Genomic DNA, 41,816 nt, shown 5'->3' on the forward strand with positions numbered 1-41,816 from the left:
GGCATATTGCAAAATACAAATTATTACAGTAATATCAAACAAGAAATGGTATTACATAAAACGGATACCTAAATATTCTAAAAATTTAATTATAAAGGTGTTATTGTTTAGATAGGTGTTGGTTCTATTTTTCTATATAATTTCTATTGTCAGATTGAGCTTGTCGAAATCCAATTGAAAATCATAGGCTTAAGAACTTCGACAAGCTCAGTTTGACATCTAAGAGGAAAGTAAATAAAAACTTTCGGAGCTATTGGTCTTCGATATAATTTTCTACTGATAATTACTCTGACTGATATAAATTTTCTTATATCGAGTTCACGTTATTTAAAAATCCAAATATTTTACGGTATAATCAGTAGTGTTTCCTTGAAGTATTTCTTCTAACACCTGTACATTGCCATTAGTATACAAAATGTGCTTTCCGTTTTTTTCGTTTTGGGATAAAAGATTATTTGCAGTTAAAATAGCTTTGGTTTGCCTTGCAACAGCTTCGCCAGAATCAATAATAGTAACCTGATCTGGTAGCATTTTTTTTAAAACAGGGATAAGGTATGGGTAATGAGTACATCCTAAAACCAGATAATCTATATTTTCTTTTACCATCGGAGTAATATATGAATTTAGTAAATCATACATTTCTTTAGAATCTATTTTGCCTTCCTCTATGAGTTCTACTAATCCTGTGCCTACAATTTCTATAACACTGGTATTTTTGGCGTATAAGTCTGATGTTTGGGCAAATAATTCGCTGGACAACGTTCCTTTTGTGGCCAAAACCCCTATTTTTTTTGTTTTGGTGTTACTGGCAGCTGGTTTTATTGCGGGTTCTATACCAATAATAGGGATGTTATAATTGGATCGTAATACCTTTATAGCATTTGTAGTTGCAGTATTGCAGGCAACAACTATTGTTTTGCAATTAAGCTCTGCTAATTTTTTTGTATTTTTAATGCTTAAGGCGATAATCTCTTCTTTGCTTCGTTTGCCGTAGGGAGCATATTTACTGTCCGCCAAAAAGATGGTATCTTCATTAGGCAGCAATAAAGAAATTTCTTTCCATATAGAGGTACCACCAACACCAGAATCAAATATGCCTATAGGTCGATTTTGTTGCATTATAGAAAAATTAGTAATTTGTCAAAAATAAAAAAACAGTGAGATGACTTCCCACTGTTTTTGATTTTTTATAAAAGATTAAAGGTAATTTTTTAGATTCCCAAGTCTTTTTTAACATCTGCCATAAGGTTTTTACCATCTGCCATAATTACTCCTGTACCTGTAGTAGAGTCTAATACATATTCAAATCCTTGTGCTCTTGCCACTTTTTGGATAGATGTACGAGCTTTTTCATATATAGGCTTCATTAATTCAATTTCTTTTTTCTGAAGATCCTGAAGAGCATTTTGTCTGTAATCGTTAATGCTTTTTTCTGTAGCCTGTACTTCTTGTGCTCTTTTTCCGTTTTCTTCTTCCGTTTTAGTAGGAGCTTCAGACTGGTACTTTTTCATTGTGTTTTGCAGTTCTAACACCATGTTTCTGATTTCTGCATCATACGTTTTATTCAGTTTTTCAATCTCACTTTTTGCTGCTTTAAAAGCCGGCATTGCCTCTACTAACTCTTGCGATGCAATATGTGCTACTTTGGATTGAGCATTCATATAACTTGTGGTTCCTATAGTAAGTGCAATAGCTACTAGTAATGTTCTAAATTGTTTCATTTGTAAGTAATATTAAAAGGTGTTATGAATTTATATTTTTTTTTAATTATTTTCCTTGATTCCTGAATCAGAGGAATCGTTGTTTTTTAAACTTTCCTTATTTTCTTTTAACGTATTGATAGAGTCTTTTTTTCTTTTTTGTAATTCCAGTAATTTAGCTCTTCTTTCTTCAAATTCTTTCTTTTTTGCAGCTCTAATAGAATCTCTTTCTGCTTTGCGCTCTTCAAGGAGTTGTTCTCTTTCAGATAGTTTTTTTTGCATTTCTATTTCTCTGTCTGTAACTTCTTTTTCTTGCTCTACATCTCTTTCTTCATCTTTTTCTACAGCTTTCTTTTCTTTTTTGCTGTTTAGTTGTTTTCTCTTTGAAGTCCGGTTTATTCTAAGCAATACCTGATCGCTAATGTCAAACCTATCTTCAGAATAGAGCATTACCAAATCTGCGGATTTATCAAAAATAAAATCATATTTCTTGTTTTTTGCAATTTCTTGAACTGCTACAAAAACCTGATCTTGTACTGGTTGAACCAACCTTTTTTTCTGAATAAACAAATCTCCATTTGGACCAAATCGTTTTTGTTGATATTCTAATATTTCTTTTTCTTTAAAAAATATATCTTCTTCTCTTTCTTCAATCAGTTCTTTGGTCAATAAGACCCTTTCATTATTAAGGTCTTTACGCATTTCTTCGACATCCTTAAGCTCAGCTTCTATTTCAACTTTCCACTTTTGTACTTTGGTTTCAAGCTCTGCTGAGGCTTCATTGTATTCTGGAACATTTTCGAGAATGTAGTCCATATCGATGTATCCAATCCTAATACCCTTTTGTGCGTGTATTAGGTTTGTAAAAAACAGACAACTGATTGCTGCAACTAGTAAAAGACCCTTTGTTTTCATAATTTGTGTGTATATTGAAATAATCGTGCCAAAAAACTAAAACTGCTGTCCTATAATAAAATGGGTTTCCCATCCGTTTGGTTCATTTGTACCCGGAATAGGATCAAAACCATATCCAAAATCTATACCAAGTAATCCAAAAGCTGGCATAAAGATACGTAAACCTGCCCCGGCAGAGCGACTTAATTGAAAAGGGTTGAACCTTTTGAAGCTATCATAAGTAGATCCTCCTTCTAAAAACCCTAACATATATATAGACGCTGCCGGCTTGAGTGTTATAGGATAACGAAGCTCTAACGAATATTTATTATAAATTGTTGTCCCATCGGCATCAAAATCTTGATTATTAGCTCGGGCAACTGGTGTGATTGATCGATCCGGATACCCTCTTAAGGCTACAATCTCTCGACCATCCAAACTATTTGCGCCTAATTGAGTACCTCCTAAGAAAAAACGCTCGAAAGGAATATTTCCCCTATCTTTATTATAGGCTCCTAAGAAACCATACTCTGCGCTTGTTTTTAAAACTAAAGAGTTTTTTCCTAACTTAACTAAGCTGGTGTACCAGGAACCATCAAATTTTAATTTATAATATTCTAACCATTTAAAACGCTCCTGATCGATTTCTCCTATTTTGGCTTGTGCTTCAGAACGTCGTATATCAGGATTGTTAGTATTGTCCCTTTCTTCTTCCAAAGAATCCCTTCTTTCTTTTAGTGCACCATAGTCTACTCCATCAAAAAGAGAATAAGGTACAGATAGTTTTGCTATAATATTAAACTCAGATCCACCAGTAGGGAAAATAGGGTTTATAGTAGTGTTGTTTCTGTTAAGTCCTATGGTGTAGGATAGATCGTTAGAGAAACCGTTACCAAAAGTAAATAGTCGTGTATTGTAATTTTTAAGATTATAATGTCTTACACTAATTGCTTGTGATAATGTGAAATAGTTATCCGGCCAGTTTAATCTTTTTGCTATACCAATAGACCCTCCTGTGATTAAAAATTTACTATCTCTGTTTACATCTCTACGATTGGTAAGTAAATATTGTATGGTATGAGAAAAAGAGGTAGATAGTTGATAAGGTCTTTTTCCTCCTAGCCAAGGCTCTATAAATGAAAGACTATAGGTCTGAAAAGATCTGCTTGCTTGTGCTCTAACTCTAAGAGTTTGTCCGTCTCCCATTGGTAATGGGCTGTAAGAATCTTTATTAAAGATATTGCGGATAGAAAAGTTGCTAAATGCTAATCCAAGTGTCCCTACAAAGCCACCGCCACCAAAACCACCTTGTAGCTCGATTTGACTAGATCCTTTTTCTACCAAAGGATAGTTAATATCAATAGTTCCTGCTTGCGGATTTGCATTTTTAAATTGCGGTTCTAATTGTTCAGGATCAAAAAAGCCTAATTGTCCTAGCTCTCTAACTGTTCGAACAACAAGTTCTTTACTATATCTTTGACCAGGTTTTGTTCTAAGTATCCTATATACTACATGGTCATTTGTTTTGTCGTTTCCACTAATACTTATATGCTCAAAGTGAGTAAGTTTTCCTTCGCGTATTCTTATTTCAAAATCTATGGTGTCGTTGTATACTTTGGTCTCTACAGCATTAATAGAAGAAAATAGATACCCGTTGTTTTGGTATAAATTAGTTATATCATCTGCATCTGGTTTGCTATTGTCTGATATTTGTTTTTCTAAAAGAACACCGTTATATACATCTCCTTTTTTGATGACCAATTGCCTTGCTAGTTGTCGATCTGTATAGACACTATTGCCTAAAAACTTAATGTTACCAAAATAATATTTGTTCCCCTCTTCGATATTAAGATTTAAAGATATACGGTTGTTGTTTTCTACAACCAAGCTATCCGAAGTTATACGGGCATCTCTGTATCCTTTTTCTTTATATTTTTTAATGATATTGTCTTTATCTTCTTCGTAATCTTTACGTATATATTTTGAACGTTTCCAGAATCGTAATAGCTTTTTACGTTTTGTGTTTTTCATGGCTCTACGAACCATTGCGTCTGTAAGTTGTTCATTTCCTTCAATATTGATATTGCTTACTTTGACTTTGTCTCCTTTGTCAATAAGAATTACCATATTTACTTTGTTGTTCGCTATAGTATCTTTAACAGGAATAGTGTTAATAACCACTTTTGTGTTTAGAAAGCCGTCTTTTTTGTATTTATTTGAAATAAAGTTACGGGTAGTAGTTATAAGGTTTTCGGTTACTTTGGTTCCTTTGGTCAGCTCATTATCTTTAATTAGCTGCTCGGCTTTACGCTTTTTAACACCCTTTATCCGAACCTCGTTTAATTCTCCTACTTCTTGAATATTAATCTCAAGATCGGCTACATCCCCATTTACATTGCTTATGTAAAAGTTGATGTCACTAAACAATTCTAAATCCCATAATTTTTTGATCACCTTGCTTATTCGGTCTCCGGGAAGAAAAATACGCTCCCCTTTTTTGAGCCCGGTGAATGTAATTACAGTGTTTTCATTATAACTGGTTATACCAGTAACTTTAATATCTCCAATAGTGTATTGTTTCCCGTTAGCACCAGGTATATTTTGTGCAAAAAGTGATGTTGATATTAATAAGGCGAGTAACGTAAAATACGTAATAGGTAATTTTTTTGTCATTTCTTTAACTGAGCTGCTCACTAGTTTTTCCAAATCTTCTTTCTCTTTTTTGATAATTGAATATGGCTTCAAATAAATCTTCTTTTTTGAAATCCGGCCATAAGATTTCTGTAAAATATAATTCTGCATACGCAATCTGCCATAATAAAAAATTACTAATACGTTGTTCCCCACTGGTGCGTATTAATAAATCTACATCTGGTAGATTATTTGTATACAAATGCTCATTAATGACTGATTCATTTATAAGATGTGGCGAAATTACACCATTTTTAACTTTAATACTTATTTCTTGAATAGTTTTTATAATCTCTTCCCTGCTTCCGTAACTTAGTGCAAGGGTGAGCGTCATGTGGTTATTGGTTTTTGTTTTTTCGATAACCTCCAAAAGTTCTGTTCTTGCTTTTTTTGGCAGAGATTGCAAGTTTCCAATAGCGTTAAGTTGTATGTTGTTGTTTTGAAGCGTTTTGATCTCTTTTTTTAAAGCGTTTACCAAAAGCTTCATCAAAGTATCTACTTCAAGTTTTGGTCTGTTCCAGTTTTCTGTAGAAAACGCATACAGGGTAAGATATTTAACCCCGATTTCTGCACAGCTTTCTACTACTTCACGAACGGCTTTAGAGCCATTTTCGTGACCAACAGCTCTGAATAAGCCTTTCTTTTTTGCCCATCGCCCGTTACCATCCATAATGATGGCAACATGTTTAGGGATATTAGAACTTAGTTGTTTTTTATCAATCATTTTTAAAAAGCACAATAACAAGGTATCCTACCCCACGTGTAAGATATTGTTATACCGGTAAATACATACCAGTCGTTGTTGTTTAAGTTACCAAACCCGGCCCCAAACCTGTCATCAGGATTACTGCCATCTATATTATCTGTAAATGTATATCTTGCTCCTATTTCTGCACCTACTACAAAATTTCTGCCTAATGTTTTTTTAATTCCTAATACCATTGGGATAGCAAAACTCCATTTGTCACTATATGCATCAATTTGATTATTAGCATCAATAGCTTGCGCGCCGTAATTAAATGTAGTGATTCCTGAATATAGATATGGGGTAAATTGGGATTCTCCGTCGTAAAGATACCAATCCCAGAAATTAAATTCTATTCCAATAGATATTTCTTTTACAGAATTTGTAAAACTTAATCCCCTTTGTTTTCTTCTTTCATCACCTTTGTTGTCATTTGCATTAAGTTCTGCATATAAAAATGATGCTCTGAGTGCGTGTCGTTTACTTCGGTTCCATTTTCCTATTGCTCCAAAAGCAATGTCATTGGGCGAAATATAGTATGTGGATCCTACATCTCCTACATAGTTAGCTCCCCCGGCCATCAATCCTACTTCGTAAGTTTGTGATGCGATAGTTTGTGTAAAAAACACAACGATTATAAGTGATGCTAAGTATCTCATAGATTTTCAAAAGTTTGCAAATATAACAATTAACTTTACTACACAAGAATTTGAGTAAATATAGTATGCATAAAAAACACGTTTTAATGTAATTTATTGTTCAATTGCGCTTATCTTCTCCCCAAAGCATCTTTTTGCGTAATGTTTTTAGAAAACTATTTTCTTTAAGGATAACCATATTGATTTTAAATGGAGCTTTTTTGATTACTACTGTAGTTTCGTTGGGCAAAGTATGTATTCTGGAATCTAATGAAACCAGATATGCATCCTCTCTGCCGGATACTTGTAATTGTATTTCTTGATTGTCGGGGATAACCAGAGGTCTTGCATTAAGGTTGTGTGGCGCGATAGGGGTAAGCACCATATTTTCTGCATCGGGAGTCATTACTGGCCCCCCGCAGCTTAAAGAGTATCCTGTAGAGCCGGTGGGGGTGGCTACAATTAAACCATCTGCCCAATAGGTAGTAAGAAATTCGTTGTTAAGACTAGTGTCTACTGTTATCATAGATGTAGTGTTTCTTCTGCTTACTGCAATTTCATTCATAGCAAAATTTAACACCCCAAACTCCTCTGTGGCAGGAAGGGTTTCTATAGTAACAAGACTTCTTGTAGAGATATCATATTTTTTGTCTAAAATAAGCGCTATGCTATCTTTGATTTCTTCTTTTTGAATAGTGGCCAAAAAACCTAATCTTCCCGTGTTTATTCCCGCAATAGGTATTCCAAGATCTCTTACATACGTAATCGTTTTTAAGATGGTGCCATCTCCTCCTATACTAAAAAAAAGATCATAAGAGGTATCCAGTTCTTCAAAAGTACTAAAATGCGAATATGTTTTAGTAATCTCGTCATGAAGGTTTATTAATTCCAGAAAGTTTTTTTCAATTACAACTTCAACACCATTTTTGTCAAGAGTTTCTAATAGCTGCTGTATGTATATTCCAGAATTTTTGTGATAGAATTGACCATATATGCCGATCTTCATTATAAGCTTAATTTGTGTTAATGATGGGTTGAGCGTTTTATATTTAGAAAAGATTAAATATTCAGATATTTTTCTAAATATTTAGATCTTTCCTTCAAATTTGTTAAAAATGTATCTTCCGGGTGTTTAGAAATAATGTTGTAACTATATCTCCTGAATGTTTGTACAATATTATTAAGATCACTATCACTAATTTTTAAAGTTATTTGCGCAACATCATTTTTCATTTTAGAAATAAATAAACCTAATATTTTTGCATTATTAGATTCTACTATTTGCGAAATCTCACTAAAAGAATAATCTAAAACACCTTTTTCGATGATTAGAATATTTCCTGGTTCACTTAAAAATGGGGTTTCGTTAAAAAAAGTAATAATATCTCCTAACTCAAAAAAACCTAAGTACTTGTTGTCATCATCCAGAACGGGCATTATGTTAGAATTGTTTTTGGCAAAAGACTCTAAGATATCTAACCAATTGTCATCGCTTCTGGAATAAAAACCTTCTAAAGAGTATTGATATGCTTCTAAAGTCTTGTCTGTTTCGAAACAGCGTATATCGGTTTCTGAAACGCAGCCAATATAGACATTGTCTTTAATAACAGGAAAATGAGTGTAGGTAAGTTCGTTAAATAGCAATTGAGCATCAGTAACTTTTACCGATAGGTCAAGAGGTTCTATTTCATTAACAATATATAAACTTGTTTTCATAATTTATAAGGGGCTATCATTATGCAAAATAATCAAAAAATATGCAATTAAGGCGTTCTCAAGTTTGTATTTTTGCTTTTTCAGTATAAAGACATCAAAAACCATGACAAAGTTAAGTGTTAATGTAAATAAAATTGCAACATTACGTAATTCGAGAGGAGGAAATACTCCTGATTTGATACAAGTGGCTACAGATATTCAAAAATTTGGAGGCCAGGGTATAACAATACACCCAAGACCAGATGAAAGGCATATACGATATCAGGATGCGTATGATCTCAAACCTGTTGTTATTACAGAATATAATATAGAAGGCAATCCTATTCCTAAATTTTTGGATTTAGTATTAGACATTAAACCTGCTCAGGTTACTTTGGTTCCGGACGCAGAGGATGCAATAACCAGCAATGCGGGGTGGGATACAAAAAAACATGCAGGGTTTTTGAAAGAAGTGATTTCTGAATTTAAACGTAACGGAATACGAACCTCAATATTTGTAGATCCTGTTTTGGATATAATTGAAGGTGCTGCATCTACAGGGACTGATAGGATCGAATTGTATACCGAAGAGTTTGCTTTGCAATATGCCAAAGGGAACTATGAAGCAGTACTGCCCTATGCAAAATGCGCTCAACTTGCTATAGATTTGGAGATTGGGGTTAATGCAGGCCATGATTTGTCTTTGGACAATATTAAGTTCTTTAAAGAAAATATTCCGGGACTTTTAGAGGTTTCAATTGGGCACGCTTTAATAAGTGAGTCTATTTATTTGGGGCTTGAAAATGTGGTTAATATGTATTTAAATCGTCTTAAATAATTTTTTGGATATGAAACTGTATGCTAATGTTTTTGGAAACGGTTTTCCTATCGTAATTCTACATGGTTTTTTGGGGATGAGTGATAACTGGAAGACTTTGGGTAAAAAAATATCGGATCAAGGATTTCAGGTGCATTTGGCAGACCAGCGTAATCATGGTAGAAGTCCTCATAGCGAGGTGTTTAATTATAATGTATTGGCAGAAGATTTAAAAACATACTGTGACGAACAGGGATTAAATAAAATTCATCTTTTGGGGCACTCTATGGGGGGTAAAACAGCGATGCTTTTTGCTGTAAAATATCCAGAGTTGTTAAATCGTTTGATGATTGCAGATATTGGACCAAAATATTACCCGCTACATCATCAGGATATTTTGGAAGGACTAGACTCTTTGGACTTTGAGGTGTTAAAATCCAGAACAGATGTTGATATGGCTTTAGAAGAATATGTTCCTGATGCCGGGATACGAATGTTTTTACTTAAAAATCTATATTGGAAAGAAAAAAATGAACTGGGGTTGCGAATGCATTTAAAAGCTTTGATTGACAACGTGAGCGAGATAGGGGTGGAACTTCCTGAAAATTTTGTTTACCAAGGAAAAACACTTTTTCTTAAAGGAGAAAAATCAAATTATATTTTAGAAAAAGATCAGGAAAGGATCAAAAAACAATTTCCGGATTCTGAAATTATAGAAATTTCTAATTCCGGACATTGGTTACATGCAGAAAACCCTAAAGATTTTTTAAAAAAAGTATTAGAATTTATCCGTAAATAAACAAAAAATACTATGTATGCATAATAATTTAGTGATTTCGTTGTATTATTAGTATTTTCTGCTAAATTTGAGAAATCAATATTTTTGAATATATCCTAAAATAACAAAACAATTCTAAATTAATTATGAAAAAACTATTATTATTAGTTCTATTCGTCTTGTCGACCTTGGTCACGTATGCAGGTGGATATAGGGTTAGTGTACAAGGGCAGAGGGCAATGGCTATGGGGCATACGGGCGTAGCGGTAGTTAATAGCGCAGAGCTGGTGTTCTTTAATCCGGCAGGTCTTGTGTACTTAGAAAACAAACTAAACGTTAGTGTTGGTGCAAGTGGTGTTTTTACCAATGTAATCTATCAAAATAAAGATTTTGGTATTTCTTCTGAAACAGACAATTCTGTGGGAACTCCTCTTAATTTGTATGGGTCATACAAAGTAAATGACTGGATGTCTATTGGGTTAGGTGTTTATACGCCTTATGGTAGTGAGGTTACATGGCCAACAGATTGGGCAGGATCTCATTTGGTTAATAATATAGATCTTGCAGCGATTTATATCCAACCGGTAGTTTCTTTTAAGATCTCGGACCATTTTAGTATTGGTGGTGGACCAATCTACGTTATAGGTTCAGTAAACTTTAATCGTAATCTTAGCAGAACACTTTCAGATGTAGAGGGAGACCGTTCTAATGTTACCGTAGAGGACTCTGGTGTTACCAAATGGGGATGGAGTGTTGGAGCTATGTTTAATCCAACAAAAAACTTGCATGTAGGGTTTAACTACCGAAGCGAGATTATTATGGAAGTTGAAGGAGGAGAGGCTACATTTTCTAATCTTCCTAATTCTACCGCAGTTCCGTTAACTAATGGGACTACTACTTTTGATGCAGCTTTGCCTTTGCCGGCCGAGTTAACAATGGGACTGTCATACGAATATAATAAATGGGTTTTTGCATTTGATTATAACAGACAATTCTGGGGAGTATACAAATCTTTGGATATCGATTTTGGAAATACTCCTACTGGTCCGGATTCTGTAAACCCCCGTAATTATAAAGATTCTTCTGCTTATCGTTTAGGTTTGCAATATCAGGTAACAGATAAAATTACTTTAAGAGCAGGATATTATCGTGACGAATCTCCTGTACAAAAAGGATTTTTTGCTCCAGAAACACCGCGTAATAATTCAGATGGTTTTACAGGTGGTTTAAGTTATGCTATAACATCTAAGCTAGCCATAGATGCTTCATTCTTTTATTTGAGGTTTAAAGAGGTAGACGCTTCTTACGATCATTATAAAGAGAATGGAAAGGAAGTTCCTTTTGGAGGAACATATAAATCTAGTGCTTTTGCGCCTGGACTTGGTTTAACTTATAAAATGTAATAAAGATGATGAGGAAAAATATAAAATATGTAGCGATTCTGGCATTAGGAATAATAGCTTGTGAGCCAGAATTTGATAATCCAATCGATGGAGCAGGTGTTTATACAAGCGGCAAATTAGATGTAAGCAATTATGTTGCTATAGGGAACTCTCTTACAGCTGGTTATGCAGATGGAGCATTGTATATCACGGGACAAGAAAATTCATATCCAAATATATTATCTCAGCAATTTAAGTTAGTAGGAGGAGGAGAGTTTGTACAGCCATTAATGGCAGATAATACAGGTGGAGCCTTGTTAGGAGGTACTCAGATTTTGGATAACAGGTTTGTATTGGTGTTTGATGATAAAGGCAAACCAGTAGGCCCGGCTTTATATACAGGTGCTAAACCTACTACAGATATATCTAATAAATTAACAGGGTCTTTTAATAATATGGGAGTTCCGGGCGCAAAAAGTTATCATCTTGCATATCCTGGATATGGAAATGTATCAGGGGTGCAAGCAGGTTTGGCAAATCCTTATTTTGCAAGATTTGCATCTTCTTCAGAAACAACAGTTATTGCAGATGCGGTAGCCCAAAAACCCACATTTTTTAGTTTATGGATAGGTAATAACGATATCCTTAGTTATGCTACTTCTGGCGGGATAGGACAAGATCATAACGTTACCGGTAATTTGGTGCCATCCAGTTATCTCTCTAATGATATTACTAATAATAATGTATTTGCATCTGTTTATAGTGATTTGGTAAAAGCCCTTGTAGCCAATGGAGCTAAAGGAGTGCTATTGGATATACCAGATATAACTTCAGCTCCTTTTTTTACAACAGTTCCTTTTGCGCCATTAAGCCCTTTGAATCCGGATTTTGCAGCGCAAATACCAACGCTTAATGCTACGTATGCAGGTTTAAATATGGCGTTTGCGGCATTAGGGGTTCCTGAAAGAACAATACAGTTTTCTGCTACGGCAGCTAGTCCTGTGGTTATAAAGGATGAATCTCTTACCGATATAACAGCGGGTCTTACTGTAGCTTTAGGAGGAACATTTGGGCCTTTGGCTCCAATTATAGCAGCTCAATATGGACAGGTAAGGCAAGCTAAAACTTCAGATTTATTAACGCTGAGGAGCTCGGGGGTTATTGGTAAAGTAGATACAGCCAGAGTTGCAGAATTAGTTGGTATGGGAGTGCCACAAGAGACAGCAGGTAAATTATCGGTAAGCGGACTAACGTTTCCGTTAGAAGATAAGTATGTGTTAACCCCAGAAGAGCAGACAGCAATAAAAACAGCACAAGATTCTTATAATGCAACTATCAGAGCGGTTGCAAGTGCTAATGGTTTGGCGTTTGTAAGTGCGAAAGCATTATTATCGCAAGTGGCAGGAACCGGTGTGTCTTTTGATGGAGGAGTGGTTACTTCAACTTTTGCTTCTGGTGGAGGATTTTCTTTGGATGGGATTCATCCTACCCCAAGAGGGCATGCGTTAGTTTCTAATGCGCTATTACAAGCTCTTGAAGAAACTTATGAGGCTAAATTTCCCAGAGTTAATATAGGAGATTATGGTACTGTTACTGCCAGTAATGAAGTGAATTAAAAAGATATTAAAATAAATGATTTAAAACCTGCCATTTTTTGGCAGGTTTTTTTTATTGAAAAAAGATAAAGTTTATATTTGAAGTATGAATTTTTTACTTAAACTTATTTTAAGTGCTTTGGCAGTACTTATTTTGGCTAAAATCCTCCCGGGCGTGGAGGTGGATGATTACAGGAATGCTTTGATTGTAGCAGCTGTTTTGGCTGTTTTAAACGCAATAGTAAAACCCCTGTTGGTTATTTTGACATTACCAGCTACATTACTTACTTTAGGGCTTTTTCTTTTGGTAATTAATGCAGCAATTATTTTACTGGCAGATTATTTTATACCAGGTTTTAATGTAGATGGATGGTTGTGGGCACTGATCTTTAGTATTTTGTTGTCTGTATTTCAATCCATATTGCACTCTATTTTAAAGAAAGATAAAGATTAATGTAACGTTTGCTGTTTTTCAGGAAGTTAAAAATTTGTTGTGATGTAAAAAAGTGTTACTTTTGCAACCCAATTTTTAGTAGTAAATGTAGAGATAATGAATATTTCAAAAGAGCAATTAGACGAATTGAATGCAGTGGTAACGGTAGATATCGCTAAAGAAGACTATAGTGATAAGGTAGAAAAAATCCTTAAAGACTATCGTAAAAATGCTAATATCCCGGGTTTTAGAAAAGGTCATGTTCCTATGGGACTTGTTAAAAAACAATATGGAAAAGCCGTTTTGGTAGACGAAGTTAATAAGCTGCTACAGGATGCATTAAATAAATATCTTACCGAAGAAAAATTAGACGTTTTAGGAAACCCACTTCCTAAAGAAAAGGAAAATTTTGATTGGGATGCAGATAATTATTCTTTTGAATTTGAATTAGGGTTGGCTCCAAAATTTGAAGTAAACCTTAATGGAAAAAAAGCCATTACTCATTATAAAATAGTTGCTACAGATGAGATGATAGAAAACCAAATTAAAACCATACAAAAACAATATGGTAAATTGGTTTCTAAAGATACTGTAGAAAAAGAAGATTTGGTTGCAGGTTCTTTTGTTAACAAAGAAAAAGAAATAGATAATTCAACTACGGTTTCACTTGAAAAGATTAAAGGAAAAAAGAACCTTGATAAATTTATCGGGGCAAAGGTAGGGGATGTTATCACTTTAAAAACAAAAGAATTGTTTGGTGATGACCATGATTTGATTAAGGCTTTAAAAATTAGCCATGATGAAGCACATGATCTTGATATAGAAGTAACGTTTACAATTTCAGAAATAAATAAACAAGAACTTGCCGAGCTGGATCAGGAATTGTTTGATAAGCTGTTTGGTCCGGAAACCATTAAAACAGTTACAGAGCTTAAGGACAGAATAAAAGAAGATGCCGAGCGTCAATTCGAACAACAATCAGAGCAGCAACTACTTAATGATATCACCGAAAGTGTATTAGAAAATACTAAATTTGAGCTTCCTATAGAGTTTTTACAAAAATGGATTCGGGTAACAGGAGAACAACCTTTGACAGAGGACGAGGCAAAAGATGAATACGAAAAAAGTGAAAAAGGACTTCGTTATCAATTAATAGAAGGTAAAATTATTACGGATAATAATCTTAGGGTAACTTTTGACGAATTAAAAGATTTTTCAAAAGATTTGATTAAATCTCAAATGGCTCAATTTGGTCAAAATTCTCCGGAAGATAAAGAACTAGAGGATATTGCAGCTAGAATATTGTCTAATCAGGACGAAGTTAAGAGAATATCAGAGCAATTAATGAGTAAAAAACTATTGAATTTTTATAAAGAAAATGCAAAGCTTAAAGTAAAAGAAGTAAGCTTCGACGAATTTATAAAAGAAGTTTACAAATAACTAATGTTATAATTTACTAAGGAATTTATACCTATATTTAGGGCGTTAAACTATCTTTAGGTTAACGCTTTTTTTATCAATAAAAATTCAGAAAATAAAGATATGGATTACGCGAAAGAATTCGAAAAATACGCTACCAAACATCAAGGTATTAATAGTAATTACTATAATCAGATTATTAGTAGTATGTATCCGGTAGGTATGACTCCCAATATAATAGAAGAACGTCAAATGAATATCGCAATTTTTGATGTTTTTTCACGATTAATGATGGATCGTATTATATTTTTAGGAACAGGGATTAACGATCAGGTAGCTAATATTGTTCAAGCACAATTGTTGTTTCTTGAAAGTGTAGATTCTACAAAAGATATTCAAATATATCTTAATTCACCGGGAGGAAGTGTATATGCCGGGTTGGGGATTTATGATACCATGCAGTTTATAAAACCAAATGTAGCTACAATATGTACAGGTATGGCAGCATCTATGGGGGCTGTATTATTGTGTGCCGGAGAAAAAGGAAAACGCTCTGCGTTACCACATAGTCGGGTTATGATTCATCAACCACTGGGAGGAGCTCAGGGACAAGCAAGTGATATCGAAATTACAGCTCGTGAGATTTTAATACTAAAAGAAGAATTATACAATATTATAGCCAAACATTCCGGGCAAACCTATGATAAAATATACGAAGATAGTGACAGGGATTATTGGATGAAAGCTGATAAAGCTTTGGAATATGGTATGATTGATGAAATTTTAAGTAGAGAATGATATAGTTTTTCTTGCTGACCTCGAAGAAAAAAATATTTATTATTACGTATGTATTAAAGTATAGCAAGAAAGATTTTATGAAAATGAAACTAAAATAACTATGGCCAAGGAAGATTTAGAATGCTCTTTTTGTGGGAGAAAAAAACCTGAAACTAATTTACTTATAGCTGGATTGGATGCTCATATATGCGATCGGTGTATCGTTCAAGCGCATGGGATCGTAGTAGAAGAAGCCAAAGACGAAGAAACAGGTGAACTTAGTAATGAGTTGATGCTTCGCAAACCTATGGCGATTAAAAAATTCTTGGATGAATACGTTATAGGACAAGAGTTTACTAAAAAAGTAATGTCTGTAGCGGTATATAATCACTATAAAAGACTATTGCAACCAAAAACAGATGATGATATTGAAATTCAGAAAAGCAATATTATTATGGTTGGGCAAACAGGAACCGGTAAAACGCTAATGGCAAAAACTATTGCCAAAATGCTTAATGTGCCTTTGGCAATAGTAGATGCTACGGTGCTTACAGAAGCAGGGTATGTAGGTGAGGATGTAGAAAGTATTCTTACCAGGCTGCTTCAGGCAGCAGATTATAATCTGGAAAAAGCACAACGTGGTATTGTATTTATTGATGAAATTGATAAAATAGCACGCAAAAGTGACAATCCAAGTATAACCAGAGATGTTTCTGGAGAAGGAGTACAACAAGCATTGCTTAAGCTATTAGAAGGTACTATAGTAAATGTGCCGCCAAAAGGAGGTAGAAAACATCCCGATCAAAAATTTATAGAGGTCAATACCGAAAATATCCTTTTTATTGCAGGAGGAGCTTTTGATGGAATTGAAAAAAGCATACAAAAAAGATTGAACATGCAAGCAGTTGGGTATAGTGCTTCCAAAAGCGAAGATACTATAGAAAAAGATAACCTGCTTCAGTATATCATTCCCAGAGATTTAAAAGATTTTGGTTTGATTCCCGAAATTATAGGCCGATTACCTGTTCTTTCTTATATGGACCCTCTGGATGAAGAAACTCTGAGATCTATATTAACAGATCCTAAAAATGCTATCATTAAACAATACAAAAAGTTGTTTGAAATGGATGATATAAAATTCTCCATAACAGACGATGCATTAGATTATATTGTAAAAAAGGCTATGGAGTACAGATTAGGTGCAAGAGGACTTAGGTCTTTATGTGAGGCAATCCTAACAGATGCAATGTTTGAATTGCCGGAAAGCGAAGAAACAGAGCTTACTGTAGATAGAGATTATACAGAAAAGAAACTAAATAAAACCACCATCAAAAAGCTTAAAGCAGTTTCTTAAGCAGTATTATGCCAATTTATAATAATTTGGTGTAAATGATACCATTTTAACTTTGAAATAGCATAAAAAACCACAAAAAAAACACCTTTGTCAAATTTGACAAAGGTGTTTTTTTTGTGGTTGGCAATTAGTTGATTTATTATATGTCTTAATTTTGAGTATAGGTGCCCGATACTTATTATAGATTACTAATGTTGTTTGTAGTTTTTAGATCAATAGTTTGGTTGTCAAGAGATATTTCAAGACCGTTTTGTTTAATTAAAGCCTCGTAAAATGTGATTTTGGATATTTCACTATAACAAGTATAATCATCTGCTGTTTGTTCTGTGTTTAATACAGCAGGCTTGTCATTACTCAAAATTGCAACTTCGTTGGTTGTAGTTTCAGGGTTTGTAATCTTGATTTCTTGTGCGTTGATTCCTGTAAAAAATAACAATAAAATAAAGCAAGATATTGTGGTTTTCATATTTTGGGGCTTTGATAAATTTATAACTATCTGGTTACAAATTTAATATGAAAAACACACGCTAGGAAATGATTTTGTGTTTTTTAGACTAAACGCTTTTTTTGAACGACGAAATACTTGTTTTTGTGTTAAAAAAGATAATTCTTACATAGTTTTTTTACGGTTAAACCGTAAAAAAAGACAATCCCTTATCTGTTATCTATAAAAATAATCCCTGCCATTTTTTATTACTCGTAATAAGAATTGGTTTTGTTTAAGCTAATAAGTTCTTCCATATATGTTCGCTTATTAGATAATCTGGGTATTTTATGTTGCCCTCCCAATTTATCATTCTTTTTAAGCCAGTCATAAAAAAGGTTTGGTCTTGCTATGCGTATTTGAGGAATACTAAGTGTTGTATTACAATACCTTTTTGCTTCGTAGTCACTATTGACTTGTTGTAAGTTTTGATCCAGGATATTTGTAAATTCATTGATGTCTTCAGGATGTTTTTTGAATTCTATGATCCATTCATGAGCACCTTTTTCTTTTCCTTTCATAAATATAGGAGCTACAGTATAATCTATAATTTCGGTATTGGTTGTCTGGATTGTTTTTCTTAGAGCCTCTTCGGCATTTTCGATGATAAGTTCTTCTCCAAAAACATTAATGTGGTGTTTGGTTCTTCCAGAAACCTTTATTCTATAAGGATTTGTAGAGGTAAAGCGTACGGTATCCCCTATTTTATAACGCCATAGCCCTGCATTGGTAGTAATGATTATAGCATAATTTTTTCCTATTTCTACTTCGCTCAAAGGGATGACTGTTTCATTGTCAGAACCATAGGTGTCCATTGGGATAAATTCATAAAAAATCCCATAATCCAGCATAAGCAATAGTTCTGAGGAGTCGTTATGATCCTGAATTGCAAAAAAGCCTTCAGATGCATTATATATTTCATAATATTTAAACGAGCTTTCGGGCAGGATTTTTTTATATTGATCCTTGTATGGTTCAAAATTTACTCCTCCGTGAAAATACACTTCAAGATTATTCCATATTTTGAAGAGGTTTTCGCTTCCAGTTGTTTCTAAAACTTGATTAAGCAAAACCAACATCCAGGAAGGAACACCTGCAAGACTGGTTACATTTTCCTGAATTGTCTCATTCACTATAGCCTTCATCTTAAACTCCCAATCACTCATTAAAGAAACTTCGTTGTTTGGAGTAGAACTATATTCGGCCCAAAAAGGCATATTGTCTATTATAATTGCCGAAAGATCGCCATAAGAAGTCCCGTTCTCTTTATACAACTCTTTACTGCCTCCCAATCGAAGGCTTTTTCCGGTGAATAATTTAGAATTTTCGTTGTTGTTTAGATACATACATAAAAGATCTTTTCCTGCAGCAAAATGACAGTCTTCCAAAGATTCTTCGCTAACAGGTATAAATTTGCTTTTGGAGTTGGTGGTACCACTTGATTTAGCAAACCATTTGATAGGTGTAGGCCAAAAAATATTATGTTCTCCCAGGCGACTTCGTTCGATCATCGCTTCATAATCTTCATAAGATCTTATAGGTACCCGTTCTTTAAAAGTTTCATAATTGCTTATAGTAGCAAAATCATAGCTTTTTCCGAACTCGGTATTTCTAGCCGTTTCTAATAGCACGTGCAATAGCTCTAGCTGAACCTCATTTGGGTATTTGAGGAACAATTCCATTTGATGAAAACGCTTTTTTAGAAACCAGCTGGCTATAGAATTAACTAATGGGATTGGCATTTTTTTAATGTATATTTAGCCAAAAATAGGACTTGCTCATTTTATTATAAAATTGAGATGCACTATTTTTGGTGCGTGTGAATTAAAAACTAAAATAATAAAAATAATTACATTCTTCTTATACTATAGTTATATAACAAGATTTTTATGCAATATACAGGAGTGCTTACAAAAATGCAGACAGAATTAAGAGATCCTATTCAATATTATCTAATTTTTGAATCAGATTTTATTAATATGAATCAATTACTGGATAAAAAAATCCATATTGAATTTGTAAAATACCAATGTCTTGGTTGTGGAGAAAATAAAAAGATATTCAGGCAAGGATATTGTTATGATGATTTTTATAATCAACCACAAGTAGGGGGTTGGGTAATGCATCCAGAGCTAAGTACTGCTCATTTGGGGATCGAGGATAGAGATATTGAGTTTGAAAAAAAAGCGCAACTTCAGCCACATATTGTTTATTTGGCCAATTCGAGCAATGTAAAAGTTGGGGTAACCCGAAAATCACAAATACCTACCAGATGGATAGATCAGGGAGCTCATGAAGCAATAGAGATTGTAGAAGTTCCTAACCGCTATTTGGCAGGTATTACCGAGGTTGCCCTAAAAGAAAAGGTGGCAGACAAAACGAATTGGAGGACTATGCTCAAAAATGAAATAGTAGATGAAAACCTGATCGAATTTAAAAATAAATTGAAGAGTTTTTTGCCAGAGGAAGTAAAGGAGTATTTTATAGAAAATGGAAAAGAAACAGAACTTCATTTTCCGGTGTTGCGATACCCGGATAAATTAAAAAGCCTTAACCTGGAAAAAACACCAGAGTTTACTGGTGTTCTTAAAGGTATAAAAGGACAATATCTTATTTTTGAAGACAATACAGTCTTTAATGTTAGAAATAATGAAGGGTATGTGGTTAATTTGAAGATTTCTTAAACAGCATTTTTTTGAATTAGTTCTATTTCTTCTTTTCCATATTGCTCACATTGTTGTAATGTGCTTTTTATATCATCAATAGTTGTTCTGGGGTTTATAAGGCACATTCTTAATACAGTCTGACCTTGTAAAATGGTGGTTACCAATAAAGCTTCTCTTGAAGCAACTATTTTTTTGGAAATATTTTGGTTAATATGATCGAGTTCTTTTTCAGATAAGTTTTGCCCAATAGGATTATATCTAAAATTAATTATAGCCAGCGTTGCCGGAGAGGTAATTTCCCAATAGATACTGTTTCTTAAAATTTCTTCTGTTTGCTCGGCAAGGTCTATATTGTATTGTATTGCTTTTTTGAAGGATTTTAACCCAAATGTTTTTATAGACATGTAAAACTTTAATGCACGAAAACGACGTGTCAACTGGATACCGTGGTCATAAAAATTAATTTCAGATTCATTTCCTTCAATATCTCTTAAATATTCTGGTTTTTCACTAAAAGTACTACTTAACCAGTTATGATCTTTGATTAATAAACAGCCTATTTCGTAGGGCTGATAAAACCATTTGTGGGGATCTACGGTTAGTGAGTCTGCTCGTTCAATACCTTTTAGAAGCTGTTTTCCTTTGTTCGATAAAATTGCAGCCCCTCCATAAGCACCATCTACATGCATCCATAAGTTTTCTTTCTCACATATATCTGCAATTTCGTTTAAAGGATCTATTGTTCCTGTATTTGTAGTTCCTGCAGAAGCTATAAAACAAAAAGGTATCAGGCCTTCAAGACGATCCTTTGCGATCACATTTTTTAATTTGTTCAAAGCGACTTTAAATTCTATATCTGTTGGGATGATCCTAATTTGTTCTTTTTTAAAACCAATTACTTTTATAGCTTTAATGTTTGAAGAATGTGCCTGATCTGACAGATAAATTATTGCTTTTGAAAAATCATCCCCGCATTTTATCCTTCGGGCTGTTACAAGTGCTGTAAGGTTTGCCATAGACCCGCCACTGGTAAATATGCCCCCTCCTTTTTTTGTAGGAAACCCAAAAATTTTAAGTAACCAATTCATTACTATTATTTCTAATTCTGCGGCAGCAGGAGAAGCTGCCCACCCTCCAGAAAATATATTAAACCCAGTGGCGATGGTGTCTGCCATAACACTTATATAGTTGCTTGGCCCTGGTACAAACGAATAGGATTTTGGGTGTGATACAATATTGCTGTTTGGTATAATAGTATTCATTACAAAATCCAAAACTTCATTTGCTGGCGTAGGTTCTTCAGGAATGTTTTCTGTAAATATAGAATCCATTTCTTCTCTGGAAGCAAATGTCACTGGTTTTTTTGTGTTTTGAGTTTCAAAATGATTTACAATATGATCGATGATTTTGTATCCATATTGTTGCATTTCTTCTTTTGATATTCTTAATTTAGAATTGAGGTTATCTGTAGTCACAATACAATATATTTTATTAAACTAGCCAACAAATATAGGATAGATGGTATGAAAATACTTGTATAAATATTCAAAAAAACAGTATTTTACACATAGCAGGAGTATTTAATCTATGAACTCATCTTGGCTTTTTGTTTTTAACCGAAAATGAGTTGAAATTCGACCAGATGAGGCACTTTTTGAAAGCTATAGCAGTGCTATGGGCAAGAAAAGTAACGAAATATGGGTGAATTTCAGCCATTTTTTAGGAAATAGAAAAAGTAAAGATGAGTTCTATAAATAATTTAATACTTTGAAAAATAGAAATAGCAACTAATACGATTCCTATAACTCTGAAAATTTTTGATTTTGATACTCCTTTTTGTTGCACCATTTTGTTTCCCCACCGGCCATAAAAAAATAAAGTCCCTGTTTTGCCCAAATAGATGCCAAAGAAAAAAAGAAGAAGAAAAAGTAATGGGATTTTGGGGGTAAGTTCAAAAATATATTTATTGACTATAGAAATGGATAGAATCCAGTAAAGAATTACAGGTGGATTTAATATAGCCAATAAAAACCCTGTTATTAGTTTTGAATCAGGGAGTTTGGTTTTTAAAGTGTTTTTATATTTCTGTTTTTGGTTTTTAAAGAGTATAAAGTAGATTCCAAGACTCAAAAAAAATATACTAAAAGTGATTTGTATCCATTGGTTATCTTGAAAAAAGGCAGACAGCTCTTTGCTAAAATTCAAAGCAAAAAGAGCTAGAAATAACTCTCCTGTACCTGCTGCAAATATTATATAAGATGCTTTTTTGATATTTTCTTTTACAGAGGTGTTAATAACTGCTATATTAACTGCCCCCAAGGGTAATGCTCCTGTAATAGATACAAAAATACCTGCCAAAAGATATAATAGTAATGATGTCATAAACACTTAGTAGTGGCAAATAAAATAATCTTACAACAAATACTTAAGATAAAAAAACAGGAGCAACAATTGTTGCCCCTAACCCTAAGTAAATATAATATTAAACACTTACAAATTATTTTCTTAAAAGTTGCCATTAATTCCTATTCTCATTTTCTTAATCACTTCTTCAAAATAAAGAATGGTCCAAATAATTTTTTCAGTATCAGCATACGGTACTAGTTCTTCTATAGTTTGTTTTGTTGTTTCTAAACTTTTTTGAGTAGACTGGGTATTGTTTCTAAGTATTTTAACATGCCTTGAATCTTCTTTAATGCCGATGTCATTTAATCTAACTCCCGGTTCATTAACCAATGATAAAAAGGGGAGTATAATCATTATTTCTTCGACCCTGTCTTGATATAGTTTTACCAAATCTCCTTTTTTTAAGTCTTGTAACTCATTGATCGTGTGAAATTTATTTATTTGGTCTCTTTGTGTAAAAAATATAGCATCTGTTGCTTCCTGGGCAAATATCGGACTTATAGTAATAAAAAGGATGAATATAAAATGGATTAATATTTTTGACATAATGTTTGTAGTGTGCTATTTGGGTTAAAATTGATTTTATATAACCAGAATTGAAATTTATTGCATTACCATATAATTGTTTAAAGATCGTTTTAATTGAAATTTTGGGGCAATAATACTATTAGGATCTCTAAATAAATCATTAACGCTTACAAATTTTTCTGTAAATCTATTATATTTTAAAATATCCAAAGTTCCATTAATTGTTTGATTGTTGGAGTCAATACCTTTGCCATGGATATTAAAAAAACTATTGTCCATCATAAAAGCTTTTTGGATTATGGCCAAAGATGTATACGACTGGTCAAATTTTACTACATCAGAGAAACCGGATATTTTAGAATTGTGTATATAAGTAATAGCAGAGTTAGAGGCTGATATAGCTGCTGTTGTATGTTGATAGTTAGTTTTGTCGGATAGATTGATAAGATTGGCATTGGTTATGGTAACGTCGGTTACTGCACCTGGTTTTAGGAGTCCTGTATCTACATTAAAACCATCTAATTTAATAGCATGTGATCCCTGGGGGCTGTTTATGTATGGATGTCTAATAGCAAGCACATTGTTTAGGTTGCCTTTAAAACCTTCAGATATTTGGTAATCATCTCCTTGTGCTTTAAAAGAAATTAATTTACTTATATTGTTTTTTCCTCCACGAATATTATAAGAGTCGTTTCCAGAATAACTTACCATTATGTCTTCTATGATAGAAGAAGTTCCTATGCCATATAATGATAATCCATTAGATCCTATTCCGTTTTTTGAAACATTACCAGAAAATTCGATTCTTACATATCTCAATATAGTAGTTTCTTCGTCTATTTGATTTCCTCCATATACAGAATAAACAGGGTCAAAACTACCCTCTATTATACCACTTCCGGATACGGTATTTACTTTTCCTGATCCTGCAATTATGATACCTCCCCAATCTCCACTATTTCTGGACCTGGATGCCTTGCTAGACGTAAAAACAATGGGATACGCTTTGGATCCTGCAGCTATTAGCTTTGATCCTTTGGTTATTATAAGATTTGCCGGATTTTCATAGTCACATCGTATTATAGTGCCTTCTTGTATGGTTAGGGAGGCTCCATTGGTTACATATACATTTCCAGATATTGAATAAACAATATCGTTTCTTAAGTATGTGTGATTTGAGATTATATTAGGCAATTTCTCTTCAGCTTCTGGATAACCAGTGTTGTTAGGAGCAAAATCTGTCCATCCTTTAAGCCATCTGTCATTGTTTTCATTAAAATCCTGAGCAGTAGCTGGGGCAGAATTAAATATTAGTAATAAAATAAAAGCTGTTAGTAGAGAACATCTTTTCATGATAGTAGTTTATTTTGGGGTTAAACTCTTTTGGAGGAAATTTCTTTCTGCCAATTCTGGAGTTACTAAGATAAAATACTTTTGATAAAGTTGGTTACGTTTTTACCGTAAACTTTATACGTTTGTCGATATTTTTGATTAAATTAATATAATATTATAAGTAAAATTCCTACATTTTATTTTTTTAAACAATTGAAATTTAAGGTATTATGTTTTGTGGTTATTTTTTTCTGCTTCTGTAAACAGTTTGGTGGTCCTGAGTTTTTTTATAAAAAAAAGGGGTGTTTTCCCTGCTGTTTTTACGTTGGTTTACAAGGAAATTGGCGCTCAAAATACTTGTCAAAAACAAAATAAAACCGACGAAATACACTTTGTGAAAAATATTTTTGTTTTTGTACATCATACTTTAACCCGGATTACCCGGGTTAAATAAAAAAAATCAACTATGCAGAATAGCTGATTTTTTTATTTAAATGATCCAATCGTAATTAAATTTGTGAAGAAAATTTAAAAATTTCCGTTGGTACCTATTCTAATCTTTTTGATAACCTCTTCAAAATACAAAATAGACCAAACTATATTTTCTGTATCGGCATAAGGTATAAATTCTGAAATAATATTTTTTGTGTTTTCAAGTGCATTAGTAATTATAGCATGGTGCTTATCAAGTGATTTTAAATGGTCCGAACTTTCTTTGATACCAATATCTGATAATTTAACCCCTGCTTCATTTGTTAAAGCCAAATAAGGTAGAACAATAGTAATTTCATTAATTCTTTCGGTATAAAGTTGTATTAAATCCCCTTTTTTTAAATCCTCCAGTTCATCTATTGTATGAAATTTGTTAATTAATTTTTTTTGATCAAAGAATACATTTTTTTTGCTTTGGGCAGAACTAATGCTTATTAAAAAAAGAGAAAAGAAAAGTGTACCAAGTAATTTCATTATCAAATAATTTTATTAAAAAGGTTTAAACTTATTGCATTACAGTATAATTCTCAGATTCTTTTAATGTGAATTTCGGATTTTGTTCATTAAACGGATCTGTAAATAAATCATCTGCATTTCTGAAGTTGTTTGTATACATATTGTATTTAAGTATATGATCTCCGTTTATTTTAGACTCGTGTTTTGTTATAACGGAGGTGCTGTGAACATTGAAAATACTATTTTCTAAAGAAAAATATTTTTGAAGATCAGAATAAGATTGGTACGTTTTGTCAAATTTAACAACATTAGCAAATCCGGATATTTGAGAATCGATGATGCTAATATTGGCCAGGTTTTTAGAAGAAATGGCAGCAGTAGTATGCATATAGTTACTTTGATCAGATAAGTTTATTAAGGTGGCATTTTTAATATGTATGTTGGATAAAGATTCTGGAATAAGAAATCCTTCGCTTTTGTCATAGCCATCTGCCTCAATAGCAAAAGAACCACTTGTGTCACTTATATACGGATGCCTTATAGCCAAAATATTATCCAGCTCTCCCTTGTATCCCAAAGTAAAATCATAATCATCGTCTTTTGCTTTATAAGAAATAAGATTATGCATATTTGCATTTCCCCCATAACACTCAAAAGAATCATCTGAAGAAAAACTTATCATAATGTTGTTCAGGATAGATTTATTTCCCAGGGCATAAAGGGATAGCCCATTTAATTCTTTGGATTGATTAATTTTTTTTCCGGCAAATTCAATTCTTACATAAGTCATTATTGTTGTTAGCTCATTTTCGTCTACTCCACCATATAATGAATATTGTGGCAAAAAATTTCCTTCTATAACTTTAGAAACAGCAGGCGAGTTAATTTTTCCCGACCCTGCAATAATAACACCTCCCCAATCTCCGGATTTTCTGGTTTTTTTAGGGTTATTTGAAGTAAATACTATTGGAGATCCTTTTGTTCCATTTGCAATTAATCTTGCCCCTTTTGTAACAATCAAACTGGTTTCGTTTTTTACATCACATCTTATAATTGTGCCTTCTTGTATCGTTAAAGTAGCATTGTTAATTACATATACATTTCCGGACATTAAATAGGTTATATCATTTTTAAGATATAAATCACGATCAATAATATTAGGGAGTATTTCTTCTGGTTCAGGGTATTCTTTGTTATTAGGATCAAAACTTGTCCATCCTGTGGTCCAGGCCATTTGATTGTCGTCAATCTTTGTTTGTGAAAAAGACATGAAACAAAGAGAACAACAAACAACCAATATAATATTATTTAATTTCATAATTAGGGGGATTTAATATTGAGGTTAAAATTATGATTATATGTATAGTTTTATTGTAGTTGATATATTACTAAATTGTTAACCTGGTTTTACCAAATTTATTGTGATAGATAATAATAACCCAAAACCCCTCTTTATACTATAAAGAGGGGTTTTGGGTTATGTTAAACAAACAATTATAAATACGTTTTAGTTGTTGTTTGTTTTGGTAGAGTCCTTTTTCTTCTTTTTGCCAAAAAAACCACCAAGAATATCTTTTGCAGTATTTTTTAGGGTTTCTTCGGTATTTGTTTTAGCAGAGTCTTTTTCTTTTTTGGACCCCAGTAAATCCGATAGGATTTCTGTGCCTTTATCTTTTATTTCCCCTTTAACTTTCTCTTTTTTCTTTTCTACTATTTGTTGGGTGAGCTGCTTTATTGCCTGCCCCGGATTTAAGTCTATTTTTGGGTTGGTAAAATTACCAGAAATACCTATTGGTATACCCACAGTCATTGCACTGGCTTCTTTTTCATCAAGTTGGGACATCAGGTTTCCTACGTCATTTCCTAAATATTTGGCAGGAACGTCAAGTTTGACAGTATAATTCATATTTTGATCAAATCCATGCTCACCTCCGGCAGTAATCTTTATTCCTTTTACATCAAATTCAAAAGGTTTCACATTTACTTTTCCGTCATTAAAACTTAGATTGGTTTTGATCGCTTTTAGGTTTAACTGATCTATGTCTATAAAGTTAAGTTGGTTATCCAGTTTGGATAAAAACGGGGTTTTAGTAGTAGAAACTTGTGCGTTTAGGATTTCGGCAAGGGCTTCTCCTTTTAATGAAGTTAAAACAGGGATAAGGTTCTCATTTAAGTTACCATTTAATTTTACGGTAGTATTAAGGTTACCTGTAAGTGCTTTTGCAATAGGAGCAAGGTTTTTTATTAAATCCAGATTATTAAAAGATTTTACGATATCTATTTTACTTAAATCCAAAGCCATATCAAAAGTGGGCACTTTGTTTTTGGTAGAAACATTACCGTTAAGTGCAATACCACCATCAAAGATATTAGAGCTTACATTTTCTAAAAAAGCGGTTTCCTCTTTTATTTTTACAGTTCCTTTTGTGTTTTCTAATTCCAGATTGTCATAGTATACCTTTTTAGAATTAAAATTTAGAGTGGCATCCAAAAATGAAGGAATACGCATAGTTTCATCTTCGGTAGTTTTTTTTGTATCAGAGCTTGCTACTTTGTCTTCAGGTTCTTCTTCACTAACCATAAAATCATCTACTGCAAAAACATTAGAATTAACATCAAAATTTCCTTTTAAATCTTGTTTAGCAAATAAAAAGCCCATTAAGTTTTGTATAGTTCCTGTGGCATTAAGGTCTGATCGGCCTGTGGTTGCCTGCATTTTGTCTAATGTGATAGTTTCAGGATTAAAACTCACATTAGCACTTTCTATTTTTATTTCATTTGGGGTATCGGCAGAAGTGTATGCAAATTGAGATATGCTGGCTGTTCCTGAGCTTTTTATGTTTTGATACTGTTCTTTTTCTAAAGATTGCATATCAAAATTGGTTTTTACATCTGCTTTAACAATACCGTTTAGCTTTTCTTCAAGTTGCAAAGGATATGCCTGATTTAAGTTCGCCAAATTTAATGTACCTTTTAACATCATGTCTACTATCATGTTTTTTGTAAGGTTTTTTAAGCTACCCTTTGCTGCAAAGGAATCCTGATCTATTTTAAAAGTTAAGTTATCGATATTAACATAGGTGTCATCTGCTAATCCGGTATCGTTCTTGATTTGCGTATTTATATTAATATTTTTAACTCCTTTGGGTAAATCGGGATATTGAAAAGAAGCATTGTTGGAAACAATTTTAATATCCATTTTTGGGATATAGGTATCATCAGATTTTCCTTTAATAATACCATCAATTAAAAAGTCTCCGCTGGTTTGTATTCCATCCAGATTTTTAACATACGCTTCGGGAATCACTGCCAAAAAATTCTTGAAATCAGACGATGGTGTTTTAAAACTTAGATCTACATCTGTATATTTTTCGAACAATTGAACGTATCCCGAAAATTCGAGTGGTAATCGATTAATTAATGCTTTGTTTTCTTTGAAAGAATATTTTTGATTTTTAAGATCCAATTCTATTTGAGCATCAAGCTGCAGTTTGTTTTTATTTAGGTACTTAGTGTTATCAAGGCTAAACGATGCTTCGGTATTAGTTTTTGTATCTAAAATTATTTTTTCTCCAGATACAGACCCATCTCCACTATGATTAAGCTCTGTCATAGATAATATAGTTTTACTTACATCATCTTTAAATAATATTTTACTGTTATTTATTTCATAATGATCTAAAGCAAAACTAAAAGAGCCTCCATTGTCTTTTTCTTGTGGTGTATCTTTAATGTCTTGTTTTTTGGCAATATCTATATTAGAATTTCCCAAAGAATCTGTTTTGATAGCAATATTGGCCTCGTCAATGATTATTTTTTTTACACTAATAGGTTCAGATGCACTTTTAAACAATTCTTTTACAGACATATCCAGAGCAATTCTTTTTGAATATGCTAACGTATCTCCTTCAAAAGGAGCATGGTTTATTACAGAAAAATTATCAATAACTACAGATGCCTGAGGAAAACTTCTGATAAGACTAATGTCTATGTTTGCGAAATCTACTTTTGCATTTACATGTTCATTTACAAGGTAGCGTACTTTATCCTGTATGGTACCTTTAAACAAAAACGGGATAGAAATAATAGCTATAATAAGTATTAATATAAAAATACCAAGAATTTTGAGGGCTTTTTTCATCTGTTTATATATTGTTTTTTAAATAATAAAACTTGTGTTTAGGATGGTCTGTCTATACTTTATACAAATAGTTGCAGGTGATTTCAAATTTATTAATTCTGTTTATTTCATCATAAAATAATTTTAAGATAAAGTAACGATATACAAAGATAGGTGTTACATTTTTTAAGTTAACTATTTGTTAGGTTTTAAATTTCTAGGGCTAATTCTTCTCCTTGTTTTAATTGAAATCGTTTTCTTATTAGGTACACACACAGGTATAAAACAGGGGTGTCCAAAGCAGCTACTAAGACCTTAAATAAAAAACCATTTAGTAGTAATATTCCAAAACGATCCCAGTGTAATATCCCAAAAGAACATAATAATAAAAGAACAGTTAAAGTATCTATAAACTGAGAAGAAAAAGTGGAAAAATTATTTCGTAACCATAGATGTTTTCCTTTGGTAATTCGTTTCCAGAAATGAAAAACCTGAATATCAATATACTGAGCAAAAAGATATGCCATCATCGAAGCTAGTACAGCAATTGCAGTAGCGCCAAAAACCTGATTAAATAGTTGGTCGTTTATAGGAGACCATGTAGTTGCAGGGACTATAGAAGAAACATAAACAATAAGTAACCCAAAGAATGAGGCAAAAATACCAGCAGTAACAACTTGGTTAGCTTTTCTTTTTCCAAAAACCTCACTTATAATATCTGTAATCAAAAAAGTAATAGGGTATGGTAAGATGCCAACAGAAATTTCAAAAGTATATAGTCCAAAAAAATCCCAATAAAAGAATTTCTGAAATATTAAGTTAGATACCACTAATGAGGATATAAAAAGGGCACCCAGAATAAGATATATTTTATAAGCAGTGCGTTTGTCTTTAAGGGATAGAGTAGTTTTGACCAAAATAATAGTTAATAATAGTTCATACAAAAATAAGGTGAAGTGGTTTTGTTTTGTTTAATTTGCTCTTAAAATTAAGTAGTTCTTGTCAAAATATAAATTTTCCAATCTTGAAAACACCCAATCTTATACATATTTCATTAGGGAGTAATATAGGAAATCGTTTAGATTTCATTCAAAAAGCAGTTAACGAAATATATAAAATGATTGGAGATGTAGTTTCAATATCCAGTGTATATCAAACACCCGCATGGGGGTTTAATAGTCACGATTTTTATAATATTTGTATTGCAATACAGACTAATATGTCAGGAATTGAGGTATTAGATATTTTATTAAAAATTGAAAAGACATTAGGACGTAAAAGAACAGATAGTAATGGATATCAGGCAAGAACAATCGATTTGGATATTATTTTTTCTTCAGAAGGAATTATAACAACTGAAAAGCTTATGTTACCTCATCCAGCAATGCAAGATCGAAAATTTGTATTAGAGCCATTGGTAGATATAGCAGGAGATGTAGTACATCCAAAACGGAAACAAACCGTAAAAAGATTATTAGAGACTACTTCGGATAATTCAAAAATAACACGACTTAAAGATAGAGTGGTATTTCCTAAAGATGCTTATAACTTATCCCGATTTCAGTATCTTACCATAGAGGGGAATATAGGTGCCGGCAAGACAAGTTTGGCACAGTTAATCGCTAAAGAATTTAATGCAAAACTTATTCTGGAACGTTTTGCAGATAACCCGTTTTTGCCAAAGTTTTATGAAGATATGGAGCGTTATGCTTTTCCTTTAGAAATGTCTTTTCTTGCAGATCGTTATCAAAGGTTACAAGAAGATATAGCGCAATTTGATTTATTCAAAGATTTTGTAGTGAGTGACTATGATGTGTTTAAATCTTTGATTTTTGCTAAAGTTACTTTACAATCCGATGAATTTATGTTGTACAAGAAAGTTTTTGATCTTATGTACAAAAATTTAGCAAAACCAGGTATGTATGTGTATCTATATCAAAATACAGAACGCCTTTTGCAAAATATAAAAAAGAGAGGGAGAGACTATGAACAAAAAATACCTGCGGAGTATCTGGATAAAATTAATAAAGGATATCTGCAATTTATAAAATCTCAATCAGAATTTAATGTAAGAGTTATAGATGTATCAGAAATGGATTTTATGGCAAATAGGTCTGATTTTATATCTATTGTTGAAAAAATAGCACAATAATTTAGGTCTATAAATTAAAATTTATGTATTGCTTATAAAATAATATATAAACAAACTAGTTTTTGGATAGATGCGTTTCTTGTTAACATGATTTTTAACCTGTTTTATAGATGGTTAAGGACTAATAAAAGGCTTTTTTTCCTTATTTTTAATGCTATTAATTAAACACACAAACTCCATGGCACAATCTTCTAACTCAGAACGACAATTAATAACAATATTAAAGCTATCCACCTTTTTAATTTTTATAGGCAGAGCTTATCAACACATTGTTTGGGATGCTCCATATCGAGCCTTTTTATGGGATGAAGGCATCCTGAAAGGTGTAATTGAAAATATTTTTGGAGTATCCTGGAATGAGTATGTAACCAGTCTTTCTGCAGCAAGCACAATTTCATTTTCTATAAAAACAATAGGGGTATTTTACCTTATGTGTGCTATTGCTACGTTACTTATAAAACCAAACATGAAAAGGTTGGGCAAACTCTTTTTAATAGGAGGAAGTATTGGTCTTTTTGTTCTGGCACTTTTATATTGCAAAGAAAAATTTTTTCATGTAGGACAGTTTTTTGAATATACTATTCAGTTTTTAAGCCCGGTATTATTATACTTAGTTTTATTTACTACTGTTGAGTTTAAAAAAATACGTTTGATTGCGCTAATTGCAATTGCATTAACCTTTAGTTGCCATGGATTGTATGCTGTGGGATACTATCCAAGACCGGGTAGTTTTATAGATATGACGTTAAATTCATTGCCTATGAACGAACCAAGTGCACACTTACTTCTTAAAATAGCAGGGATACTCGATTTTGTAATCGCAATAGCTATTTTTATCCCCAGGATTTCTTATGCAGCTCTGGTGTATGCATTTATTTGGGGAGGACTTACCGCTATAGCACGTTTGGTAGGGCATTTTCATGTGGACTTCTTAGGAAATACTTTTAGTCAATGGACCTGGGAGGTGCTAATAAGACTACCGCATGCTTTGATCCCTTTATTTGTAATGGTAGCGGATCGTCCTGGTTTAAATCTAATAAACAAATTGTTTTTCAGAAAAGACTTGCAAAATATTTCCTATACTGCCGATGCTACAGAGCAAGCCTGATTATGAGTTTTTTATAAGACGTTTTTAGATAAATATACTTTCATATTTAACCCTGTCACAGGTATATTGAATATTTCAACTAAGTATGTAGACTTGTACAACAAGAGTCGTATGGGGGCTATCATGCACGGCCAGTGCCTGGGGTAAGCACCACTTTGTTTGCTCAATACAAAAATGTTGGAGACAAGTATAAAAAAACACTGCTTATATATCAAAATGCAAGGATTCTTAAAAAATGAAAAAACTAAGCTCTGTTTCTTAACTTAAGTGAATGATACTAAGCTTTATTGTAGCTGATACCCGTTCAATAAAGTGTGTTTGAATAAAAAAGGCTGCCCGAAAATTGGACAGCCTCTTATGAAAAAAAACCAAAAAACTAAAAGGGGAGTATTCCTATTTTTTAATAAACTTTTTACTTACTTCTCCTTTTTTTGTTTTGACTACTATAAAATAAACTCCGGCATTTAAGTTGTCAATAGGGTGTTTAACTATTTTAGAGTTTAGAACAATTTTGTCAACTTCACGCCCAAACATATCCCTGATTATAGCTTCAGAACTGTGTGCTTCTGCATAGTTTACATATTTAACATGTAATACACCAGATTCTATAGGATTGGGATACATACTTAGGCTATCTTTAGCATGGTTGTCTTCCGTATCCATAGTAGTATTTCTGGTAGTAGAAGCAACAGAAATAATCTTAACATTGTCAATAGCAATATCACTACTCCATCCTGACCCTGTAGTAGCTTTAAATTGCAACAGGATTACAGAGCCAGTATAAGCAGTAAGTGCAACACTGGCTTGGTTCCAGGCATTTCCCTGACTTCCGTTTTGTGACCATACAGAGGTATAGCTTGCTCCGTTATCGGTGCTTACCAGTATTTGTAAAGATCCCATTGCAGTACCCTGCATGTGGTATCCAAAATCCAGGGATGCGTCGGGTACACTGCTAAGATCAATACAAGGACTGTTTAACAATGCAGTTTTATTAGGGCTTCCCGCAGGGGTTACATTGGTAGAAGCTTCGGTGTATAAATAAAAAGATCCATCTTGCCCTGTAGCAGGTCCCGTGCCACTAGAGGGTGTTCCCCCGGAGTCTCTTGTCCAGTCGATATCATCACCGGTAGCATTGGTCCAAACCCCAAGGTTAGTTTCAAAACTTTCGCTATACGGGTAACTATTGATGCCTGCACAGGCAGGAGTACCTGATGTAGTAACAGTAACCGCGGTACTGTTTGCAGATACATTACCTGCTGCATCTTTTGCTTTTACCGTAAAGCTATAGTTGGTTTCGGCAGTAAGACCTGTTACGGTAAAACTTGTTGTAGCAGATGTGCCGATACTGGTAGTGCCACGAAATATCTCATATTCAATCACTCCTACGTTATCTGTAGAGGCATTCCAACTAAGGTCTGCCGTAGTTTGGGTTATGCCAGAAGCAGACAGGTTTGTTGGTATGGTTGGTGCTTGTGTATCGGGGGTAACAGAAACAATCTTGATATTGTCAATAGCAATATCGCTGCTCCATCCTGATCCTGTAGTAGCTTTAAACTGTAACTGGATTACAGAACCAGCATAAGCGGTAAGTGCAACACTGGCTTGGTTCCAGTCATTTCCCTGACTTCCGTTTTGTGACCAGATAGAAGTATAGCTTACTCCGTTATCGGTACTTACCAATACTTGCAAAGATCCCATGGCAGTACCCTGCATGTGATATCCAAAATCCAGGGATGCGTCGGGCACACTGCTAAGATCAATACAAGGACTGTTTAACAATGCAATTTTATTAGGGCTTCCCGCAGGGGTTACATTGGTAGAAGCTTCGGTATATAAATAAAAAGATCCATCTTGCCCTGTAGCAGGTCCCGTGCCGCTAGAGGGTGTTCCCCCGGAGTCTCTTGTCCAGTCGATATCATCACCAGTAGCATTGGTCCAAACCCCAAGGTTAGTTTCAAAACTTTCGCTATACGGGTAACTATTGATACCTGCACAGGCAGGAGTTCCTAATGTAGTAATACTAACAGCCGTACTATTTGCAGATATATTTCCTGCTGCATCTTTTGCTTTTACCGTAAAGCTATAGTTGGTTTCTGCAGTAAGACCTGTTACGGTAAAACTGGTAGTAGCTGATGTGCCGATACTGGTAGTGCCACGAAATATCTCATATCCAGTCACTCCTACGTTATCTGTAGAAGCTGTCCAGGATAAATCTACCGTAGTTTGAGTTATGTTAGAGGTAATTAAATTTGTGGGTATTGTTGGTGCTTGTGTGTCTGGATTTGGAGTTAATGTAGTAACATTAACCACATTGCTGTTTGCAGAAACATTGCCTGCTGCATCTTTTGCTTTTACCGTAAAACTGTATCCGATATCGGGGGATAATCCTGTTACATTAAAACTGGTAGTAGCTGTTTTACCTATACTGGTAGCTCCCTGAAATACTTCGTATCCTGTAACACCAACATTATCTGTAGATGCTGTCCAGGAAAGTGTTGTACTGTTAGTAGTTGTGTTTGATGAAGTAAGATTAGCAGGAGCGCTGGGTGCTTGTGAGTCAGAATTAGAGACAATGCCATTTATTACTAAAGAGAAATCTTGCCCCCCATTGGTTAAAGTGCCTTTGTGGGTTACCGTTACAGTATAAGTTCCTGCGGCTAAAACGGCATCTATTTTTTCTACATTATCTCTAAAATTGTCACCTCTTTGAGCAGGATCTGTGTAATTATTAAAACTTCCGTTGGGAACCATAATCCAGGGAGAATAAATGTCATTGTTTCTGGATACGCGAACATCTAAGTCATTAACTAAAACCGGATTATTTCCCGAACCTACAGCTCCTGCGGGATCGTTCCAGGCAATAACTAATGCCAAGGGGGTTGTTCCATCAGAAACAATGGTCTTTGTATAAGTTCCGCCATTGTTTAATGTTAATTCATTCATAAAAGAAGAATTTCCATTGTTGCTTATTACCTCAGCTGCTTTTTCGGCATTTATCAATCCCCAGCCACTTCTAAAATCGGGGCCATCGTTTGCCCCAACTTCATCTGCGGTATTTATTATTAATGCCTTAGCCGTAGCAGCTCTCATGTATGCCCCATTCAGGTTTTTATAATGCTCTTGTAATAAAGCAATAGTTCCTGTGGTAGCAGGAGTAGACATAGAAGTACCGGTTTTAGTACTATAGCTTGTATCACTACCAAAGTCTGATGAGTATACTCCGACACCATTATTGGTGATATCGGGTTTAATTCTCCAGTCATTAGGGGGGCCGTAAGAACTCGAATTAGCCATAGTTACCGAAGATGGACCTGTGTAGTTAAGAACATCGTTTGAGTTGGCTACTACAAACAGGTTTTTTGCTAATTGATTACCATGTATAGTGTTGTAAGGGCTGCCGTTATTTCCTGCAGATTTACAATGTAAATAGAAAGGAGCATTATAGGTAACATCATCCATGTCACGAGCATTGGCATCATAAACACCAGAAGTACCAGAAGGAGTGTTGGAGTTATTTGCCAATATACCACCAGCAGCAGCAAATGCAGCAGCTTCAGATACCATTCCTGATGCGGTGTAATTTTTTATAGTAGCTCCGGATGCCATTCCTCTGGCAGCAGGGTCAACACCTGCAGCAATCAAGGTGCCTCCCGTATGGGTTCCATGACTGCTAGGAGATCCGCCATCTCCCCCATTAGAAGCGCGACCACCAAACTCTTTATGGGTAGGTCTGGCATAACCACTCTCCCATACCCCAATTTCTATTCCTGCTCCGGTAAGATTAAGTCCGGAAGATCCTCCTGCCCATATTTTGTCTGTTCGCCCTGTAATAGCAGCATCTGTATTATCATCATACGCATATACAGGTTCTCCCTTATCGGTAAAAGAAAATAAAACTCCAAGTCTTCCATCTTGGCTAGTTACCATTTGGGGAATAGTATTTTTAAATTTAGCTTTTTGAGAATTAAACTGGTTTTTAGATTTTGTAGCAATTTCTAAAAGAGCTTGTATATTACTCTGGCTTTTTATACTCTCACGGTCATTACTGTTTTGTGCATTAATACACATAGAAAACAATAAAAAAGGGATAAAAAGAAAAGTATTTTTCTTTGATTTCATAAGTTTGGTTTTAATAATTAAGATGAAGTGATTATAAAATTTGTTTCCTTGACAAAGAATTTAACTTATTGGGCTTTGCCTTAAAAGTAACATTCATTGTCACAGATATAGCTAAAAATTACCCCATATTAGTATTATATTGAAAAACAGTAGTGTCTGAAAATACTTGGATCAAGAAAAAGAAATTTCTGTTTTTGGGATAGAGTGCCTTGAGTTTGCATAGCCTTGTAGTTATAATTAAAATAATAGTGTTTACATAATTAAGACGTATAAAATAAGGTTATCCCCTAGTTGAATATATTTTTATAAAAAAAAGTAGTGTGAATGGTTAGGAATGTCAAGGTTGCTGATAAGCCAGAAGAAGAGTATCTGGCTTTAGTGTTTTTTGAGATAGTTGTTTTTATAATTTATTAAATAAATCCCAAATTACAATACCACTGCTAACCGATATGTTTAAAGAATGTTTACTCCCGTACTGAGGAATTTCTATAACACTATCACTTTCTGAAACAACTTGTTGTTGCACCCCTTTGACTTCGTTGCCAAAAATAACAGCATATTTTTGATTGGATTCTGGAGTAAAATTATGTAGTAAGATTGCATTTTCTGCTTGCTCAACAGATACAACTTTTATATCTTGAGATTTAAGATCCCGGACTAATTGTAAAGTATCTTTTTTATGTTCCCAATCTACAGTATCTGTGGCACCTAGTGCCGTTTTTTGAATATCTTTATGAGGAGGGGTAGCAGTGATCCCACACAGATATATTTTTTCAATCAAAAAAGCATCTGCAGTTCTAAACACAGATCCAATGTTGTTTAAACTTCTAATGTTATCCAAAATAATAATTAATGGCGTTTTTTGGGAAGCTTTAAACTCTTCTACCGTTTTACGGTCGAGTTCGCTGTTTTTTAGTTTTCTGTTGTTTTTCATCGTTGCAAAAATATCATTTATTCGTTAGATCATTCTTTCATTTTTTAATTCAAATACGATTGTGAATAAAAATGAATAACTACTCAATAGGATATTTTAAAAAAAATAGAAGAATAACTACTTTAGCGGGATTCACAAAATTATACTTCATTGGCAGCAAAAGACGATAAAAAGGTAACTCCATTAATGAAACAGTACAATGCTATCAAAGCAAAATATCCTGATGCTTTGCTATTGTTTAGAGTAGGAGATTTTTATGAAACTTTTGGAAAAGATGCGATTAAAGCAGCAGCTATTTTAAATATCGTTTTGACCAAAAGAGGAAATGGAAGTGAAAATGAAACCGCATTGGCAGGGTTTCCGCATCACTCTTTAAATACTTATTTGCCAAAACTGGTTAAAGCAGGAGAGAGGGTTGCTATTTGCGACCAGTTAGAAGATCCAAAACAAACCAAAACTATAGTAAAAAGAGGGGTAACAGAATTGGTTACCCCCGGAGTAGCCCTTAATGATGAGGTTTTACAAAGTAAAACCAACAATTTTTTATGTGCTTTACATTATGGAAAAAAAGAATTAGGGATTGCTTTTTTGGATGTTTCTACAGGAGAGTTTTTGACAGCACAAGGTGATATTGCACATATAGATAAGCTGTTACAAAACTTTAATCCCAGTGAGGTGCTGATTTCTAAACCCAAAAAGAAGCATTTTGAAGAAGATTTTGGACATGATTTTCACACTTTTTTTATAGAAGACTGGGCTTTTAAAACAGATTATGCAGACGAAACAGTAAACAAACATTTTGGTACAAAAACATTAAAAGGTTTTGGGATAGACCATTTGCAGGAAGGGGTTATTGCAGCAGGAGTAATCCTGCATTATCTTAATGAAACACAGCATCATAAATTACAGCACATAACCATAATACAGCGTATTGCCGAAGATCAATATATTTGGATGGATCGTTTTACGATTCGAAATCTTGAATTATACCACGCTAATGCTGCTAATGCAGTAACTCTTTTAGATATTATAGATAAAACGATTTCTCCAATGGGGGGGCGTACCTTAAAAAGGTGGTTGGCATTACCTCTTAAAAATATTTCTGCTATTACAAAACGACATGAAGTTGTACAGTTTTTTTTGGACAATGTAACACTACATCAAAAAATCAGGCATCAAATCAAGCAGATTGGTGATATAGAACGATTGATTTCTAAAATAGCTACCGGAAAAGTTAATCCAAGAGAAGTTATTCAGCTTAAAAATTCTTTAGAAGCTATTGTACCTATAAAAATACAAGCATCTAACAGCAATAATGATGCCTTAAAAGTAATAGGAGATACCCTTCATGATTGCGAGTTGCTTCGTAATAAAATCAAAGAAACTTTAAATGAAGAAGCCCCGGTAAATATTATAAAAGGAAATGCTATTGCAAACGGGTATCTGGAAGAATTGGACGAGTTGCGATCTATTGCTTTTTCAGGAAAGGATTACCTGGATAAAATGCTGGAAAGAGAAACAAAAAATACAGGGATTACTTCTTTAAAAATAGCATCAAACAATGTATTCGGGTATTATATAGAGGTTCGCAACACACATAAAGATAAGGTTCCGGATACCTGGATTCGTAAACAAACTTTGGTAAGTGCAGAACGTTATATTACCGAAGAACTTAAAGAGTATGAAAGTAAAATTCTTGGGGCAGAAGAAAAAATCCTGGCTCTCGAACAACAACTATTTGCCGATTTAGTAATCTGGATGCATGAGTATATACAACCAGTGCAGCTTAATGCTACTTTGATAGGGCAATTAGATTGTTTATGCTCTTTTGCCCGGTTAGCTACAGAAAACCAATATGTGCGGCCTTTGATAGATGAATCTTATAATCTCGAAATAAAAAATGGGCGTCATCCCGTAATAGAAAAACAACTCCCTCCCGGTGAACAATATATTGCAAATGATGTAAGATTAGATAGAGATACACAACAAATAATTATGATTACCGGTCCGAATATGAGTGGTAAATCAGCAATATTAAGGCAAACAGCTTTAATTGTACTATTGGCGCAAATGGGTTGTTTTGTTCCGGCCGAAGAAGCAAGAATAGGGTTGGTAGATAAAATATTTACCAGAGTAGGAGCCAGCGATAATATTTCTATGGGTGAATCTACATTTATGGTAGAAATGAATGAAACAGCAAGTATTCTTAACAATATATCAAACCGTAGTCTGGTATTGTTAGATGAGATAGGCAGAGGAACAAGTACTTATGACGGGATATCTATTGCATGGGCAATTAGTGAGTTTTTACACGAACACCCTGCAAGACCAAAAACATTATTTGCTACGCATTATCACGAATTAAATGAAATGTGTGAAACCTTTGGGAGGATTAAAAATTATAATGTATCTATTAAAGAATTAAAAGATACCGTGCTTTTTTTACGTAAACTGGTTCCCGGAGGTAGCGAACATAGTTTTGGTATTCATGTAGCAAAAATGGCAGGAATGCCCCAACAAGTATTGAACAGAGCAAATAAGATGCTTAAAAAGCTCGAAAAATCCCATAGTAGTGAAGAGCTTACCGATAAAATTAAGGAAGTGCAAGAGGAAGATGAATTACAATTAAGTTTTTTTAATTTAAATGACCCCTTGTTAGAAGAAATTAAAGAAGAAATACTAGGAATTGACATAGATACGCTTACTCCGGTAGAAGCATTGATGAAGCTTAACGAGATTAAACGTATGTTAACCAGGAAGAAAGCTTCTCAAATGTAATTTTTTTTATTCTTTTTTCAAAAAAGACTTTGGTATTACTATAATTGTATTAAATTTGCATCCGCAATGAGGAATTGCAAAGTTCATTAAACATAACGAAAAATAGCTTCTCAGAGTTTTGGCAGAAGACCTTTGAACGTAATAAAACGTTTTTATCTCTAAAAGCTGTTTTCTATAGTATGCGAAAATAGCTCAGTTGGTAGAGCGCCACCTTGCCAAGGTGGAGGTCGCGGGTTCGAATCCCGTTTTTCGCTCTAAGAAAAAAACATACCAAGCTGAAGTGGTGGAATCGGTAGACACGTTGGACTTAAAATCCAATGGCCATTAGGCCGTGCGGGTTCAAGTCCCGCCTTCAGTACTTAACCCTCTTAATCTTTGATTAAGAGGGTTTTTTGTTTTTATATGTTTGCAAGAGAGGATATTTTATGCAAAGCAAAACCGATATATAGTTCTATGGCAAATACTCTTGTGTTTTAAATCATTGGTTAAATTTTTAACCCTGAAGGTTAAAAATTTGACTTACAGAGTTAAACGTTTAACCCGCAAGGCAGACCGTTTAACCCAATAGACCAAGTGACGCGTCTTTTTGACGAAGCGTTTAACAACGAGAATCAAAAATGCAATCAGGGGAGTTGAATTTTTAACCCAAGACCTTAAAATTTGAACCCTCGGGGTTAAAATTTCGACCTGCTGTGTTGAATTTTCTGTTTTTGAGGTCAAAATTTTCGTCTTTTTGACCAAACAGAAGGTCTTTTGAGGTAAACACACCTGTTTTATTATTCCGGATTTGATCCAAAATCTATAATTATGGGATTCTGAAACAAAAAACTTACTTCTGGCTTATACGCTTTACAAAAAGGAGCGGTTTATTTATAAATTCTTTGGATAGCCTTTGTAACTTTTGTTTTTTATATAAGCCAGACCCACTTATACAAGTACCCCTGCCCACTTGATAAGTACCCCGGGGTACTACAACTGTTAAAGCTCGCGGTAACTTTGTCAGTTCACCCACTTGCTTAACAGGGGTAGGGTACTTCAAAACCGGGAGCTTCATGCAGCTTTGTCAGTGTATCCACTTGCGGTTGCAGGTATACCCGCTTCATTACCGCGTGGGATAGGCAGATTTGCTGTTCATACTACAAATTTTGGGGTACAACTTATCTTTTTTGTGGGAGATACTACAAAAATGGATATCCTGATTCCTTTTTTGGATATACAACCTAAAAAATATTTACTATCTCCTTATACCTTAATATGTTCTATAAAGTAAAAAGCAAGAACCCCGTAACTGGTCGTTTACGGTTCTTAGAGTTGTTAGACCAA

At 33.7% G+C, this 41,816-nt stretch carries 33 protein-coding genes and 2 tRNA genes; 15 read left to right on the top strand and 20 right to left on the bottom strand.

Annotated elements, in window-relative coordinates:
• Positions 1-327 precede the first annotated feature (327 nt).
• The 8 genes from murI to ACZIYX_RS18620 form a co-directional block, all read right to left on the bottom strand.
• Positions 328-1,119 carry a glutamate racemase gene (gene murI / locus ACZIYX_RS18585; RefSeq protein ID WP_462683762.1) on the bottom strand — a complete coding sequence of 264 codons (792 nt, stop codon included), beginning with the start codon at positions 1,117-1,119 and terminating at the stop codon, positions 328-330.
• Positions 1,120-1,211: 92 nt separating this feature from the next.
• Positions 1,212-1,721: an OmpH/Skp family outer membrane protein gene (locus tag ACZIYX_RS18590; RefSeq protein ID WP_462683763.1), complete on the bottom strand. Its 510-nt coding sequence runs from the start codon at positions 1,719-1,721 to the stop codon at positions 1,212-1,214.
• 42 nt (positions 1,722-1,763) lie between these two features.
• Complete coding sequence (locus ACZIYX_RS18595) at positions 1,764-2,615, bottom strand: OmpH/Skp family outer membrane protein (RefSeq protein WP_462683764.1); 852 nt, start codon at positions 2,613-2,615, stop codon at positions 1,764-1,766.
• A gap of 36 nt (positions 2,616-2,651) precedes the next feature.
• Positions 2,652-5,267, bottom strand: a complete 2,616-nt coding sequence (gene bamA, locus ACZIYX_RS18600) for an outer membrane protein assembly factor BamA (protein WP_462683765.1) — start codon at positions 5,265-5,267, stop codon at positions 2,652-2,654.
• 4 nt (positions 5,268-5,271) lie between these two features.
• Positions 5,272-6,009, bottom strand: a complete 738-nt coding sequence (locus ACZIYX_RS18605; RefSeq protein ID WP_462683766.1) for an isoprenyl transferase — start codon at positions 6,007-6,009, stop codon at positions 5,272-5,274.
• Positions 6,010-6,011: 2 nt separating this feature from the next.
• The gene (gene porG / locus ACZIYX_RS18610; protein ID WP_462683767.1) at positions 6,012-6,689 is read right to left on the bottom strand and encodes a type IX secretion system protein PorG; all 678 of its coding nucleotides are present in this window, start codon (positions 6,687-6,689) and stop codon (positions 6,012-6,014) included.
• Between the two features lie 100 nt (positions 6,690-6,789).
• Positions 6,790-7,674, bottom strand: coding sequence for an NAD kinase (locus ACZIYX_RS18615; RefSeq protein WP_462683768.1), 885 nt, complete (start codon positions 7,672-7,674; stop codon positions 6,790-6,792).
• Between the two features lie 53 nt (positions 7,675-7,727).
• On the bottom strand, positions 7,728-8,384 hold the full coding sequence (locus ACZIYX_RS18620; RefSeq protein WP_462683769.1) for a CBS domain-containing protein: 657 nt from the start codon (positions 8,382-8,384) through the stop codon (positions 7,728-7,730).
• Between the two features lie 103 nt (positions 8,385-8,487).
• Between ACZIYX_RS18620 and ACZIYX_RS18625 the strand changes: the two genes are divergently transcribed.
• From ACZIYX_RS18625 to clpX, 8 genes are all read left to right on the top strand, one after another.
• A complete protein-coding gene (locus ACZIYX_RS18625; protein ID WP_462683770.1) occupies positions 8,488-9,201 on the top strand; it encodes a pyridoxine 5'-phosphate synthase in 714 nt (237 codons plus the stop codon).
• Positions 9,202-9,211: 10 nt separating this feature from the next.
• Entirely contained in the window at positions 9,212-9,979 is a 768-nt protein-coding gene (locus ACZIYX_RS18630; RefSeq protein ID WP_462683771.1) for an alpha/beta fold hydrolase, read from the top strand.
• Positions 9,980-10,104: 125 nt separating this feature from the next.
• The gene (locus ACZIYX_RS18635) at positions 10,105-11,361 is read left to right on the top strand and encodes an OmpP1/FadL family transporter (protein ID WP_462683772.1); all 1,257 of its coding nucleotides are present in this window, start codon (positions 10,105-10,107) and stop codon (positions 11,359-11,361) included.
• Positions 11,362-11,366: 5 nt separating this feature from the next.
• A complete protein-coding gene (locus tag ACZIYX_RS18640) occupies positions 11,367-12,956 on the top strand; it encodes a G-D-S-L family lipolytic protein (RefSeq protein ID WP_462683773.1) in 1,590 nt (529 codons plus the stop codon).
• Positions 12,957-13,041: 85 nt separating this feature from the next.
• A complete protein-coding gene (locus ACZIYX_RS18645; protein WP_462683774.1) occupies positions 13,042-13,389 on the top strand; it encodes a phage holin family protein in 348 nt (115 codons plus the stop codon).
• A gap of 96 nt (positions 13,390-13,485) precedes the next feature.
• Positions 13,486-14,808, top strand: coding sequence for a trigger factor (gene tig, locus ACZIYX_RS18650; RefSeq protein ID WP_462683775.1), 1,323 nt, complete (start codon positions 13,486-13,488; stop codon positions 14,806-14,808).
• Positions 14,809-14,910: 102 nt separating this feature from the next.
• Entirely contained in the window at positions 14,911-15,585 is a 675-nt protein-coding gene (gene clpP / locus ACZIYX_RS18655) for an ATP-dependent Clp endopeptidase proteolytic subunit ClpP (protein WP_462683776.1), read from the top strand.
• Positions 15,586-15,685: 100 nt separating this feature from the next.
• Entirely contained in the window at positions 15,686-16,918 is a 1,233-nt protein-coding gene (gene clpX / locus ACZIYX_RS18660; RefSeq protein WP_462683777.1) for an ATP-dependent Clp protease ATP-binding subunit ClpX, read from the top strand.
• A 178-nt stretch (positions 16,919-17,096) separates the two neighbouring features.
• On the opposite strand, the gene ACZIYX_RS18665 is transcribed toward clpX, so the two are convergent.
• Together ACZIYX_RS18665 and ACZIYX_RS18670 are read right to left on the bottom strand one after the other, a co-directional pair.
• Positions 17,097-17,384 (bottom strand): hypothetical protein, encoded by a 288-nt coding sequence (locus ACZIYX_RS18665; RefSeq protein ID WP_462683778.1) that lies wholly within the window; start codon positions 17,382-17,384, stop codon positions 17,097-17,099.
• Positions 17,385-17,611: 227 nt separating this feature from the next.
• Positions 17,612-19,144, bottom strand: a complete 1,533-nt coding sequence (locus ACZIYX_RS18670) for a GH3 auxin-responsive promoter family protein (RefSeq protein WP_462683779.1) — start codon at positions 19,142-19,144, stop codon at positions 17,612-17,614.
• 147 nt (positions 19,145-19,291) lie between these two features.
• Here ACZIYX_RS18670 and ACZIYX_RS18675 point away from each other — a divergent pair, with 147 nt between their 5' ends.
• On the top strand, positions 19,292-20,086 hold the full coding sequence (locus ACZIYX_RS18675; RefSeq protein ID WP_462683780.1) for a DUF2797 domain-containing protein: 795 nt from the start codon (positions 19,292-19,294) through the stop codon (positions 20,084-20,086).
• Here ACZIYX_RS18675 and ACZIYX_RS18680 read toward each other — a convergent pair.
• From ACZIYX_RS18680 to ACZIYX_RS18715, 8 genes are all read right to left on the bottom strand, one after another.
• Positions 20,083-21,495, bottom strand: coding sequence for a pyridoxal phosphate-dependent decarboxylase family protein (locus ACZIYX_RS18680; protein ID WP_462683793.1), 1,413 nt, complete (start codon positions 21,493-21,495; stop codon positions 20,083-20,085). The genes ACZIYX_RS18675 and ACZIYX_RS18680 overlap by 4 nt on opposite strands.
• Before the next feature lie 292 nt (positions 21,496-21,787).
• Complete coding sequence (locus ACZIYX_RS18685) at positions 21,788-22,450, bottom strand: LysE family transporter (RefSeq protein WP_462683781.1); 663 nt, start codon at positions 22,448-22,450, stop codon at positions 21,788-21,790.
• A 123-nt stretch (positions 22,451-22,573) separates the two neighbouring features.
• The gene (locus tag ACZIYX_RS18690) at positions 22,574-23,020 is read right to left on the bottom strand and encodes a hypothetical protein (RefSeq protein ID WP_462683782.1); all 447 of its coding nucleotides are present in this window, start codon (positions 23,018-23,020) and stop codon (positions 22,574-22,576) included.
• 57 nt (positions 23,021-23,077) lie between these two features.
• A complete protein-coding gene (locus ACZIYX_RS18695; protein WP_462683783.1) occupies positions 23,078-24,355 on the bottom strand; it encodes a hypothetical protein in 1,278 nt (425 codons plus the stop codon).
• Positions 24,356-24,862: 507 nt separating this feature from the next.
• The gene (locus tag ACZIYX_RS18700; RefSeq protein WP_462683784.1) at positions 24,863-25,300 is read right to left on the bottom strand and encodes a hypothetical protein; all 438 of its coding nucleotides are present in this window, start codon (positions 25,298-25,300) and stop codon (positions 24,863-24,865) included.
• A 31-nt stretch (positions 25,301-25,331) separates the two neighbouring features.
• Positions 25,332-26,600 (bottom strand): hypothetical protein, encoded by a 1,269-nt coding sequence (locus ACZIYX_RS18705; protein ID WP_462683785.1) that lies wholly within the window; start codon positions 26,598-26,600, stop codon positions 25,332-25,334.
• 189 nt (positions 26,601-26,789) lie between these two features.
• Positions 26,790-29,423, bottom strand: a complete 2,634-nt coding sequence (locus tag ACZIYX_RS18710; protein WP_462683786.1) for an AsmA family protein — start codon at positions 29,421-29,423, stop codon at positions 26,790-26,792.
• Positions 29,424-29,611: 188 nt separating this feature from the next.
• A complete protein-coding gene (locus ACZIYX_RS18715) occupies positions 29,612-30,346 on the bottom strand; it encodes a queuosine precursor transporter (protein ID WP_462683787.1) in 735 nt (244 codons plus the stop codon).
• Positions 30,347-30,426: 80 nt separating this feature from the next.
• Here ACZIYX_RS18715 and folK point away from each other — a divergent pair, with 80 nt between their 5' ends.
• Positions 30,427-31,554 (top strand): 2-amino-4-hydroxy-6-hydroxymethyldihydropteridine diphosphokinase, encoded by a 1,128-nt coding sequence (gene folK, locus ACZIYX_RS18720; protein ID WP_462683788.1) that lies wholly within the window; start codon positions 30,427-30,429, stop codon positions 31,552-31,554.
• Positions 31,555-31,732: 178 nt separating this feature from the next.
• On the top strand, positions 31,733-32,662 hold the full coding sequence (locus ACZIYX_RS18725; RefSeq protein ID WP_462683789.1) for a hypothetical protein: 930 nt from the start codon (positions 31,733-31,735) through the stop codon (positions 32,660-32,662).
• Between the two features lie 393 nt (positions 32,663-33,055).
• On the opposite strand, the gene ACZIYX_RS18730 is transcribed toward ACZIYX_RS18725, so the two are convergent.
• Entirely contained in the window at positions 33,056-36,781 is a 3,726-nt protein-coding gene (locus ACZIYX_RS18730) for a fibronectin type III domain-containing protein (protein WP_462683790.1), read from the bottom strand.
• A 400-nt stretch (positions 36,782-37,181) separates the two neighbouring features.
• Positions 37,182-37,715 carry an RNA methyltransferase gene (locus ACZIYX_RS18735; protein ID WP_462683791.1) on the bottom strand — a complete coding sequence of 178 codons (534 nt, stop codon included), beginning with the start codon at positions 37,713-37,715 and terminating at the stop codon, positions 37,182-37,184.
• A gap of 186 nt (positions 37,716-37,901) precedes the next feature.
• Between ACZIYX_RS18735 and mutS the strand changes: the two genes are divergently transcribed.
• The 4 genes from mutS to ACZIYX_RS18755 all read left to right on the top strand — a co-directional run bounded on the left by mutS (position 37,902) and on the right by ACZIYX_RS18755 (position 41,763).
• Positions 37,902-40,493, top strand: a complete 2,592-nt coding sequence (gene mutS, locus ACZIYX_RS18740; RefSeq protein ID WP_462683794.1) for a DNA mismatch repair protein MutS — start codon at positions 37,902-37,904, stop codon at positions 40,491-40,493.
• Positions 40,494-40,674: 181 nt separating this feature from the next.
• Positions 40,675-40,747, top strand: a tRNA-Gly gene (locus ACZIYX_RS18745).
• A 20-nt stretch (positions 40,748-40,767) separates the two neighbouring features.
• Positions 40,768-40,851, top strand: a tRNA-Leu gene (locus ACZIYX_RS18750).
• Positions 40,852-41,559: 708 nt separating this feature from the next.
• Complete coding sequence (locus ACZIYX_RS18755; protein WP_462683792.1) at positions 41,560-41,763, top strand: hypothetical protein; 204 nt, start codon at positions 41,560-41,562, stop codon at positions 41,761-41,763.
• Positions 41,764-41,816: the final 53 nt, after the last annotated feature.

The organism is Aquimarina sp. (genome assembly GCF_977115655.1).

Excerpts from the sequence above, each read along its gene's own strand:
- ACZIYX_RS18620 (WP_462683769.1), bottom strand. The coding sequence starts at position 8,384 with ATGAAAACAAGTTTATATATTGTTAATGAAATAGAACCTCTTGACCTA.
- tig (WP_462683775.1), top strand. The coding sequence starts at position 13,486 with ATGAATATTTCAAAAGAGCAATTAGACGAATTGAATGCAGTGGTAACG.
- ACZIYX_RS18685 (WP_462683781.1), bottom strand. The coding sequence starts at position 22,450 with ATGACATCATTACTATTATATCTTTTGGCAGGTATTTTTGTATCTATT.
- murI (WP_462683762.1), bottom strand. The coding sequence starts at position 1,119 with ATGCAACAAAATCGACCTATAGGCATATTTGATTCTGGTGTTGGTGGT.
- ACZIYX_RS18615 (WP_462683768.1), bottom strand. The coding sequence starts at position 7,674 with ATGAAGATCGGCATATATGGTCAATTCTATCACAAAAATTCTGGAATA.
- ACZIYX_RS18710 (WP_462683786.1), bottom strand. The coding sequence starts at position 29,423 with ATGAAAAAAGCCCTCAAAATTCTTGGTATTTTTATATTAATACTTATT.
- ACZIYX_RS18640 (WP_462683773.1), top strand. The coding sequence starts at position 11,367 with ATGATGAGGAAAAATATAAAATATGTAGCGATTCTGGCATTAGGAATA.
- ACZIYX_RS18675 (WP_462683780.1), top strand. The coding sequence starts at position 19,292 with ATGCAATATACAGGAGTGCTTACAAAAATGCAGACAGAATTAAGAGAT.
- ACZIYX_RS18695 (WP_462683783.1), bottom strand. The coding sequence starts at position 24,355 with ATGAAAAGATGTTCTCTACTAACAGCTTTTATTTTATTACTAATATTT.
- ACZIYX_RS18730 (WP_462683790.1), bottom strand. The coding sequence starts at position 36,781 with ATGAAATCAAAGAAAAATACTTTTCTTTTTATCCCTTTTTTATTGTTT.
- ACZIYX_RS18665 (WP_462683778.1), bottom strand. The coding sequence starts at position 17,384 with ATGAAAACCACAATATCTTGCTTTATTTTATTGTTATTTTTTACAGGA.
- bamA (WP_462683765.1), bottom strand. The coding sequence starts at position 5,267 with ATGACAAAAAAATTACCTATTACGTATTTTACGTTACTCGCCTTATTA.
- ACZIYX_RS18690 (WP_462683782.1), bottom strand. The coding sequence starts at position 23,020 with ATGTCAAAAATATTAATCCATTTTATATTCATCCTTTTTATTACTATA.
- ACZIYX_RS18705 (WP_462683785.1), bottom strand. The coding sequence starts at position 26,600 with ATGAAATTAAATAATATTATATTGGTTGTTTGTTGTTCTCTTTGTTTC.
- ACZIYX_RS18670 (WP_462683779.1), bottom strand. The coding sequence starts at position 19,144 with ATGCCAATCCCATTAGTTAATTCTATAGCCAGCTGGTTTCTAAAAAAG.
- ACZIYX_RS18630 (WP_462683771.1), top strand. The coding sequence starts at position 9,212 with ATGAAACTGTATGCTAATGTTTTTGGAAACGGTTTTCCTATCGTAATT.
- ACZIYX_RS18645 (WP_462683774.1), top strand. The coding sequence starts at position 13,042 with ATGAATTTTTTACTTAAACTTATTTTAAGTGCTTTGGCAGTACTTATT.
- ACZIYX_RS18595 (WP_462683764.1), bottom strand. The coding sequence starts at position 2,615 with ATGAAAACAAAGGGTCTTTTACTAGTTGCAGCAATCAGTTGTCTGTTT.
- ACZIYX_RS18725 (WP_462683789.1), top strand. The coding sequence starts at position 31,733 with ATGGCACAATCTTCTAACTCAGAACGACAATTAATAACAATATTAAAG.
- ACZIYX_RS18590 (WP_462683763.1), bottom strand. The coding sequence starts at position 1,721 with ATGAAACAATTTAGAACATTACTAGTAGCTATTGCACTTACTATAGGA.
- porG (WP_462683767.1), bottom strand. The coding sequence starts at position 6,689 with ATGAGATACTTAGCATCACTTATAATCGTTGTGTTTTTTACACAAACT.
- clpX (WP_462683777.1), top strand. The coding sequence starts at position 15,686 with ATGGCCAAGGAAGATTTAGAATGCTCTTTTTGTGGGAGAAAAAAACCT.
- mutS (WP_462683794.1), top strand. The coding sequence starts at position 37,902 with ATGAAACAGTACAATGCTATCAAAGCAAAATATCCTGATGCTTTGCTA.
- ACZIYX_RS18605 (WP_462683766.1), bottom strand. The coding sequence starts at position 6,009 with ATGATTGATAAAAAACAACTAAGTTCTAATATCCCTAAACATGTTGCC.
- ACZIYX_RS18735 (WP_462683791.1), bottom strand. The coding sequence starts at position 37,715 with ATGAAAAACAACAGAAAACTAAAAAACAGCGAACTCGACCGTAAAACG.
- ACZIYX_RS18680 (WP_462683793.1), bottom strand. The coding sequence starts at position 21,495 with ATGCAACAATATGGATACAAAATCATCGATCATATTGTAAATCATTTT.
- ACZIYX_RS18635 (WP_462683772.1), top strand. The coding sequence starts at position 10,105 with ATGAAAAAACTATTATTATTAGTTCTATTCGTCTTGTCGACCTTGGTC.
- clpP (WP_462683776.1), top strand. The coding sequence starts at position 14,911 with ATGGATTACGCGAAAGAATTCGAAAAATACGCTACCAAACATCAAGGT.
- ACZIYX_RS18700 (WP_462683784.1), bottom strand. The coding sequence starts at position 25,300 with ATGAAATTACTTGGTACACTTTTCTTTTCTCTTTTTTTAATAAGCATT.
- ACZIYX_RS18625 (WP_462683770.1), top strand. The coding sequence starts at position 8,488 with ATGACAAAGTTAAGTGTTAATGTAAATAAAATTGCAACATTACGTAAT.